Annotated in this window: 49 protein-coding genes and 1 pseudogene (1 of these 50 running past the window's edge); 15 read left to right on the top strand and 35 right to left on the bottom strand. The window is 74.3% G+C overall.

Features of this window, described 5'->3' with window-relative positions:
• Nucleotides 1-140: 140 nt before the first annotated feature.
• The 6 genes from LPC08_RS04640 to crtI all read right to left on the bottom strand — a co-directional run bounded on the left by LPC08_RS04640 (nt 141) and on the right by crtI (nt 8634).
• Nucleotides 141-1358, bottom strand: a complete 1218-nt coding sequence (locus LPC08_RS04640) for a hydroxysqualene dehydroxylase (protein ID WP_230451568.1) — start codon at nt 1356-1358, stop codon at nt 141-143.
• 24 nt (nt 1359-1382) lie between these two features.
• Nucleotides 1383-3110, bottom strand: coding sequence for a squalene/phytoene synthase family protein (locus LPC08_RS04635; RefSeq protein ID WP_230451567.1), 1728 nt, complete (start codon nt 3108-3110; stop codon nt 1383-1385).
• Complete coding sequence (locus LPC08_RS04630; RefSeq protein WP_230451566.1) at nt 3107-4249, bottom strand: glycosyltransferase family 2 protein; 1143 nt, start codon at nt 4247-4249, stop codon at nt 3107-3109. The genes LPC08_RS04635 and LPC08_RS04630 overlap by 4 nt, the downstream gene beginning before the upstream one ends.
• A gap of 169 nt (nt 4250-4418) precedes the next feature.
• Nucleotides 4419-5186 (bottom strand): lysophospholipid acyltransferase family protein, encoded by a 768-nt coding sequence (locus tag LPC08_RS04625; RefSeq protein WP_230451565.1) that lies wholly within the window; start codon nt 5184-5186, stop codon nt 4419-4421.
• 222 nt (nt 5187-5408) lie between these two features.
• Nucleotides 5409-7013: a phytoene desaturase family protein gene (locus tag LPC08_RS04620; RefSeq protein WP_230451564.1), complete on the bottom strand. Its 1605-nt coding sequence runs from the start codon at nt 7011-7013 to the stop codon at nt 5409-5411.
• A 22-nt stretch (nt 7014-7035) separates the two neighbouring features.
• Nucleotides 7036-8634: a phytoene desaturase family protein gene (crtI, locus tag LPC08_RS04615; RefSeq protein ID WP_230451563.1), complete on the bottom strand. Its 1599-nt coding sequence runs from the start codon at nt 8632-8634 to the stop codon at nt 7036-7038.
• 335 nt (nt 8635-8969) lie between these two features.
• Between crtI and LPC08_RS04610 the strand changes: the two genes are divergently transcribed.
• Nucleotides 8970-9257, top strand: coding sequence for an HU family DNA-binding protein (locus LPC08_RS04610; protein ID WP_230451562.1), 288 nt, complete (start codon nt 8970-8972; stop codon nt 9255-9257).
• A gap of 636 nt (nt 9258-9893) precedes the next feature.
• Here the strand turns inward: LPC08_RS04610 and LPC08_RS04605 are convergent.
• The 4 genes from LPC08_RS04605 to metX form a co-directional block, all read right to left on the bottom strand.
• Complete coding sequence (locus tag LPC08_RS04605; RefSeq protein WP_230451561.1) at nt 9894-10415, bottom strand: YaiI/YqxD family protein; 522 nt, start codon at nt 10413-10415, stop codon at nt 9894-9896.
• Nucleotides 10412-12043, bottom strand: coding sequence for a hydantoinase B/oxoprolinase family protein (locus LPC08_RS04600; RefSeq protein WP_230451560.1), 1632 nt, complete (start codon nt 12041-12043; stop codon nt 10412-10414). Before LPC08_RS04600 ends, LPC08_RS04605 begins: the two co-directional genes overlap by 4 nt.
• Nucleotides 12043-14130, bottom strand: coding sequence for a hydantoinase/oxoprolinase family protein (locus LPC08_RS04595; protein WP_230451559.1), 2088 nt, complete (start codon nt 14128-14130; stop codon nt 12043-12045). The genes LPC08_RS04600 and LPC08_RS04595 overlap by 1 nt, the downstream gene beginning before the upstream one ends.
• Nucleotides 14131-14260: 130 nt before the next feature.
• The gene (metX, locus tag LPC08_RS04590) at nt 14261-15394 is read right to left on the bottom strand and encodes a homoserine O-acetyltransferase MetX (protein WP_230452984.1); all 1134 of its coding nucleotides are present in this window, start codon (nt 15392-15394) and stop codon (nt 14261-14263) included.
• A gap of 198 nt (nt 15395-15592) precedes the next feature.
• Here metX and LPC08_RS04585 point away from each other — a divergent pair, with 198 nt between their 5' ends.
• Genes LPC08_RS04585 through LPC08_RS04575 form a run of 3 tightly spaced genes read left to right on the top strand, consistent with a single transcriptional unit; the run spans nt 15593 to nt 18400 of the window.
• Nucleotides 15593-16432, top strand: coding sequence for a chorismate mutase (locus LPC08_RS04585; RefSeq protein WP_230451558.1), 840 nt, complete (start codon nt 15593-15595; stop codon nt 16430-16432).
• Nucleotides 16429-17520 (top strand): histidinol-phosphate transaminase, encoded by a 1092-nt coding sequence (gene hisC / locus LPC08_RS04580; protein ID WP_230451557.1) that lies wholly within the window; start codon nt 16429-16431, stop codon nt 17518-17520. The genes LPC08_RS04585 and hisC overlap by 4 nt, the downstream gene beginning before the upstream one ends.
• Entirely contained in the window at nt 17513-18400 is an 888-nt protein-coding gene (locus tag LPC08_RS04575) for a prephenate/arogenate dehydrogenase family protein (RefSeq protein WP_230451556.1), read from the top strand. The genes hisC and LPC08_RS04575 overlap by 8 nt, the downstream gene beginning before the upstream one ends.
• 343 nt (nt 18401-18743) lie before the next feature.
• On the opposite strand, the gene LPC08_RS04570 is transcribed toward LPC08_RS04575, so the two are convergent.
• From LPC08_RS04570 to mntR, 17 genes and pseudogenes are all read right to left on the bottom strand, one after another.
• Complete coding sequence (locus LPC08_RS04570) at nt 18744-19142, bottom strand: acyl-CoA thioesterase (RefSeq protein WP_230451555.1); 399 nt, start codon at nt 19140-19142, stop codon at nt 18744-18746.
• On the bottom strand, nt 19139-19549 hold the full coding sequence (gene rbfA / locus LPC08_RS04565; RefSeq protein WP_230451554.1) for a 30S ribosome-binding factor RbfA: 411 nt from the start codon (nt 19547-19549) through the stop codon (nt 19139-19141). The genes LPC08_RS04570 and rbfA overlap by 4 nt, the downstream gene beginning before the upstream one ends.
• A complete protein-coding gene (locus LPC08_RS04560; protein WP_230451553.1) occupies nt 19527-20240 on the bottom strand; it encodes a DUF8453 domain-containing protein in 714 nt (237 codons plus the stop codon). The genes rbfA and LPC08_RS04560 overlap by 23 nt, the downstream gene beginning before the upstream one ends.
• 89 nt (nt 20241-20329) lie before the next feature.
• Complete coding sequence (gene infB, locus LPC08_RS04555) at nt 20330-23524, bottom strand: translation initiation factor IF-2 (protein WP_230451552.1); 3195 nt, start codon at nt 23522-23524, stop codon at nt 20330-20332.
• Between the two features lie 28 nt (nt 23525-23552).
• A pseudogene (locus LPC08_RS04550) lies at nt 23553-24149 on the bottom strand (RNA-binding protein); the annotation flags it as partial.
• Nucleotides 24150-24204: 55 nt separating this feature from the next.
• The gene (gene nusA, locus LPC08_RS04545; protein WP_230451551.1) at nt 24205-25812 is read right to left on the bottom strand and encodes a transcription termination factor NusA; all 1608 of its coding nucleotides are present in this window, start codon (nt 25810-25812) and stop codon (nt 24205-24207) included.
• 5 nt (nt 25813-25817) lie between these two features.
• Nucleotides 25818-26438: a ribosome maturation factor RimP gene (rimP, locus tag LPC08_RS04540; RefSeq protein ID WP_370643295.1), complete on the bottom strand. Its 621-nt coding sequence runs from the start codon at nt 26436-26438 to the stop codon at nt 25818-25820.
• A gap of 148 nt (nt 26439-26586) precedes the next feature.
• Nucleotides 26587-27333 carry a tRNA (guanine(46)-N(7))-methyltransferase TrmB gene (gene trmB, locus LPC08_RS04535; protein WP_230451550.1) on the bottom strand — a complete coding sequence of 249 codons (747 nt, stop codon included), beginning with the start codon at nt 27331-27333 and terminating at the stop codon, nt 26587-26589.
• 1 nt (nt 27334) lies between these two features.
• Complete coding sequence (gene metK, locus LPC08_RS04530; RefSeq protein ID WP_230451549.1) at nt 27335-28522, bottom strand: methionine adenosyltransferase; 1188 nt, start codon at nt 28520-28522, stop codon at nt 27335-27337.
• Between the two features lie 315 nt (nt 28523-28837).
• Nucleotides 28838-29617 carry a heme ABC transporter ATP-binding protein gene (locus LPC08_RS04525; RefSeq protein WP_230451548.1) on the bottom strand — a complete coding sequence of 260 codons (780 nt, stop codon included), beginning with the start codon at nt 29615-29617 and terminating at the stop codon, nt 28838-28840.
• A complete protein-coding gene (locus tag LPC08_RS04520) occupies nt 29614-30669 on the bottom strand; it encodes a FecCD family ABC transporter permease (protein WP_230451547.1) in 1056 nt (351 codons plus the stop codon). Before LPC08_RS04520 ends, LPC08_RS04525 begins: the two co-directional genes overlap by 4 nt.
• A gap of 220 nt (nt 30670-30889) precedes the next feature.
• Nucleotides 30890-31774 (bottom strand): heme/hemin ABC transporter substrate-binding protein, encoded by an 885-nt coding sequence (locus LPC08_RS04515; RefSeq protein ID WP_230451546.1) that lies wholly within the window; start codon nt 31772-31774, stop codon nt 30890-30892.
• Nucleotides 31774-32835 (bottom strand): hemin-degrading factor, encoded by a 1062-nt coding sequence (locus tag LPC08_RS04510; RefSeq protein WP_230451545.1) that lies wholly within the window; start codon nt 32833-32835, stop codon nt 31774-31776. The genes LPC08_RS04515 and LPC08_RS04510 overlap by 1 nt, the downstream gene beginning before the upstream one ends.
• Nucleotides 32836-32867: 32 nt before the next feature.
• Nucleotides 32868-35072, bottom strand: coding sequence for a TonB-dependent hemoglobin/transferrin/lactoferrin family receptor (locus LPC08_RS04505; protein WP_230451544.1), 2205 nt, complete (start codon nt 35070-35072; stop codon nt 32868-32870).
• 103 nt (nt 35073-35175) lie between these two features.
• Nucleotides 35176-35733: a MarR family winged helix-turn-helix transcriptional regulator gene (locus LPC08_RS04500; RefSeq protein ID WP_230451543.1), complete on the bottom strand. Its 558-nt coding sequence runs from the start codon at nt 35731-35733 to the stop codon at nt 35176-35178.
• 102 nt (nt 35734-35835) lie between these two features.
• Nucleotides 35836-36669 (bottom strand): PhzF family phenazine biosynthesis protein, encoded by an 834-nt coding sequence (locus tag LPC08_RS04495; RefSeq protein WP_230451542.1) that lies wholly within the window; start codon nt 36667-36669, stop codon nt 35836-35838.
• Between the two features lie 570 nt (nt 36670-37239).
• A complete protein-coding gene (mntR, locus tag LPC08_RS04490; RefSeq protein ID WP_230451541.1) occupies nt 37240-37761 on the bottom strand; it encodes a manganese-binding transcriptional regulator MntR in 522 nt (173 codons plus the stop codon).
• Between the two features lie 113 nt (nt 37762-37874).
• Between mntR and LPC08_RS04485 the strand changes: the two genes are divergently transcribed.
• The 7 genes from LPC08_RS04485 to LPC08_RS26160 all read left to right on the top strand — a co-directional run bounded on the left by LPC08_RS04485 (nt 37875) and on the right by LPC08_RS26160 (nt 44944).
• Entirely contained in the window at nt 37875-38828 is a 954-nt protein-coding gene (locus LPC08_RS04485; protein ID WP_304622062.1) for a metal ABC transporter substrate-binding protein, read from the top strand.
• Nucleotides 38829-38833: 5 nt separating this feature from the next.
• Nucleotides 38834-39808 (top strand): metal ABC transporter ATP-binding protein, encoded by a 975-nt coding sequence (locus tag LPC08_RS04480; protein WP_230451540.1) that lies wholly within the window; start codon nt 38834-38836, stop codon nt 39806-39808.
• Nucleotides 39805-40662: a metal ABC transporter permease gene (locus LPC08_RS04475; protein WP_230451539.1), complete on the top strand. Its 858-nt coding sequence runs from the start codon at nt 39805-39807 to the stop codon at nt 40660-40662. Before LPC08_RS04480 ends, LPC08_RS04475 begins: the two co-directional genes overlap by 4 nt.
• The gene (locus LPC08_RS04470) at nt 40659-41498 is read left to right on the top strand and encodes a metal ABC transporter permease (RefSeq protein ID WP_230451538.1); all 840 of its coding nucleotides are present in this window, start codon (nt 40659-40661) and stop codon (nt 41496-41498) included. Before LPC08_RS04475 ends, LPC08_RS04470 begins: the two co-directional genes overlap by 4 nt.
• A 278-nt stretch (nt 41499-41776) precedes the next feature.
• The gene (locus tag LPC08_RS04465; RefSeq protein ID WP_230451537.1) at nt 41777-42250 is read left to right on the top strand and encodes a VOC family protein; all 474 of its coding nucleotides are present in this window, start codon (nt 41777-41779) and stop codon (nt 42248-42250) included.
• 328 nt (nt 42251-42578) lie between these two features.
• The gene (locus LPC08_RS04460; RefSeq protein WP_230451536.1) at nt 42579-43265 is read left to right on the top strand and encodes an MBL fold metallo-hydrolase; all 687 of its coding nucleotides are present in this window, start codon (nt 42579-42581) and stop codon (nt 43263-43265) included.
• Between the two features lie 23 nt (nt 43266-43288).
• Nucleotides 43289-44944: a S10 family peptidase gene (locus tag LPC08_RS26160; RefSeq protein ID WP_304622061.1), complete on the top strand. Its 1656-nt coding sequence runs from the start codon at nt 43289-43291 to the stop codon at nt 44942-44944.
• A 64-nt stretch (nt 44945-45008) separates the two neighbouring features.
• On the opposite strand, the gene LPC08_RS04450 is transcribed toward LPC08_RS26160, so the two are convergent.
• The 3 genes from LPC08_RS04450 to LPC08_RS04440 form a co-directional block, all read right to left on the bottom strand.
• Nucleotides 45009-45200, bottom strand: coding sequence for a hypothetical protein (locus LPC08_RS04450; RefSeq protein ID WP_230451535.1), 192 nt, complete (start codon nt 45198-45200; stop codon nt 45009-45011).
• A 63-nt stretch (nt 45201-45263) separates the two neighbouring features.
• Nucleotides 45264-45497 carry a hypothetical protein gene (locus LPC08_RS04445; protein WP_230451534.1) on the bottom strand — a complete coding sequence of 78 codons (234 nt, stop codon included), beginning with the start codon at nt 45495-45497 and terminating at the stop codon, nt 45264-45266.
• A 194-nt stretch (nt 45498-45691) separates the two neighbouring features.
• Nucleotides 45692-45898: a cold-shock protein gene (locus LPC08_RS04440; protein ID WP_230451533.1), complete on the bottom strand. Its 207-nt coding sequence runs from the start codon at nt 45896-45898 to the stop codon at nt 45692-45694.
• Nucleotides 45899-46226: 328 nt separating this feature from the next.
• Here LPC08_RS04440 and LPC08_RS04435 point away from each other — a divergent pair, with 328 nt between their 5' ends.
• Nucleotides 46227-46805 (top strand): peroxidase-related enzyme, encoded by a 579-nt coding sequence (locus LPC08_RS04435; protein WP_230451532.1) that lies wholly within the window; start codon nt 46227-46229, stop codon nt 46803-46805.
• Between the two features lie 34 nt (nt 46806-46839).
• Here the strand turns inward: LPC08_RS04435 and LPC08_RS04430 are convergent, their stop codons facing one another.
• Nucleotides 46840-47895, bottom strand: coding sequence for a trypsin-like peptidase domain-containing protein (locus tag LPC08_RS04430; RefSeq protein WP_230451531.1), 1056 nt, complete (start codon nt 47893-47895; stop codon nt 46840-46842).
• Between the two features lie 215 nt (nt 47896-48110).
• Here LPC08_RS04430 and LPC08_RS04425 point away from each other — a divergent pair, with 215 nt between their 5' ends.
• Nucleotides 48111-49142, top strand: a complete 1032-nt coding sequence (locus LPC08_RS04425) for an LLM class flavin-dependent oxidoreductase (protein ID WP_230451530.1) — start codon at nt 48111-48113, stop codon at nt 49140-49142.
• A 42-nt stretch (nt 49143-49184) separates the two neighbouring features.
• Here LPC08_RS04425 and LPC08_RS04420 read toward each other — a convergent pair whose 3' ends face one another.
• Nucleotides 49185-50054 (bottom strand): DMT family transporter, encoded by an 870-nt coding sequence (locus LPC08_RS04420; RefSeq protein ID WP_230451529.1) that lies wholly within the window; start codon nt 50052-50054, stop codon nt 49185-49187.
• A 141-nt stretch (nt 50055-50195) separates the two neighbouring features.
• Nucleotides 50196-51788, bottom strand: a complete 1593-nt coding sequence (gene pckA, locus LPC08_RS04415) for a phosphoenolpyruvate carboxykinase (ATP) (RefSeq protein ID WP_230451528.1) — start codon at nt 51786-51788, stop codon at nt 50196-50198.
• A gap of 300 nt (nt 51789-52088) precedes the next feature.
• Between pckA and LPC08_RS04410 the strand changes: the two genes are divergently transcribed.
• Nucleotides 52089-53060: a Bug family tripartite tricarboxylate transporter substrate binding protein gene (locus LPC08_RS04410; protein WP_230451527.1), complete on the top strand. Its 972-nt coding sequence runs from the start codon at nt 52089-52091 to the stop codon at nt 53058-53060.
• A gap of 403 nt (nt 53061-53463) precedes the next feature.
• Here the strand turns inward: LPC08_RS04410 and LPC08_RS04405 are convergent, their stop codons facing one another.
• Entirely contained in the window at nt 53464-54708 is a 1245-nt protein-coding gene (locus LPC08_RS04405) for an MFS transporter (protein WP_230451526.1), read from the bottom strand.
• Nucleotides 54709-54898: 190 nt separating this feature from the next.
• Between LPC08_RS04405 and LPC08_RS04400 the strand changes: the two genes are divergently transcribed.
• Entirely contained in the window at nt 54899-55312 is a 414-nt protein-coding gene (locus LPC08_RS04400; protein WP_230451525.1) for a rhodanese-like domain-containing protein, read from the top strand.
• A 42-nt stretch (nt 55313-55354) separates the two neighbouring features.
• Here LPC08_RS04400 and LPC08_RS04395 read toward each other — a convergent pair whose 3' ends face one another.
• A protein-coding gene (locus tag LPC08_RS04395; RefSeq protein WP_230451524.1) for a tripartite tricarboxylate transporter substrate binding protein crosses the window boundary here: on the bottom strand, nt 55355-56317 show its 3' portion. Its footprint extends 18 nt past the window's final position; only the last 963 of its 981 coding nucleotides appear in the window; its start codon lies beyond the right edge, outside the window; its stop codon occupies nt 55355-55357.

The raw sequence follows: 56317 nt of genomic DNA, 5'->3' as shown, positions 1-56317 counted from the left end.
GGCCTCCCGACGGCGTCGCCACGCCGAGAGACCCCGGCCATCGTCAGCACCAATACGAATGGGGGTCCAGGGGCTCTGCTCCTGGCGGGGGGACCAGGGGGGCGGAGCCCTCCCTGGGGCCGCGGGCACCACGCCGGCCCTCACCCTGCCGCCAGCACCCGACGCGCCGCGGCGGTGCCGGAGCGGATGGCGGCGTCGATGGTCGCGGGCAGGACGGGGTCGGTCCAGTCGCCGGCGAGCCAGGCATTGGCCAGCGGGCGCGCCGGGGCGCGGGGCGGCGGGCCGGGGGTGTGGCGCGGGGTGGCGCGGCGCTCGCGGATGGCGCGGCCGGGGGGCGGCGCCTCGGGCCAGTCTCCGGGGAGGGAGAAGGCGCGGGCGGCGGCGCGGATCTCGGCCCAGGCGCGGGGGGCGAGGGCGTCGGTGGCCTCCTGCGCCTCGGCATCGGCGGCGGAGACGGTGACGGCGATGCCGGCGGGGCGGGTCAGCACCCATTGGCAGAGCCCGCCAAGGACACCCAGGAAACGCACCGGGCCGGGGACGGGATGGGCGAAGTGGAGGTTCAGGATGGGGGCATGCGCCCCGGGCACGGGCAGGCCAGGCAGCAGCCGCGCGCTCTCCCAGGGCGGGGTGGCGAGCAGCACCGCATCGGCACCGGACAGGTGGAGGGGCCGATCGAAGCGCAGCACCGCGGCACGGCCTTCCTGCACCGCCAGCTCCCTCAGCCGGTGGCCCGTGCGGACCTCGCCGCCGGCGGAGCGGATCGCATCGAGCGCCGGCTGCACCAGGTCCGGGCCCAGCCCGCGCTCGGCGACCAGCAGCCGCGCGGCGCCGGGCACGGCGGTGCGGCGGAGCACGGCGGCGAGGCGGCGCGAGGAGGCCTCGGCGGCCGGGGTGTTCAACGCGGCGACGGTCAGCGGCTCGACATAGCCGCGCAGCAGGGCGGGGTGGCCGCGGAAGGCCTCGGCCACGGGCCGGTCGCGGCCGGGCAGCGCCAGCCGCAGCAGGGCCAGCACCCCGCCGGGCGAGGCGCCGTCCGGCCGCCGCGCCGGGTCGCGCCAACCGGCGGGCGAGAGCGCCACACGGCGGGCCCGGCCATCGGCCAGGTCCAGCACCGGCAGTCCGCCCGGCTCGGGCTCGATCCAGCGCGCGCGGGCGCCGATCGCGTCGAGGAAGCGCAGCGCCGCATGGTTGGCGCCGACCAGGGCATGGGTGCCGTTGTCCGTCCCGTCCGGCAGGGCGCGGGCGCGGCCGCCCGCCTCGGGCGCCGCCTCGTGCAGGACGACCGGGCGCCCGGCCCGGGCCAGGAGCAGCGCGGCGGAGAGCCCGGCCATCCCCGCCCCGATCACATGGACCGTCATGCGGCGCCCATCATGTGGCGCCCGTCATGCGGCGCGCGGTGCCGCCGGCCTGCCGCTTCCCGATCCCTGGGGGTCCTGGGCAGGCTCGTCGCGCCAGTCCGGCAGCACGCTGGCCGGCAGCCGCCCGGTCAGGGCGAACCAGGCCATGCGCGCCTTCTCGCCGGGCGCGAGCCGCGGACGCTCGCCGCGCCGGGCGAAGCCGCGCGCGATCAGCCGGTCCAGCAGCCGGGCATAGCCCCACATCATCACCCGCGCCGGCCGCATCGCGCGGGCGTCCAGCCCGGCCAGCTCCGCCTCGGCGGCGCGGAAGCCGTCGCGGGCGCGCCGCGCCAGCGCCGCCGCCACGCGCGGCAGGGCGGGCGAGGCCAGCAGCGCCCCGGCCGTACCGTCGCCGCCGAGCAGCGAGAGCGGCAGGTAGACCCGGTCGCGCGTGGCGTCCTCGTCCAGGTCGCGCAGGATGTTCACCAGCTGGAAGGTGCGGCCGAGCGCCAGGCCGAAGCCTTCCGCGCGCGGCTCGCCGAAGATGCGCACCGCCATGGCGCCGACGCTGCCCGCGACGCGGCGGCAGTAGAGGTCGAGCGCCGCCTCGTCCGGCAGGCGCAGGCGCGGGGCGGAATCCGTCTCCATGCCGGCGATCATCGCCTCGCACTCGGCGACCGGCAGGGCGAAGCGCGCCCGCGCCCAGGCCAGTTCGCGCGACAGGGCGCAGTCCGGGGCCGCCAGCTTCGCCCGCCACTGCGCCAGCGCCAGCCGCTTCTCGGGCAGCGGCATGGCGCCGTCGGCGATGTCGTCCACGGCGCGGCAGAAGGCATAGACCGCCCAGAGCGCCCGCCGCCGCTCGCCCCGCAGCGCCGCCATGCCGCGCGCGAAGGAGGAGCCGGAGCGCGCCACCCGCGCCCGCACCAGCGCCGCGTCGGACGGCCCGAGGCGCGGCGCCGCCGCCAGCGCCCGGGCGAAGTCGCCCTTGGTCAGCGCCACCCGGCCCGCCACCGGATCGGCCGCGCGCAGCCGGGCCAGGAGGGTACGGGCGCAGCCGAGGGTGACGGCCGTCTCCAGCGCCAGCCGGCGCGAGCGCAGCCCGCGCGCGAGGCCGGAGGCCCGGTCGAGCGCCTCCTCCACCCGGTCCAGCGCGGCATCCAGCACCGGGCGGCGATCGGTCCCGGGGGCGAAGAAGGCGGCCTCGCCGCCCGCCTCGTCCATCCAGGGCACGGGGAGGTAGACGCGGTCCAGCGCGGCGCGATCCGGCACCAGGTCCTGCAGGTGGTTCAGGATTTGCAGCGCCTCGCACAAGGCATCGGCGGCCGGGTGCAGCGCCGGGTCCTCGCCATGCAGGCGCAGCAGCATCCGCCCCACCGGCGCGGCGGAGCGGGCGCAGTAGCCCTGCAGTTCCGCCCAGTCGGCGTAGCGCCCCTGGGACGCATCCTGGCGGAAGGCGGAGAGCATGCTCCGCGCCTCCTCCGTCCCCGCGCCGGCGGCATGCAGACCCACCGCCTCCGGCACGGCCGTCGCCGGGTCATCCAGGGCGGCTTCCAGCGCATCCAGCCGCGCCAGCTTCTGCGCGGGGGTCAGGTCCGGGTGGTCGCCGATGTCGTCCGCCGCACGCACGAAGCGGTAGAAGCCCAGCACCTTCGGCCGGACCTCCCGCGACAGCAGCCAGGAGGCGACGGGGAAATTCTCGCTGCCGGGGTCGCGCGTGGGCTCCAGGGCGGGCGATTCGGGGGGGGCCGGCTCACCGGCTGGCGTCGCCTTCACGCCCGGCCTGCCTCCTTCCCCGTTCCGTTCAGCCGCTCGGCCTTCCTATCCCCCGGCGCCTCCGGCGCATAGGCGCGGCCCTTCCAGCCGGCCTTGCGGCCCAGCGCGCTGCGGGCCAGGGCGGTCCACTGGATGGCCAGCGCCACGGCGACCGTGGCCGGGTGCAGCGGGATGGTCCAGGACGGCTCCCGCGCGCGCCAGGTGATCGCCGCGCGCAGGGCATAGCTCGCCAGCAGCGCCGCCCCCGCCATCGGCGCCGGCAGCAGCAGCCAGGGCAGCAGGTGCCCGCCGCCCAGCAGCAGCGTCCAGACCGGCAGGCCCAGCGGCGTCGCCATCCCCTCGCGCGCGTTCTTCAGGAAGCCGTCCCAGGCCGGGCGGAAGCCGCGGTACATGCGGCAGGTGGCCAGCGGCGCGCCGTCCACCACCTCCGTCCGGTGGCCCTGGACCCGCAGCCGCCGGGCCAGGGCCAGCCCGTCATGCAGCACGCCGCGCACGGCGGCATGGCCGCCCGCGTCGCGATAGGCATGCGTCTCGACCAGGATGAGCTGGCCGCAGGCCGCCGCCAGGGCGGGCAGCGCCGTGAAGGCCCGCCCGCCCCCGGGCAGGTAGCCCAGCAGCAGCAGGTTGATCGCCGGGACCGTCAGCGCCTCGCCGAGCGTGCCGATCTCCTGCCGCGGTACGCCCGTCACCAGGGCCAGGTTGTGCCGCTCCGCATGGCCGGCCAGGGCCGCGGCCGCCTCCGGGGCCAGGCGGACATCGGCATCGATGAACAGCAGGTGCGTCCCCCGCGCCGCCTCGGCCAGCCGGGCGCAGGCATGCACCTTCCCCGTCCAGCCCGGGGGCAGCGGCGGCGCGGCGAGAAGCCGGACCCGCGGGTCGGCTTCGGCCAGCTCCAGCACGAGGGCGGCGGTGCGGTCGCGCGAGCCGTCATCCATCACCACCACCTCGACCGCCGTGCCGGTGGAGGCGAGGGCGGCGCGGACGCAGGCGGCGATATGCGCCTCCTCGTCGCGGGCGGGAATCAGGATGGAGACCAGCGTCCCGTCCAGCGCCGCCTCGTGGGGCGCCCGGACCAGCCACAGGTTCAGCGCCGCCAGGCTGAGCGGGAAAAGCGCGAGGACGAGGGCCAGGAGGGTCATGCGGTCCCCCCGGAGGCGGCACCGGCGCCCCCGGCCCGCGCCGGGGCGGCGTGCGCACGGATGGGCGAGCCGGGGCCGCCGCCGGGCGCCCGGCCGGCCTCCCGGCGGAGAGGGGGCATGGGGGAAAGGCGGCGCCTCTCCTCCGGGCCACAGGCGCCCGCAGCGGATCTCATCGCGCCTCATGCCTCGCATCGAAGCGCCGGCCGCGCAACGCCGCGCGCAGCCTGCGCCACAGGTCGTAGACCCCGCCCATCCCCTCCTGCCCCTGGACCAGCACGGTGAACCGGGCCGGGTCGTGGGTGATGGCCTCGGCGGCGAGGCGGTCCATCGTCTCCGTCAGGGCGGCGCGCAGCCGTTCGGCCCGCGCCTCGCGGTCCAGCGCGACGAGCTCCGCACCGGGGATCGGGGGACCGAAGGCGGCCAGCATCTCGGGCTTGCGCTCCGTCCAGAAGGGATAGTCCAGCGCCAGGGGCAGGAAGCGGGCGGCGGGCGCCAGCTCCGGCAGGCGGACGAGGCCGGGCGCGATCAGGACAGGGCGCTCGCGCGGGTCCTGGAAGCGACCGGGGGCGTTGATCCACAGGCTGCGGCCCGGCGCGGCCAGGACGTGCCGGGCCGTGCGCAGGAAGGCGGCGGCGCCGCGCGTCGTGCGGGTCTCCACGCCGAAGACGCCGATCCGGCGCATGAACCGGTAGCGGGCCAGGGCCGCGGCCTCCATCGGCGTGAACATGCGCCAGCCGTCCAGGGTCCGGCCCAGCAGCATGAAGGCCACCCCGTCCCACCAGGAGGGATGGTTGGCGAAGACCACCAGCGGTCCCTCCCCCGGCCCCGGCCGCGGCAGGCCCCAGGACGGCAGGCGCAGCGCGCGCATGTGCCGGCGGAAGAAGCGGCGGAACGCGGCGTGGAAGAAGGCGTGGCGACGCGGATCATGCAGCGCCACGGGATCCTCCGCCGGGGGCGGCCTGCCATGGTCCTGGGGCCCTGCCGCCGGCATCGCGCTTGGTCGCCCTCCCTTGTCCACGTCAGCCGGCCGGACATCGTTCCGGCAGACCATCATCCCAGCCACGGCATCCGGTCCCAGTATTCCGGCCCCGGTATTCCGGCCCCGGTATCCGGTCGCGGCATCCTGGCCCTGGCCGGGCCGGCGTGCCACCCCCGGGCCCTACTCCGCGGCCGGGGCCAGGGGGGCTTCCACGGCCCCGCGCAGGGCGTCGCGCTGCCCGGCGCGCTCCGCCGCCTCGTCCATGCCGCGCCCGCCGAAGTCGCGGTCGAGCGAATCGGCGGCGATCCAGCCGGACATCATCACCATGGGCATGCCAGGGCCGGGATGCGCGGCGCCCCCGGCCAGGTAGAGCCCCTTCACCGCGCGCGACCGGTTGCCCGGCTTGAAGGCGCCGAGGAAGGCGCCGTGCGAGGCGAGGCCGTAGATGGCGCCGTTCAGCACCTTGTAGCGCTCGTGGATGTCGACGGGGGTGAGCCGGCTCTCCACCACGATGCGCTCCTCGATGTCCTCCAGCCCGGCGGTGCGCTTCAGCTTGTCGAGGATGACCCGCCGGTAGGCGGGCAGCATCCGCGACCAGTCGTGGTGCGGCCGCAGGTAGGGGGTGTGGACGAGGACGTAGAGCGCCTCGCCCCCCTCCGGCGCCGCGGAGGGGTCGCTGACGGAGGGCGCGGCGAGGTAGGCGGTGGGGTCGGGGGCCGGCTCGCCCTTGCGGTAGATGGCGTCGAACTCCTCCTCCGCGTCGCGGGAGAAGACGAAGTCGTGATGGGCGAGGTGCTCGTAGCGCCGGTTCAGCCCGAGATAGAGCACCACGCCGGAACAGGCGGGCTCGAAGCCCTTGCGCGCGTACTTCTCGCCCGTGCCGCCGCCGACCAGCTCCTTGTAGGTGCGGATCGCGTCCATGTTGGAGATCACCGCGTCGCAGGCGATGCGCTCGCCATTCGCGACGACGCCCTTCACCGCGCCACCCTCGATGTCGAAGCCCGTCACCTCCACGCCCGGGCGCAGGTCGGCGCCCAGCTCGCCCGCCAGCCGCGCCAGCCCCTCCGCGACGGCGCGGGTGCCGCCGATGGGGTACCAGACGCCCTCCGTGCTCTGCATGTCGCCGATGCCGCAGAGCACGGCCGGCGCCTGGTAGGGGTTGGAGCCGACATACTGGCAGTAGTGGTCCAGCATCTGCGCCAGCCGCCCGTCGGGCACGCGGCCGCGGATGACCTTCGCCACCGTCTGGCCCATGCGCAGGCTCAGCACGTCCTTCATCGTGCCGGGCTGCAGGTTGCTCTTCCAGTCGATGGTGTCGAAGAGGTCCTCCACCGGCTTCCAGAAGAAGAACTTCTCCGACACGCCGTGCAGGTGCTCCGACAGCTTCTGGAACTTCCGGTAGCCCTCGCCCATGCCCTGGCCGGGCGCGAAGGCGTCCATCGCGCGGGCCATCGGCTCCACGCCTTCCATCAGGTCGATCTGCGTGCCGTCCTCGAAGAAGCAGCGCCATTGCGGGTCGAGGCGGATCAGCGGCAGCTCCGCCTGCTGGTCGCGCCCGGCCTCGGCGAAGATGCGGCGCAGGACGCGCGGCACCGTCAGGATGGTCGGGCCCATGTCGAAGCGGAAGGTCCCCGACCCGTCCGGCGCGTCGAGATGCAGCACCGCCGCCTTGCCGCCCAGCCAGGGGTTCTTGTCCAGCACCGTCACCTGGTGCCCGCGCGCCTGCGCCACCGCCGCCGCCGCCAGCCCGCCCAGGCCGGAGCCGATCACCATCACACGCGCCATCGGCGTCCTCCTTCCCTCGGCCTCAGGCCCGCGTCGCCAAGCCCGGCAGCTCCGCCGCCGACGGCATTGCCCCGGGCAGCCGCGTGTCGACGCCGCGCAGCCCCAGGTCGCGCAGGCACAGGTCCGTGCTGATCCGCGCGCCCTCGTAGATCACCGGCAGGCCGGAGCCGGGATGCGTGCCCCCGCCGACCAGATACACCCCGTCCACGTCGTTGAAGCGGTTGCCGGGCCGGAAGAGCAGCATCTGCCGCAGGTCGTGGGCCAGGTTGAAGGTGGCGCCGTAGCCCACGGCGAACTCGTCCCGCCAGTCCCGCGGCGTCACCATGCGCTCATAGCGGATGCGGCCCTCGATGTCCCCCAGCCCCACCGCCTTCAGCCGGTCGAGCGCGAGGCGGCGGTAGCGCGGCGCCTCCGACTCCCAGTCGCTGCCGTGGCGCAGGTTCGGCACGGGCACCAGCACGTAGAGGGCGGAATGGCCGGGCGGGGCCATCCCCGCCTCCGTCGCGCCGGCGTTCTGCACGTAGACCGAGGGGATGTCCGGGATGGTCCCCTCCTCGATCTCGCGGATGTTCCGCCGGTAGTCCTCGGCCAGCAGGATGGTGTGATGGGCGAGGCGCGGGAAGGTTCCCTCCACGCCCAGGTAGAGCATGAAGGTGGAGCAGGAGTAGCGCGCCCGGTCGATGCGCTGGTCGGACCAGCGTCGCCGCAGCGCGGGCGGGATCAGGCGCGGCACGGCATGGGCGAAATCCGCGTTCAGCACGGCCGCGTCGACCGCCAGGCGCCGGCCGCCCGCCACCACCCCGTCCACGCGCCGGCCGCTGAAGGTCAGGGTCTCCACCGGGCAGTCCAGGCGGATCTCCACGCCCAGCCGCTCCGCCACCCGCGCCATCGCCTCGGACACCGCGCCGCAGCCGCCGCGCGGATGGAAGACGCCGTGCTCGTACTCCAGGAAGGAGAGGATGGTGAACAGGCTGGGGCAGCGGAACGGGCTCATCCCCAGGTACTTGCTCTGGAAGGAGAAGGCGAGGCGCGTGCGCGGGTCGCGGAAGTGCCGCCGCAGGTCGGAATCCACCGAGCGCGTCGGGCGCAGGTGCGGCAGGGCGCGCAGCATGTCCGCCCCCATCACGTCCGCCGCCCGGGTGAAGGCGCGCTCCAGCACCGGGCGGAAGCGCGCGAGCTTGGCGCGGTTCTCCGCCAGGAAGGGCCGCACCCCGGCGGCGTCGCGCGGGTCGAGCTTCGCGACCTCCGCTTCCATCCGGTCCAGGTCGGGGGTGGCGTCGAGCACCGTGCCGCCCGCCCCATCCTCGAAGATCAGGCGGTACTGGGGGTCGAGGCGGATCAGCTCCACCTCCTCGCGCAGCTCCGCGCCGCAGCCGCGGAAGATTTCCTCCAGGATGCGCGGGTAGAGGAAGAAGGTCGGCCCCAGGTCGAAGCGGTAGCCGCCGGGCGCGGCCAGCGTCCGGGTGCGCCCGCCCACCACCCCGTCCTTCTCCAGCAGGGTGACGCGGGTGCCGTGGGCCGCGAGCAGCATGGCCGCGGCCAGCCCCCCCGGGCCCGCGCCGACCACGGCGACATGGGGCCGCGGCCTGTGGATCGCCGGAGCGGGAGGAAGCGCATTCATGGTGGGCGGAAGTGTCCGTCTGACCTGTAGGACTGTCCATGTTCGGTCGAAGCACGAAGCCGCAAGGTGCCGCTCGCAGCAAGGCGATCAACGGGGCCGGCCTGCCGCCATGGCGGGCCCCGGAGGCGGGCCGCCCGCGGCGGATGTTCCGGTGTCCGACACGTTCCGGCGAAGCACCGGCCCGCGGCCCACGGTCCCGCCGGGGCCGTGGGAGCGGGGCCACAGGCCCGGCGGGACCGTGGGCCGCGCCCCGAATGATCCGCCCCCCATCGTGACAAGCCCTGCCGGAGCCTGCTAGCTGCCCTCCTGCGCAAGCTGCGAAGGACTGGAACTCCATGAACACCGCTGAACTGGCCGAGCGCGTCGCGTCCGAGCACGACCTGGGCAAGGGGCAGGCCAAGGCTCTGGTCGAGGCTGTCCTGTCGGCCATCGTCGAGGCGGCCAAGTCGGGCGAGGAAGTCTCTCTCTCCGGGTTCGGGCGCTTCAAGGTCAGCGAGCGGCCCGCGCGCCAGGGCCGCAACCCGGCGACCGGCGAGACCATCGAGATCGCGGCGTCCAAGAAGCTTGCCTTCACCCCGGCCAAGCCGGTGCGCGACGCGCTCAACCCGCCCGCCAAGAAGTAGGCCGGCACCGCCGGACCCGGGTGCCGCCCGGGTCCGGCCAGCGCCCGGCCCGGGCGTCCCGCTGCCGGCCAGCGGCCCCTGCGTCCCGGGCCGCTTCCTGCCCCTGCCCGGCCGGGACCCGGCCCGGCGAGCCATGGATCGGGCGCTCCGCCCGATGCCAGACCTCCGGCGCAGCGCATGCCCCCGAGCCCGGCTCTCCCCCGGCCAGCCCACCCCGGACCAGCGTTCCCGCCATCCAGCGCGCCGTGGCGTCGACCTCCGCCTCCGGCAGGCCGCAGACGTCCCGTAGCACCACCACCGTCTCGACCCCCGTCGCCAGCGAGAGAGCCGCGATCAGGCGCTGGAACCACGGCGCCGGCCAGCAGCGCCCGGATCACGGATTTCGAGGTCGGACAGGACCGGATCGACCTGTCCGCGATCGACTCCCACCCGGGCTACGCCGGCGACGCCGCGTTCGGCTTCTCGGGCACCCAGCCGGCGACGAACTCCGTCGGACCAGCCTGGCGACGGGAGGCGCGCTGACGGTCTTCGCCGACGTGAACGGCGACGCCCTGGCCGACCTGGCCATCGACGTGGTGCTCGCCGGCGGGGCGACCGGCCTGTCCCGCGGGGACTTCCTGCTGTAGCCGCGCGGCCTCAGGAGAAGAAGTCGGGCATGGGCCGCTTCGGCGGCGCCGGGCCGCGCAGGGAATCCTGCAAGGCCGCGTCCAGCGCCTGGAGGAAGCGGGACCGCTGCTGCGTGCCGAAGGGCGCCGGCCCGCCGCCGCCGCCCATCTCGCGCAGGTGGCGCGACAGCTCCCGCCCCGCCAGCGCGCTGCCGATGTTCGTCGTGTCCCAGACCTTGCCGCTGGGGGCGATGGCCTTGGCCCCGGCGGCGAGGCAGCGCGAGGCCAGCGGGATGTCGTTGGTCACGCAGACATCGAGCGGGCGGATGTGCTCCGCGATCCAGTCGTCCGCCGCATCCGCCCCCTCCGCCACGATGACGCGGCGGATGTTGGGCGCATCGGGCAGGCGCACGCCGCGCGCGCCGTTGGAGACGACATGAACGGTCAGGCCCAGTCGCTCCGCGACGCGGAACACCTCCTCGCGCACGGGGCAGGCGTCGCCGTCGACGTGAATCTCGGGCCGCGCCGCGGCGGGGATCTCGGGCTTCGTCACCCGCTCACCAGCCCGTCCGCCACGTCGCGCGCCCGCAGCGCCGGATCGCGCGCCGCCGGGTCGCCCATGCCGCCGCCGCCGGGCAGCAGCAGGCGCAGCCGCCGCCCGGCCGGGATCACCTGGAACCCCTTGGTGCGGAGTACGGTGCCGTCATCCAGCCCGACCCAGCCGGGGGCGCCGTCCTGGCCGCCGTCGCGGCCCTTGGGGGCGTTGGCCACGCGGTCGAAGATGGCGTTCACCGCGAACTCCGCCTCGCCCTTGCTGCCGATCACCATGACCTGACCCATGCCGCCACGGGTGCGGCCGTCGCCGCCGGAATCGGGGCGCAACTCCTTGGCCCAGAAGACCACGGGGGCGACGTTCTCCGTCGCCTCCACCGGCATGGTGCGCACGCCGGAGGGGAAGGCGGTGCCGTCCAGCCCGTCCAGCCCCGGCCGCGCCCCGGTGCCACCGGAGTTGAAGGTGATCACCTCGAACTCCGGCAGCGGGCTCTCCGGGCCGCTGACCTGGGCGCCGCCGCGGAGCGGCGGGTTCCACAGGCAGGAGGAGCCCTCGGCCGTCACCCGGTCCGGCACCGCCTGGTGCAGGCAGCCCATCATCAGGTCGGGCAGGAGCTGGCCGACCACGTGCCGCACCGCCACGGGGTAGGGGCGCGGGGCGTTGAGGATGCAGCCCTCCGGGATCACCATCCGGAAGGGCTGGAGGCTGGCCCAGTTGTTCGGGATCTCCGGTGCGACGACGCATTTGATCCCGAAGCAGGCATAGGCGCGGCAATAGGCGGCCGGGACGTTGATGCCGCGCTGCGACAGGCCGGAGGTGCCGGCATAATCAACCTCGATCGCATCCTCGCCGATGGTCATGGCGGCGCGCAGCGTCACCGGCGCCTCGTAGCCGTCGGAGCGGATCTCGGCGCGGTAGGTGCCGCGCGGCAGCTTCGCGATCTCCGCCTGGGTGGCGCGCAGGCTGCTGTCGAAGATCCAGCCGGCCAGCTCGTCCAGGCTGCCCATGCGGAACTCGTCCATCATCTCGACCAGGCGGCGCACGCCCGCGTCGTTGCAGGCACAGAGGGAGTAGACGTCACCCTCCAGCTCGGCCGGGGTGCGGGTGCCGGCGCGCAGGATGTCGAAGAAGGTCTCGTTGGCCTTGCCCTGGTCGAAGCACTTCACGATGGGGATGTAGAGCCCCTCCTCGAAGACGGAGCGCCCCTCGGGCCCCATGCCCAGCCCGCCCACGTCGATGACATGCGCGGTGTTGGCGAAGAGGCCGACCATCCTCCCCTCGTGGAAGGCGGGGGTGACCACGGTGAGGTCGTGCAGGTGCCCCGTGCCGAGCCAGGGGTCGTTGGTGATGTAGTGGTCGCCCGGCCGCATCGTCGCGGCGGGGAACTTCGCCAGGAAATGGCCGACGCTCTCCATCATGGAGTTGACGTGGCCCGGCGTGCCGGTGACGGCCTGGGCCAGCATGCGGCCGTGCAGGTCGAAGATGCCGGCCGAGAGATCACCCGCCTCGCGCACCGTGGTGCTGAAGGCGGTGCGGATCATCGTCTGCGCCTGCTCCTCGACGACCGCGATCAGGCGGTTCCACTGGATCTGGCGTTGGATCGACGCCAGCGCACCCATCTCCTTCATCACGCCGTCTCCCGCGTCAGGTCCAGATACCCCAACCCATCCATCCGGCACGACCAGCCCGGCCCCACCAGCGTGCTCGTCTCCGCCTCCGCCACGATGCACGGCCCGCGCACGGACGCCCCGGGCGGGAAGCCCTCGCGGTCGTAGACCGGCCATTCCGCCACCTCGCCCGTCACCGTGTCGCGCACCGACTGGTGCCGCACCGGCGCGGGGGCGGGGGAATCGGCGGCCGGGGCGGCGGGCTCCAGCGTCTCGGGGAGGGTGGCGACGGTGACGGCGAAGGAGAGGATCTCCACGTCGCTCCCCGGCACCGGCCGGTCGTAGAAGCGCGCGTACTCCGCGTCGTAATCGGCGCGGATGGCGGCCACGTCCGCCTCCTCCAGGTCACGCACGGGCAGCTCCACCGCGATCTCGTGGCCCTGGCCGACATAGCGCATGAAGGCGATGCGGCGCTCCGCCACCTCCGCGCCGAAGGCCCCCTCCGCCACCACGCGCTCCGCCTCGGCCCGCATGTCGGCGAGCAGCGTGTTCACCGCCGTGCGGTCGAAGGTCCGGAAGCGCTGGTAGAGCGAGCGCACCACCTCGTACCCGACCGGCGCGCGCAGGAAGCCGATGGCCGAGCCCACCCCCGCGCCGCTGGGCACCAGCACCCGCACCGCGCCCACCTTCTCCGCGACGCGCGTGCCATGCACCGGCCCGCCGCCACCGAAGGCGATCACCGCGCGGCCCTCATAGCCCTTGCCGCTCTCGATGGCGTGCACCCGGGCGGCGTTGGCCATGTTCTCGTCCACCATCTCGACCACGCCCAGCGCCGCCATCTCGGCCGACAGGCCCAGCGGACCACCGACGGCCGCCGCCATGGCGTCGCGCGCCTTGCCCACGTCCAGCGCCAGCGTGCCGCCGGCGAACAGCGACGGCTCGTAGCGCCCGAGCAGCAGGTTCGCATCCGTCACCGCCGGCCGCGTGCCGCCGCGCCCGTAGCTGGCCGGGCCCGGCATGGCCCCCGCGCTCTCCGGCCCCACCTGGATGCGCCCCAGCCCGTCCACCTGCGCCAGCGACCCGCCACCCGCGCCGATCTCCACCATCTCGATCACGGGGATTCGCAGCGGCAGGCCGGAGCCCTTGCGGAAGCGCCCCACCCGCGCGACCTCGAAGGTGCGGGCGGTCTGGGGCGCGTAGCCGTCGATCAGGCAGACCTTGGCCGTGGTGCCGCCCATGTCGAAGGACAGCACCTTCTCCAGCCCGCATTGCCGCGCCACCTGCGCCGCGAAGATGGCCCCACCGGCCGGGCCGCTCTCGACCAGGCGGATGGGGAAGCGCGCCGCCGTCTCCAGCGTGGTCAGCCCGCCGCCCGAGAGCATCAGGAACAGGGGACAGGACAGCCCCGCCGCCCGCGCCCCGTCGCGCAGCCGGTGCAGGTAGCTGGCCATCAGCGGCTGGACATAGGCGTTCGCCACCGTGGTCGAGAAGCGCTCCCACTCCCGCATCTCCGGCGACACGTCGGAGGAGAGGGAGACGGGCAGCCCCGGCCATTCCTCGGCCACGATCTCCGCCGCGCGCCGCTCGTGCATCGGGTTGACGAAGCTGTGCAGGAAGCCGATCGCCAGCGCGCCGATCCCCTCGCCGCGCAACTGGCCGACGGCCGCGCGCACCGCCGCCTCGTCCAGCGGGAGGAGGACCTGGCCCTCATTGTCCAGCCGCTCGGGGATGGGAAGCCGCCAGCGGCGCGGCACCAGCGGCTCCGGCAGCACGATGTTCAGGTCGTACTGGTCGTAGCGGCTCTCATTCCCTAGGGCGAGGACGTCGCGGAACCCCTCGGTGGTCAGAAGCGCGGTGGGCGCGCCCTTGCGCTCGATGATGGCGTTGGTCGCCAGCGTGGTGCCGTGGACGAAAAGCGCCACCTCCTCCGCCCGGATGCCGGCCCGCTCCAGCACCAGCGCCATGCCCTCCAGCACGCCGCGTTCCGGCGCCTCCGGCGTGGTGAGCACCTTCGCGGTCCAGCGGTCGGTGGCGTTCTGCTCCCGGCGCTCCAGCGCCAGGTCGGTGAAGGTGCCCCCGATATCGGCGGCGAGGCGGTATTCCGGCATGGGCCGGCAGTGAACCGCCCGGGCCGCGCGGCGGCAAGGGCGGCGAGACGGGGATTCCGGCGGCACGGGGGCGCGGGTGCCGCTTCCTTCGGCACGGCGCTGCGCCCTGCCTCCGCGGAGCCGCCCCGGCTCAGATCCCCGCGCGTTCCGCCGCGCCGCGGAGGAAGCCGCCCAGCGTGTGGCGGAACTCCGGTTCGTCCAGCAGGAAGGCGTCGTGCCCCTTGTCGGAATCGATCTCGACGAAGGACACGTTGGCCGCCGCCTTGTTCAAGGCCCGGACCACGGCGCGCGATTCCTCCGTGGGAAAGAGCCAGTCGCTGCTGAAGGAGGCGAGCAGGAAGCGGGTCCCCGTGCCCCGGAAGGCGGCGGACAGGTCGCCCTCATGCTCCGCGGCCAGGTCGAAATAGTCCATGGCGCGGGTGATGGTCAGGTAGGAGTTGGCGTCGAAGCGCCGGACGAAGGTGCTGCCCTGATGGCGCAGGTAGCTCTCCACCTGGAACACGTCCTCCAGGAAGGTCATCGCCGACGCCCCCTGCAGCCGCCGGCCGAACTTGCGGGCCAGCGCCGCCTCGGAGAGGTAGGTGATGTGCGCCATCATCCGCGCCACGCCCAGGCCGCGCGCCGGGATGCGGCCATCCTCCCAGTAGCGCCCGCCCTTCCAGTCCGGGTCGGCGTGGATGGCCGCGCGGCCGACCTCGTTGAAGGCGATGTTCTGCGCGGAATGGTGCGCGGCGGTCGCGATGGCGACGCAGGCGAAGACCCGGTCGGGGAAGGTCGCCGCCCATTCCAGCGCCTGCATCCCGCCCATCGAGCCGCCGACCACCGCCAGCAGCCGGCCGATCCCCAGGTGCTCCACCAGCCGGGCCTGGGCGCGGACCATGTCGCGGATGGTGATGGTCGGGAAATCCGTGCCCCAGGGGCGGCCGAGCCCCCGGCCCTGCGCGTCCGTCATCTCCTCGCGCGGGCCCGTGCTGCCCATGCAGCCGCCCAGCACATTGGCGCAGACGACGAAGAAGCGGTCCGTGTCGATGGCCATGCCCGGCCCGACCACCCCGTCCCACCAGCCGGGCTTGCCGGTCAGCGGATGCTCCTCCGCCAGGTACTGGTCGCCGGTCAGGGCATGGCAGACCAGCACGGCGTTGGAGCGGGTGGCGTTCAGCCGGCCATAGGTGCGGTAGGCGACGGCCAGCGGCGCGATGATGGCGCCGCAATCCAGCCCCAGCCCGTCGGCGAAGACGGCACGCTGATGCTCGACCGCCGGCAGGGGCGCCTGGGTCGGGGCGGGGCCCCGCTCGGCGGGGGCTTCGGTCGAGGTGTCGCTCACGGGCGGCAGGCTTAGCGCCGGCGCGGCGCGGGGGGAACCGCCCCGATGCGCCGGGCCCCCTGCGCGGCGGGACGCGCGCGCCGCCGGACGCCTCACCTTGGCGCGAGGCGCGGCGGGTTCTATGGGAACCGTTCCATCATGCCAGACCAGCCCCTCCCCGCCCCGGCTCCCCCCGACCTGGCCACGCTGCGCGCCGGGATCGATGCGATCGATGACGGCCTGCACGACCTGCTGATACGCCGCGCCGCCATTACCGGCCGGCTCGCGGCGGAGCGCATCAAGGGCCAGGGCGGCAGCTTCCGGCCGGGACGGGAGGCGGCGATCTTCCGCCGGCTGCTGGCGCGGCATTCGGGCGGCCTGCCCCCGGCGGCGCTGCTGCGCATCTGGCGGGAGATCATCGCCTCCTCCCTGGCGCAGCAGGGGAACTTCAGCGTGGCGGTGCTGGCGCCGCAGCCGGACAGCCCGGCCCTGGACCTCGCGCGCGGGCATTTCGGCTTCAACACCCCCTGGCGCGCCCATCCCACCCCGGCCCGGGCGCTGGCGGCCGTCTCCTCGGGCGAGGCCACCGTGGCCGTGCTGCCTGCCCCGGAGGAGGGCGAGGCGCCCGGCACCGCCTGGTGGCCCCGGCTGGAGGCGCCCCGGCTGCAGGTGGTCGCCGCCCTGCCCTTCCTGCTGCCGGCCGGCGGGCGCGGGCCGAAGGCCCTGGTGGTCGCCGCCTCCGCCGCCGACCCGACCGGCCGGGACCGCTCGCTGCTGCGGCTGGAGCATGCGCCGGAGCAGTCGCGCGATGCCCTGGCCGGCGCGCTGGCCGCCGCCGGGCTACCGCCGCTGCGCCTGATCCTCCACCGCGACGCCGCCCCCGGCCCGCGTCACGCCCTGGCCGAGGTGGCCGGGCTGCTGGCCGCCGACGACCCCCGCCTCCCCCCCCTGCGCGCCGACCTGCTGGGCGCCTTCGCCGAGCCGGAGACCCTGCCATGAACGCCCTCATGCCACGCCCCTCGATCCTGGCGGTCGAGCCCTATGTCGGCGGCGAGTCGAAGCTTCCCGGCGTGAACCGGATCATCAAGCTCTCCTCCAACGAGGGCGCCTTCGGGCCGCCGCCCTCGGCCATCGAGGCGATCCGGCGGATGGCGACCGAGGCGCACCGCTACCCCGACGGCGGCGCCACCGCGCTGCGCCAGGCGATCGGGGCGCGCTTCGGGCTGGACCCGGCGCGAATCGTCTGCGGCAACGGCTCGGACGAGCTGATCGCCCTCCTCATCCTCGCCTATGGCGGCGAGGGGACGGAGCTGGTCATGTCCGCCTACGGCTTCTCCATGTACGAGCTGACCGGCACCTGGGCCGGCTGCCGCGTCATCAAGGTGCCGGAGCGCGACCTGACCGCCGACGTGGACGCGATGCTCGCCGCCTGCGGCCCGCGCACGAAGCTGGTCTTCCTGGCCAACCCCAACAACCCGACCGGCTCGATCCTGCCGCAGTCGGAGGTGGAGCGGCTGCGCGCCGGCCTGCGCGAGGACATCCTGCTGGTGCTCGACAGCGCCTATGCCGAATACGTCACCCAGCCGGGCTACGACCCGGGCGTGGGGCTGGTGGATTCGACGCCCAACACGGTGATGACCCGGACCTTCTCCAAGATCTACGGGCTGGGCGGGATGCGCCTCGGCTGGGCCTATGCCCCGCCCGCGGTGATCGACGTGCTGGGCCGGGTGCGCGGGCCGTTCAACGTGAACGCCGCCGCCATGGCCGCCGGCATTGCCGCCCTGGCCGAGCCCGGCTGGATCGAGAAGAGCGTCGCCCACAACACCGAGTGGCGCGGCAAGGTCGCGGAGGCGCTCACCGCCGCCGGGCTGGAGGTGCGCCCCAGCGAGGGCAACTTCCTCCTCGTCGGCTTCGGCTCGGCCGAGCGGGCGAAGCGCGCCGATGCCGCCCTGCGCCAGCGCGGGCTGATCGTGCGCGCCATGGGCTCCTACGGCCTGCCCGCCTACCTGCGCGTCACCATCGGCACGGCCGAGGAATGCGGCCTCGTCACGGAGGCGCTGACGGCGTTCGCGCGCACCGATGGCTGAGGCCCTGTTCGAGCGCCTGTGCCTGATCGGCCCCGGGCTGATCGGCTCCTCCATCGCGCGGCTGGCGAAGGAGCGCGGCGACATCGCCCGCACCCTGGTCGTCACCGCCAAGACGGAGCGCACCCTGGAGCGCGTGCGCGAGCTGGGCTTCGCCGACGTGGTGGAGGCCGACGCCGCCCGGGCGGTGGAAGGCTGCGACGGGGTGATCCTCTGCGTGCCGGTCGGCGCCTATCGCGAGGTGATGGTGCGGATCGCGCCCCACCTGGCGCCGGGCTGCGTCCTGTCCGATGTCGGCAGCACCAAGGGCAGCGTGCTGCGCGACCTGCTGCCGCTGCTGCCGGCGGGGGTCCACCTGGTGCCGGCGCATCCCATGGCCGGGACGGAGTATTCCGGACCCGATGCGGGCTTCAGCACCCTGTTCCAGGGGCGCTGGTGCATCCTGACCCCGCCCCCCGGCACCGACCCGGATGCGATCGAGAAGGTGTCCGAGCTGTGGCGCCGCGCCGGCTCGCAGCTCGAACGGATGGATGCGGCGACCCACGACAGGGTGGTGGCGATCGTCAGCCATCTGCCCCACCTGATCGCCTTCACCATCTGCTCCACCGCCGACGACCTGGCGCAGGAGACCCCGGAGGGCGTCTTCCGCTTCGCCGCCAGCGGCTTCCGCGACTTCACCCGCATCGCCGCCAGCGACGTGGCGATGTGGCGCGACGTCTTCCTGAACAACCGCGAGGCCCTGCTGGAGATGCTGGCCCGCTTCACCGAGGACGCCGCCGCCCTGGGCCGCGCGGTGCGCCGCGGCGAGGTGGAGTTCATCGAGGACCGCATCGAACGCGGGCGGAAGATCCGCCGCTCGCTGATCGAGATGAAGCAGGCCTGACGGGGCACGCCCGTTCCCCGGGGGAGGCGCCGCCTCCCCCGATACCCCCTCCGCCGGGGGCGAGCCGGCCCCCGGACCCCGGCGGGAGTCTGGCGCTGCGTGGCAGGGGATCGGCCTGCGGGTTGAACCCTGATGTCGACGGCGAGATGACCGGCCCCGTAAGACACCAGCGAGGGCGGAGGCCGGTCCCGCCGAGGAGCCAAGCTCCTCGGCGCCTCGACCCCGTGTCTGGCTGTCCCGCGGCAGCGCCGATCGGGTCCAGGGCCCCCAAAGGGGATCAGCGGGTCCTGGCGGAGTGGGGGCATCGGGGGCGAGGCAGAGCCTTGCCCCCGGGCCACGGGCGCTACGCCGCCGGCACGGTCCGCGGGCGCCCGGTCGAATCCAGGGCGACGAAGGTGAAGACCGCCTGGGTCACGCGGTTGCTGTCGTCGCTGTGTCGTTCGCGGCGCCAGGCTTCGACGCGGATGCGGAGGGAGGTGCGGCCGACCTTCAGGATTTCGGCATAGAGGCTGACCTCGTCGCCCACCTTCACCGGGGAGTGGAAGGTGATCGCTTCCACGGCCACGGTGGCGCAGCGGCCGCGGGCGCGGCGGGCGGCGGCGTTGCCGGCGGCCAGGTCCATCTGCGCCATCAGCCAGCCGCCGAAGATGTCGCCGGACGGGTTGGTGTCCGTCGGCATGGCGATGGTGCGGATCAGCGGCGCCTCATCGGGGAGGCTGGGTTCCTCCTCCGGCTGGCTCATTCCTCGTCGTCCGCGCGCGGGCCGGCCAGGTCGCGGGCCACCTCCGGCCGGCGCATCAGGGCATCGATGTGCATGGCGTGGTCCAGGGCGGTGTCCGCCTGGAAGTGCAGCTCCGGCGCCGCGCGCAGGCGGACGGCACGGGCGACCTGCGTCCGCAGCTCCGGCTGGCTGCGCTTCAGCGCATCCAGCAGGGCCTTGTCCGCGGTGCGGCCGAGGCGCGAGACGAAGACCGTCATGTGCTTCAGGTCGGGCGAGGCGCGGACCTCGGTGACGGTCACGCGCGCCTCGGCCAGCTCCATGTCGCGCAGGTCGCCGCGGGCCAGGACGGCGGCCAGGGCGTGGCGGACCTCCTCGGCGACGCGAAGCTGGCGCTGGGAGGGTGCGTTAGTCGGTGCTCTTTTGCTCATCTTTGCCCTCTCCTTCCTCTAAAGACTGTTCGGCAGAAGCCTGTTCACTCCATATACGTTCCATTTCTGCTCGCTCGAAATTTCTGTCTTGACGCGTATGAATATCAACATTGAGCCGAGACGAGCCAGACCAACTTCTCATTGTTTCGAATATTTTTTCCAGCGCATCGGCCGCCTTGAAGTCAGGATACCTGGACAATCGGTGCGGCCCAAACCAACCAGAAATTTTCTGTTCGATCTCCAAAGTATGATTTCCAAATGAATCTTGATAAGTTGCTCGTGCTCGAACGATTTTCGCTTTTGCCTCGTCTCCAAAAAATGGCCCAAGGAATATGGCGGTCTGCGACCCGGGAAGCAGCGTAGTAATAGATCTATTTACAGGACCAGTACCACGTCTTCTTTCGCTTAAACTGTCCTCGCCAATCTGCACGATAAGGTTTTTTGCAGCAGCTTTACCAGTGTTTGCAATAACAAGTTCAAAAATATTTCCGCCTCTTGGATGAGGTTCGATCGCAAGTTGAACATCAGCTCGCTCATTGACTTGACGCGTCAGCCTAGTCTCTTCAGCGAGAGTTTTCGTCAAAATAACCAGACGCCAAGTAAACCAAGCTAACGCCAAGCTTGTAGCGCCGGATAACAGTGCAGCCAAAGCGGCTACTGAAGCGGACATTTCTGCGGACCAAGGCCACATCGCTTACTTCTTTACTTTTTGTTCTACAAATAAAATAGGCTCCCACGGCATAACCATGGGAGCCTATTTCTATTCAAATTCTAGAAAGATCAGTCGGCCGCGACGGTCTCCGTCTCGTAGCACTCGATCTGGTCGTCGACGCGGATGTCGTTGTAGTTCGCGAAGGACATGCCGCACTCGTAGCCGTTCGACACTTCCTTCACGTCATCCTTGAAGCGGCGCAGCGTGGCCAGGGTGCCCTGATGGATCACCACGCCGTCGCGCAGCAGGCGGACGCCCGCGCCGCGCTTCACCACGCCCTCGGTCACGCGGCAGCCGGCGATGTTGCCGAGGCGCTTGACCTCGAAGACCTGCAGGATCTGCGCGTAGCCCAGGAACTTCTCGCGCTGGATCGGGGCGAGCTTGCCCTTGACCAGCTTCTCGATGTCGTCGGCCACCTCGTAGATGATCGAGTAGTAGCGGATCTCCACGCCCTCGCGCTGCGCCAGCTCGCGGGCCTGGGTCGTGGCACGGACGTTGAAGGCCACCACCACGGCGTCGGACGCCTTGGCGAGCTGGATGTCCGTCTCGGTGATCTGGCCCACGCCGCTGTGCAGCAGGCGGACCCGGACCTCGTCGCGCGACAGCTTGGCCAGGGTGACGCCGAGCGCCTCGGCCGAGCCCTGCACGTCCGCCTTGACGACGACCGCCACCTCCTTCTGCTCGCCCGCCTGGATGCGGGCCAGCATCTCGTTCAGCGTGCCGCGCGCCGCACCCAGCGCCGCCGCCTGCTTCTCGCGCAGCTTGCGCTGGCGGAACTCGGAGATCTCGCGCGCCCGGCCCTCATCCTCGACCGCGACGAAGTTCTCGCCGGCCGAGGGGACGCCCGAGAGGCCCAGGATCTCCACCGGCAGGGAGGGCGGCGCCTCCTTGGCGTTGCGGCCCTTGTCGTCGACCAGGGCGCGGACGCGGCCCCACTCGGTGCCGGCCACGACGATGTCGCCCTGGCGCAGCGTGCCCTTCTGGACCAGGACCGTGGCCACCGGGCCGCGTCCCTTGTCCAGCTTGGACTCGATCACCGTGCCCTCGCCGGCGCGGTCGGGGTTGGCGCGCAGGTCCAGCACCTCGGCCTGCAGGGAGATCGCCTCCAGCAGCTTGTCGAGGTTGGTGCCCTTGAGCGCGGAGACCTCGACCTCCTGCGTCTCGCCGCCGAGCGATTCCACCACGATCTCGTGCTGCAGCAGCTCCTGCCGCACGCGGTCGGGGTTGACCCCCGGCTTGTCGATCTTGTTCACCGCCACGATCAGCGGGACGTTCGCCGCCTTGGCGTGGCGGATCGCCTCGACCGTCTGGGGCATCACGCCGTCATCGGCCGCGACCACCAGCACCACCATGTCCGTCACCGACGCGCCGCGGGCGCGCATGGCGGTGAAGGCCTCGTGGCCCGGCGTGTCGATGAAGGTGACCTTCGTCCCGTCCGGCACCTCGATCTGGTAGGCGCCGATGTGCTGGGTGATGCCGCCCGCCTCGCGCGCCGCCACGTCCGTCTTGCGGAGCGCGTCGAGCAGCGAGGTCTTGCCGTGGTCGACATGGCCCATGATGGTCACGACCGGCGGACGCGGCAGCAGCTCCTCGTCCTGGTCCAGCGCGCCTTCCAGGCCCAGCTCCACATCCGACTCGGAGACGCGGCGGGCGCGGTGGCCGAACTCGGTCACCACCAGCTCCGCCGTGTCGGCGTCGATGGACTGGGTCAGCGTCGCCATCACGCCCATGCGGAACAGCGCCTTCACCACCTCGCCGCCACGGGCGGCCATGCGGTTCGCCAGCTCCTGCACGGTGATGACGTCGGGGATGACGACGTCGCGGACGACCTTCACCCCATCCGAGCGCAGGCGCGCCAGCTCCGCCTGCCGCCGCTCGCGCTCGCGGGCGCGGCGGACGGAGGCGAGGGAGCGGGACCGGTCGTCCTCGCCCTCGATCGCCGCCTGGACGTCGATGCGGCCCTCGCGGCGCTTGTCGGCGCCGACCGGGGGCTTGCGCGGCGCGGTGGGCGTCGGCCGGCGCGCGGACGGCGCGGCGGGCGGGCCCAGCCGGCGCGGCGTGCGACGATCGGGATCCTCCGTCGCCTCGGCGGGACGTGGCGTCAGGGAGAGGCGCGCGGCAGGGCCGCCGGCTCCGCCACCCGGGCCACGCGCGCCATAGCCGCCGCCGGCTCCGCCACCCGGACCACCCGGGCCGCGGGCGCCATAGCCGCCACCGGCACCGCCGCCGGGGCCGCGGGCACCATAGCCACCACCGGCGCCGCCACCCGGACCACCCGGGCCGCGAGCACCGTAGCCACCGCCCCCGCCGCCGGGACCACCCGGACCGCGGGCGCCATAGCCGCCGCCGGAGCCACCACCGGGACCGCGGGCGCCATAGCCGCCGCCGGCACCACCGCCCGGGCCACCCGGGCCGCGCGGGGCGTAACCGCCGCCGGGACCGCCCGGGGCGCGGGCGCCATAGCCGCCGCCGGCGGGACGCGGGGCATAGCCGCCCGGTCCGCGCGGCGGGCCGCCGGCATCGCGGTCGCGGCCGTAGTCGCGCGGGCCGCGGTCGTCACGGACCGGGCGATCCTCGCGTACGGATTCGTCGCGCTGGGGCGCGCGGGCCTGCATCGGCGCGGGCGGCGGCGCGGCCGGGCGCGCCGGAGGCGCTGCGGGAGGCTCGGGCGCCGCCTCGGGGGCGGCCGGGCGGGCCGCGGCGGCAGCGGCCGCAGCCGCCGCGGCACGGCGCGACTCCTCCTCGGCGGCGGCACGGCGCGCGGCGTCCTCGGCCGCCTGGCGGCGGGCCTCCTCGGCCTGGCGCGCCTCGTCCTCGGCCCGGCGGGCCGCTTCCTCGGCGGCGGAACGCAGCATGAGCGCCTGGCGCTCGCGCTCCTCGCGCTGGCGCTGCAGCTCGTTGCGGCGCTGCTCCTCCAGCACGCGCTGGCGGTTGGCCTGCTCCGCCTGGGTCAGCGGGCGCCCGGCCTGCGGCGCGGGGCCACGCGCGGCGGGGCCACCGGCCCGGCCACCCGGACCCGCGGCGCGGCCGCCGGAACCGCCCCCGGTCGGGCCGGCGGCCGCGGGGCGTGCCCCGCCGGCCGCGGCACCCGGGGCCGGGTTCCGCTTCTTCACCACCTCGACCTGCACGGTCTTGCTGCGGCCATGGCTGAAGGACTGGCGGACGCTGCCCGCGTCCACCGTCTTGCTGCCAAGCTCCATCCGCCCGCCAGGCCGCAGGCTCAGCCGGCCCTTGGCCGCATCCTGGTCGTTCTGGTCGCTCATCCGCCCGCCGCCTGAACCCGAATTCTCGTCAGCCACCCATTCTCTCCACGGCACCGGAGGGGCCGCGTGGAAGGAAACCTTCCAGCCGCACCGCCTCCCGCGCGATCTCCTGGGCCAGACGGCCCTGCGCCACCACGACGTGAACCGCGTGGTCGCGCCCGAAAACACCCCCCAGCTCCGCCGCCGTCAGCACGGCGACCACCGGGACTTCCCGCCCTCCGACGAGTCGCGCCCGCTCGGCGGCGCTGCCATCGGAAGCCTGCAGGACCAGCCCGGCGCGGCCGGCCTGCAACCACTCGCGAGCCTGCTGGAAGCCGCTCACCGCCTGCCCGGCGCGCCGCGCAAAACCGGCCAGGTCGCGGATGCGATGCCGCAAGCCGTCCTCGATCCGCGCGCTCAGGTCGGGGGGTGGGTGCACCGGTCCGCGGGCCGCCTTCGCGAAGGCACCGCGTTTGAGCGCGGCTTCTAGCACATCGGACCGGGCGCTCAACCACATTCCCCGGCCGGGCAGCCTCCCGCCCAGGTCGGGGACCAGCTCGCGGGCCGGTCCCAGCACGAAGCGGATCATCCCCTCCTTGGGCAGGCTCTCCCGCGTCGCCACGCAGCGGCGCAGGGGGCCCTTGCCCTCGGGCTCCGGCTGGCCAAGCGGGCCCGCCGCATCCGCCCCGGGGCGCTGCTCGTCAGGCGCGGGCTGCGTCGTCCGCCTCCCCGCTCTCCGGGGCGCCCGGGGCCTGGCCCTCCGCCGCCGGGGCCGTGGCCTGGCCCGCCTCGCCGCCCTGACCCTCGAACCAGTGCTGACGCGCCGCCATGATGATGGCGTTCGCCGTCTCCTCGTCCACCGCGCCCTCGCCGAGCATCTCGACCAGCTCGTCGGAGGCGAGGTCGGCCAGGTCGTCCAGGGTCTTCACCCCCTTCTCGCCCAGCGCCACCAGCATGGCGGGGGTGAAGCCGCCGGCCTCGGCGACCGCGTCCTCCACGCCCATCTCGCGGCGCTTGGCGTCCAGCTCCTCGTCGCGGCGCTCCAGCCAGGCGAGGCCGCGGCGCTTCAGCTCCTGGGCCACGCTCTCGTCGAAGCCCTCGATGTTGGCGAGCTCCTCGTCCTCGGTCTCGATGATCTCCTCGATGGAGGAGAAGCCCTCGGCCACCAGCAGGCCGGCGATCACGTCGTCCACGTCCAGCGCCTCGACGAAGAGGCCGGTGCGCTTGCGGAAATCCTCCTGGCGCCGCTCGCTCTCCTCGCTCTCCGTCTGGATGTCGATGTCGAAGCGGGTGAGCTGGGAGGCGAGGCGCACGTTCTGGCCGCGCCGCCCGATGGCAAGGGAAAGCTGGTCATCGGGGACCACGACTTCAACCCGCCGCCCCTCGTCGTCCAGCACCACCTTGCTCACCTCGGCCGGGGCCAGGGCGTTCACCAGGAAGGTGGCGGGGTCGGAGGCCCAGGGGATGATGTCGATGCGCTCGCCCTGCAGCTCCGCCACCACCGCCTGCACGCGCGAGCCGCGCATGCCGACGCAGGCGCCGACCGGGTCGATGGAGCTGTCGCGGCTGATCACCGCCATCTTGGCGCGCGAGCCCGGGTCGCGGGCGACCGCCTTGATCTCGATGATGCCGTCGTAGATCTCCGGCACCTCCTGGGCGAAGAGCTTGGCCAGGAAGCCGGGATGGGTGCGGGAGAGGAAGATCTGCGGCCCGCGGGCCTCCTCGCGCACGTCGTAGATATAGGCGCGGACCCGGTCGCCGTTGCGGAAGGCCTCGCGCGGGATGGTCTCGTCGCGGCGCAGCAGCGCCTCCGCCCGGCCGAGATCCACCATCAGGTTGCCGTACTCGGTGCGCTTGACGACGCCGTTGATGACCTCGCCGACGCGGTCCTTGTACTCGTCGAACTGCTTCTTGCGCTCGACCTCGCGCACCCGCTGCACGATCACCTGCTTGGCGGTCTGGGCGGCGATGCGGCCGAAGTCGATCGGCGGCAGGGGGTCGACGATGTACTCGCCGGCGGAGATGCCGGGGCGGAACTTCAGCGCGATCCGCAGCGGGATCTGCGTCTCCTCGTTCTCGACCGAATCGGCGTCCACCACCTCGGTCCAGCGGGAGAGCTTCACCTCGCCGGAGCGGCGGTCGATGGTGGCGCGGATGTCCTTCTCGGCGCCGTACTTGGCGCGGCCGGCCTTCTGGATGGCCTGCTCCATGGCCTCCAGCACCTCGTCGCGCTCGATCATCTTCTCGCGCGCGACGGCGTCGGCCACCTGCAGCAGTTCCGGGCGAAGGACGGAGGCGTCCAGGGCCATCGTCTTCAGTTCCTCTTGCTAGGGCCCTTGGGGCCCTTGTTCTTCGGGGGCGGCTTCCCGGGCCGGGGGGCCGGGGCATCGGCGCCGTCCTCCTCCTCCGCCGCAGGCACCGCGGTCGCGGCGATCAGCTCGTCGGTCAGCACCAGCTTGGCGCGGCGGATGACATCGCGCGCCAGCTCGGCATCGCTGCCGTCGTCCAGGCGCAGCCGCACCCGCTCGTCGTCGCCGGACAGGATGATGCCCCGGAACCGGCGGCGGCCGTCCTGCGGCACCAGCAGTTCCACGGTGGCGACGTGGCCGGCGAAGCGGACCCAGTCCTTGGTGCGGGTGAGCGGCCGGTCGATCCCCGCCGAGGAGACCTCCAGGTTCCACTCGCCGGAGAAGGGGTCCTCGACGTCCAGCACCGCACCCAGCGCGTGGCTGATCGCCTCGCAATCCTCCACGCCGATCATCGTGCCGTCCGCCCGGTCGGCCATCACCTGCACGGTGGGCGTGCGGGTGCCGCTGACCTGCACGCGCACCAGCTCGTAGCCCATGCCGGTCAGGGTCGGGGTGATGGTCCGCGCAAGACGGGCCTCGAGCCCCTCATGGAGGTTGGATTCGTCGGCAGCGTCAGGCTTCGGCAACAAAAAAAGGCGGCCCGCGAAGGCCACCCCCCTGGTACAGGCGGATTGTCAACGGGGTGGATGTAGTCCCCCCCGCCGCCCGGGGCAAGGGGAATCCGGACGCCCCTCCCCCACCGGGCCGCGGCCGGGGACCACCGCCCCGGCGGGATCAGCGCCGGCGGAAGCTCCAGTAGCGCGGGGTGCGGCCCTCGCGGTGGGCCTTGGCCTCGTAACGGGTGGGGAAGCCGTCGGCGGGGCGTTGCAGCGAATCCGAGACGGGCTCGAACAGCGCCTGGGCGCCCATCACCTCCTCGACCCAGCCCTGGTAGACGAGGTGGTCGCTGGCGATCCGCCATTCCCCGCCGGGGCGCAGGGCGCGGGCGACCAGCGGCAGGGTGGCCGGGTGCACGAAGCGCCGCTTGGCATGGCGCGCCTTCGGCCAGGGGTCGGGAAACATCAGGTAGAGCCGGTCCAGCGCCCCCTCCGGCAACGCCGCCAGCAGGTGCCGCGCGTCCCGGGTCCAGAGCCGCAGGTTGGGCAGGCCGGGCGCGGTGGCCTCCTCGCCCTCCGGCAACAGGCGGGAGAGGAGGGAGCAGATGCCGTTCTCGAAGACCTCGGCGGCGATCAGCCCGACGCCCGGGTTGGCGCGGGCCAGGGCCTCGGCATGCTCGCCGCCGCCGAAGCCGATCTCCAGCCACAGCGCCGCCGGCCGGGTCGCGAAGGCGGCGGCCGGATCGTCCAGCCGCGCCGGGTCCAGCGACAGGCGCGGCGCCCCCGCCTCCAGCAGCCGCTGCTGCCGGACGCGGAGGGGATGGCCCCGGCGCCGGCCGTAGAGCCGGTCCGGGACCGCGGGGGGGCCGCCCTCCGGCGCGCCGGGCGCCGGGGGGTGCGCCCCGGGCTCGGCGTCCGGGGTCACGTCAGCGGCCGAAGGCGCGCTTCAGCTCGGCGGCCAGGTCCGTCCGCTCCCAGGTGAAGGTGCCCTTCTCCTCGTCCGGGGTGCGGCCGAAATGGCCATAGGCCGAGGTGGGGACGTAGATCGCCCGGTTGAGCTGCAGGTGCTCGCGGATGCCGCGCGGCGAGAGGTTGACCATCTCGTTCACCACGCGGGCCAGCTTGTCCTCGTCCACGTCGCGGCCCGTGCCGTGCAGGTCGAAATAGACCGAGAGCGGCTTGGACACGCCGATGGCGTAGGAGACCTGGATGGTGCAGCGGCTGGCCAGCCCGGCCGCGACCACGTTCTTCGCCAGGTAGCGGCAGGCATAGGCCGCCGAGCGGTCGACCTTGGTCGGATCCTTGCCCGAGAAGGCGCCGCCGCCGTGCGGGGCCGCGCCGCCATAGGTGTCGACGATGATCTTGCGCCCGGTCAGGCCGCAATCGCCGTCCGGCCCGCCGATGACGAAGGTGCCGGTCGGGTTGACGTAGAGCTCCTCCTCCGCGGGCATCCAGCCCCGGGGCAGGCTGCTCTCGATGATCGGCTGGACGATGGCGCGGACCTGCTCCTGGCTCAGCGCCTCCTCGTGCTGGGTGGAGAGCACGACGGAGGTGGCGCCGACCGGCTTGCCGTCCACGTAGCGCAGCGTGACCTGGGACTTCGCGTCCGGCAGCAGCCCGGCCACGGACTTGTCGTCATTGTGCCGCAGCTCGCTGATCCGGCGCAGGATCAGGTGCGCGTAGTAGAGCGGAGCGGGCATCAGCTCCGGCGTCTCGTCGCAGGCGAAGCCGAACATGATGCCCTGGTCGCCGGCGCCCTCGTCCTTGTTGCCGGCCGCGTCCACGCCCTGGGCGATATGGGCCGACTGGGCGTGCAGGTGGCATTCCACATGCGCGTTCTTCCAGGAGAAGCCCTCCTGGTCGTAGCCGATGTCGTGCACCGCCAGCCGCGCGAGGTGCATCAGGTATTCCGGCGTGACGCTGCCGGGGCCGCGGGTCTCGCCGGCCAGGATGATGCGGTTCGTCGTCACCATCGTCTCGCAGGCGACCCGGGCATAGGGGTCCTCCCGCAGGTAGGCGTCGAGGACCGTGTCGCTGATGCGGTCGGCGACCTTGTCCGGGTGGCCCTCGGAGACGGATTCCGAGGTGAAGAGATACTCGCCCTTGTCGCGCATGGCCTGGTTCGCCCTCTTGTCGCGTGGGTGGTGGGAAGCCGCCCGGGGACCCGGCAGGCCAGGGTGTTTCGCAGCGCCGCAACGAGGGGTCAACCTGGGCTGGCGCCGGCCCTGCCGTGCGTCCGCCGCCTGCGCCCGCCGCCCCCACCCCTGCGTCCGGAAGGCCCGGTGCCTGCCCCCTCCCCCGGGGCCCGTCCGGCTTCGCGCCGTCCGCCGGGAGCGGACGCACGCGGAGGCGTGGGCCGGCCCTGAAAGCAGCGTCCCGGGGCGGAACGCCGCCGTCCCGACCGGACCGCGCCTCGCCTCGCCTCGCCTCTAGCGGCCCAGCGCCCCCGAGTAGTCCGGCGCCAGGCTGCCATCCGCCTGCCGCCGGAAGCCCAGCCCGTAGACGGCATGCAGCCGCTCCGGCTCCAGCACCTCCGCCACGGGGCCGCAGGCGACGGCGCGGCCGTCATGCAGCACCAGCACCCGGTCGGCGCAGGCGGCCGTCTCCTGCAGGTCGTGCAGGACCACCAGCACCGCCATCCCCTCCCCCGCCAGTCCGCGCAGGGTCCGCAGCAGCGCGGCGCGGTGGCGCACGTCCAGGCTGGCGGTCGGCTCGTCCAGCAGCAGCGCCGCCGGGCGCGCCGCGCCGTCCAGCTGTGCCAGGGCGCGGGCGAGCTGGACCCGCTGCCGCTCGCCGCCCGACAGGGTGGCATAGATGCGCCGCGCCAGGTCCGAGACCCCGGCCCGCTCCAGCGCGTCCCGCACCGCCGCCGCGTCGCGGGCCGATGGCGGCAGCCCCTGCCAGGGCATGCGCCCCAGCGCCACCACCTCCTCCGCCGCCATGTCGAAGGCCAGCGCCGCCTGCTGCCCCATCACCGCCCGGCACCGCGCCAGGTCGCCCGCCGTCCAGTCGCGCAGGGCACGGCCCTGCAGGGCGACCCGGCCGGCCGCCGGGCGCAGGTCGCCGGCCAGGACGTGCAGCAGGGTGGACTTCCCGGCGCCGTTGGGGCCGACCACCGCCAGCACCTCGCCCGGCCGCATCGTCACCGAGACGCCGTCGAGCAGCCGCCGCCCATCCGCCTCCAGCACGATGCCCTCGGCCGCGATCACGGGCCCACCCGCCGGTGCCGCAGCAGCCAGAGGAAGAACGGCGCCCCCACCAGCCCGGTGATGACGCCGATCGGCAGCTCGGACGGGGCGACCAGGCTGCGCGCCACCAGGTCGGCCGCCACCAGCAGCGCCGCCCCCAGCAGCGCCGCGCAGGGCAGCACCACCCGGTGGTCCGGCCCCACCGTCATCCGCACCAGATGCGGCACCACCAGCCCGACGAAGCCGATCATCCCGCTGAACGCCACCGCCGCCGCGACCGCCAGCGCCGCCAGCAGGATCGCGGCGCGCTTGGCCCGCTCCACCGACACGCCGAGGTGGAAGGCCTCGCGCTCGCCCAGCATCAGCGCGTTCAGCGGCCGGGCCAGGCCCAGCATCCCCAGGCAGGGCCCCAGCACCAGCACCAGCAGCACCGGCACCTGCGGCCAGCGCGCCCCGGCCAGGCTGCCCAGCATCCAGAAGTTGATGTCCCGCGCCTGCCGGTCGTCGGCGATGGCGATGAACAGCCCCAGCCCCGCGGCGCAGAGCGCGTTCACCCCGATCCCCGCCAGCAGCAGCGTGCCGACCCCCACCGCGCCGCCGCGCGTGGCCAGCCGCGCGATCAGCAGCGTGGCCGCCAGCCCGCCCAGGAAGGCCAGCCCCGGCAGCAGCCACAGGCCGAAGGCCCCGCCCGCCAGCCCGACCAGCCCATGCCCCAGCACGATGCCGCCCACGGCGAAGAGCGCGGCGCCGGAGGACACGCCGATCAGCGCCGGATCGGCCAGCGGATTGCGGAACAGCCCCTGCAGCACCGCCCCGGCGCAGCCCAGGCCCGCCCCGACCAGCGCGCCCACCACCGCCCGCGGGGCGCGCACCACGTTCAGGACCGCGGCGTCGCGCGCATGCTCCGCCGGCAAGGCCCCCAGCCCCAGCAGATCCCGCAGGACGGCGAGAAGCCCCGCCGCGGAGACATGCGCCGGGCCGAACAGCACCGCCGCCAGCAGCGAGGCCACCAGCAGCACGGCCGCGATCAGCGTCGCGCGGGCGCGGGGGGGTGTCAGGCGCGCGGCACTCATGGCCCGGGGGCGGCGGGCCGGGCGGGGACCCCGCCCGGCCCCGCCGCCCTGCGCCGGAGGGTCCGCGGCCCGGCGGAGCCTGCCCCGGGTGCAGGGCGGGCATCCCGCGCAGCCTGCGGCGTGCCGGCGGCGAGGGCGCGGACAGGCGGGACGCCGGGACGGGATGCGGGGCCGCGGGCAGGATGGCGGACATCGCCGGGGGCCGGGGAGGCGCCGCGCATCATCCCCGCAGCCAGGGCCGGTCGGGCAGCTCCGGCAGGGTCGCGCCCGGATGGAGCAGCAGGGCGAGGTCCCGGCGGGCATGGGCGGCGCGCGGCCCGAAGCCGAGCATGTAGGCGCCGTCCATGGTCAGGATGCGGCCGGACGCGCCGGCCGGGGTGACGGCGACGGCGGGGATGCGGCGCAGCGCCTCGCGGCCGCCGAGACCCTGCAGGGCGTGGTCCATCAGCAGGATCGTGTCGGGCGCCAGCGTCGCCGCCGCCTCCGCCGAGAGCGGGCGGTAGCCGGCGAAGCCCCCGACCACGTTCACCGCCCCGGCCGAGGCGATGGCCGCCTCGGCATGGGTGCCGCGGCCGGCGGCCAGCGGCGCGCCGCTGCTGGCCGCCAGCAGGAAGAGCACGCGGGGACGGCCGGCCAGGGCGGCGATCGGCGCGTCCATCGCCGCCCAGTCGGCGGCCAGGGCACCGGCCACGGGCTCGGGCGAGACGCCCAGCGCCCCGGCCACCGCCCGCAGCTTGGCCACCGCGGCCTCGCCCCCGGCCTGGTCGGGGATGGAGTGCAGCGACAGATGGGCGGCGCGCAGCGTCTCCACCGCCCCGGGCGGCCCCGCCTCGTCGGAGAGCAGCAGCAGGTCGGGGTGGAGGGACACCACGCCCTCGGGCGGCAGGGCGCGCATGTAGCCGATGTTGGGCAGCGCGCGGGCGGCGGCGGGGAAGAGGCTGGTCGAATCCACCCCCACCACCTTGTCCCCCTGGCCGAGCGCGAAGACGCATTCGGTCAGCGCCCCGCCGACGCAGACGATCCGCGAGGGGCCCGCCGCCCGCCCGGGCGCGGGGCGGAGGGCCGGCCACGCGGCCGCGGCGGCGAGGAGGGCGCGCCGGCGCATCACGCCGCCGCGTCGACCGCCGCGCGGGAGCCGCCGCCCGGGCCGCCCTCGGCGATCTCGGCGGCCAGCGCCCGCCAGTCCTCGCGCTCCGGCTGGCCGGGCTTGCGGGCGCCGAACAGCAGGGCGACCGGACGCCCCGCCTCGTCCAGCAGCTCGATCGAGGTGACCACGCCGTCCACGGTGGGCTTCACCACGCGCCAGGCCTCGGTCACGCCCGCCTCGCGCAGGTGCAGGTTGAAGGCGGGGTCGAGCACGTTGAACCAGCCGGGCACGTCCACCAGGCGGTGGACGGGGCCGGTGTGGATCTGGATGGCGTGGCGGTTGCCGACGAAGACCATCACCGGCACCTCGCGCGCGGCGGCGAGGCGCAGCGTGGCGGATCCGGCGGTGGTGGCGAGCGGCCGGGCCAGGTCGTCGCCGGCCAGGCGGAAGGCCTGGCGGCGGCTCGCCTTGTGCCGCTTCAGCAGCGTGACGAAGTCGTGCGTGTCCTGCAGCGCCAGCCAGTCCTGGCGCAGCCCCTTGGCATCCACCAGGGTCTCCGTCGGCGGCGGCTCCGGCACGGCCGGGGCCAGGGGCGGCCGGGCGGCACCGGGCCCGGCTGCCGGCGCGGCGAAGTCGCGGCACAGCGCGGCCCAGGCGTCGCGGTCCGTCTCGCCGGTGGCGTAGACCTTGTGCACCGCCTCCCCGTCCCGGTCGAAGATCTGGATCGAGGGCCGCTCGCCCCCCAGCGCATAGGCATAGGCCCAGCCGCCGGGGAAGAGGCGCAGGTCGATGTCCGGCCCCAGCACCAGGATGTGCCCGGGGCCGGAGGAGACGTCCCGGAAGGCGCCGTGCCGCTCGTGCACCGCGTGCTCGTTGCGGGTCAGCGCCATGATGCCGCCGACCTTCGGCAGCGCGCCGATCAGCGCGGCCCAGTCGGGGCGCAGCGGCGCCGCCGGCCCCGTGGCACCGCTGGCGACCAGCGCCGCCTCGGTCGTGCCCAGGGCGCGGGCGGCGTCCCGGGCCCGCAGGCGGGGCTGCTCGCGCAGCAAGGAAGCGTGGCGGTGGGGCAGGTCGTCCATCGCGTCGGGTCCCTCCTCGGCCTCAGACATGGCTACCAGCGTAGCACCAGGTTGACGGCGGCGTAGCGCCCGGGCTGCGCGTAGAGGTCGCGGGTGGCGCTGGTGGCCGAAACCCCGGCCACGTCGGGGGTCAGGAAGTACTTCTCGTTGGTCACGTTGAACAGGCCGGCATTGATGGAGAGGTTCCTCCCCAGGTCGTAATGCGCGGCGATGTCCAGCACCGTGTAGGAGGGCGCGCGGAAGTAGGTGGGGGAGCTGACCTGGTTGTGCCGCAGCGCATGGGTCAGGTTCACCTCCGCCCCCAGTCCCCAGCCGGAGTCCCAGGCGAGGCCGGCGACGAAGCGGGCGGGGTCCACGCTGTCCACCGGCCGGCCGGTGTCCTTGTCCTCGCTGCGGGCATAGGCGGCGCTGCCCCGCAGCGCCCAGTTGGGGTGGAAGTACCACTCGCCCCGCGCCTCGACGCCGTAGATGTGGACGTTGCTGACGTTCACGTACTGGAACTGCTGCAGCCCGCCGGCATTGCCCACCACCCGGGTGTCGATGAAGTCGTGGTAGAGGTTGTAGTAGCCGGCGACCTGGAAGTTGCTGCGGTCGGGCCAGCGGCCGCGCAGGCCGATCTCGAAGCCGTCGCTGGTCTCGGAATCGAGGTTGGCCGCTGGCAGGATCTCGTAGCCGAAGGCGCGGTTGGTGAAGCCGAAGTTCGTCGTGTCGTAGGGCGGTGCGCGGAAGCCGCGGGCGTACTGGCCATAGGCGGAGAGGCGGTCGTCCAGCCGGGCGATGGCGCCGAGCTTGGGCGAGACGGCGAACTCGTCGAGGTCGCTGACCTGCGAGGCGGTGCCGCTGCCCGAGGAGCGCAGGAAGTCCGCGTCCGGATGCGGGCGCAGCTGGTAGTTGTCGAAGCGCACGCCGGGGACCAGGGTGAAGCGGCCGAGCGTGATCTCGTCCTGCACGTAGACGCCGAGCTGCGTCGTCGTCGTGTCCGGGAAGTTCTTGTTCGGGTAGGTCTCGCCCGCGACGGTGGTGGCGACGCTGCCGGTCAGCAGGTTCTGCTCGAAGCGGTCGCGCGGGCGGGAGGTCTCGATGCGCTCCAGCGTCGCGCCGTAGACGAGGCGGTGCTGGCCGCCGAGCAGCTCGAAGCTGTTGCCGAACTGCACCTCGCCGCCATAGAGGCTCTGGTCGAAGCCGCTGTTGGTGAACCGCAGGCGGTTGGGCCCGCCGATCGTCGCGGCGGCCAGGCTGGTGGCGGTGGAGCGCCACTGCTCCGTCCGCTCGCTGCGGTCGAGGTCCACGTACCAGCCGCGGACCTGCACGCGGTCGGCGAAGAGCACCGGCCCCTCATGCGTGTAGTCCAGGCTGACGCGGGCGCGGCGGGTGTAGTCGTCGCCGCTGGAATCGAGGACGTAGGCGCCGGCCGAGCCGGGCCTGTCCGTGTTCAGCGTGGTGTCCAGCTCGCGCTGGAAGATCTCGCCGGTCAGGCGCAGCGTGTCGATCGGCGTCAGGTGCCAGACCACCTTCGCCAGGAAGCTCTGGTCCGTGTAGTTCTGCGGGTTGGGCAGGACATTGCCGTTCGGGCGCACCTCGTGCCCGACGCGGGCGCCGTACTGCACCAGTGCCTCCACGTCGCCGGCCCGCGCGGCGCCGAGGATGGACTGGTAGAGGGACTGGTCGGCGCCGCTGTAGCCGAGGCGCCCGCCGAAGGCGACGTTCCGCCCCGGCTCCGTCAGGTAGTCGGACGGGTCCTTGGTGACATAGGCGACGACGCCCCCCAGCGCGTCCGACCCGTAGAGCGCCGAGGCCGGGCCGCGCAGGATCTCGATGCGCTTGATCGTCTCCAGGTCCACGAAGTCGCGGGTGTAGTTGCCCGCGCCGATGTTGCTCTCGGGGAAGTCGGGCAGGCGCACCCCGTCCACCTGCACCCGCACGCGGTTCCCGCCGATGCCGCGGATGACGAAGTTGGTGCCGCCGCCGCGCGCCGGCTGGTTGCCGAAGCTCACCCCCGGCTCGTAGCGGATGGCGTCGCGGGGGGTGGTGGCGTTCTGCCGGTCCAGCTGCTGGCGGTCGATGACGCTGATGGTGGCGGGCACGTCCTCGATCGCGCGCTCCTCGCGTGAGCCGGTCACCACCATCTCGGGCAGGGCGACGCTGTCTCCGGAACCCGCGGACTGCGCCCAGGCGGCCGCGGGGCAGAGGAGCAGGGACAGCACGGCCGGGCGGACCGGGCGGCGGGACAGCGGCACGGGGGGACTCCTGTATGCGGGACTCCTCGTCTTGATAGAGATTCTGATAATCAGTCGCAATACAGGATCACAGGTCCTTGAGCGGGGGCGGCCGCCCCCAGGCTCATCGCTCCGCCTCCCCGTCCTCCCGGCCGTCCTGGTGGCCCTCGCCCTCCTCCCGCCGCCGCAGGAGCGCCGCGGCGCGGTCGTGGACCTTGGCGAGAATCGCGGACAGCTCGGCCAGCTCCCGCGCCGTCAGCACCTCCGCCAGCTCCGCCTGCAGGGCGCGGGCGCGGGGGACGATGCGGGCGTAGAGCGCCGTCCCCTGGGCCGTCAGGCGCAGCCGGTGCGCGCGCAGGTCCTCCGGAAGCGGCGCGCGCGCCAGCAGCCGCTTGTCGGCCAGCCGGATCACCGCGCGGCTGACCTTCACCCGGTCCATCTCCGTCCGCCGGATCACCTCCTGCGTGGTGAGCGTCCCGGCCTCGCCCAGCACGGCCATGATCCGCCATTCGGGGATGCCGAGGTGGAACTCCGCCTCATAGCGGGCGGCGAAGGCGCGGCTGACCGCCTCCGCGGCGACGGAGAGGCGATAGGGCAGGAAGCTGCCCAGCCGCAGCGGCTTGTCCTCGGCCACCTCCTCCGGGTCGCCCGTCCCCGGCGGCGGCGTTGCGGCATGGTCCATGTCCGGGCGCGCCCTCGTCTCGTCGCCGAGGAGCATAGGGCGGATCGCCGCGGCACGGCACCGCCGCGCCCCCGGTCCGGCGGCCGGGCCGCCGGCGGGCCCTCAGCCCGCCAGCACCCGCGCCGTGCCCGAGACGCGCACGGGCGCCCCGACCTCCGGCGGGATTTCCGCCCGCAGGCGCGAGGGCATCCCCATCTCGTCGCCCTGCTGGATCTCGATCGCCCCCTCATGCGGCCAGCCGAGGTCGCGCAGGTAGCCCGCCAGCGCCGCCGCCGCCGCGCCGGTCGCCGGATCCTCGTACACCCCGCCCGAGGCGAAGGGGTTGCGCATGCGGAAGCGGCGCGGCGTCACGGCATGGGCGAGGATGATCGTCACCAGCCCGGCCTCGCGCATCAGCGCCCGGCCCGAGGCCAGGTCGTAGTACATGCTGCACAGCGTCCCGCGCTCGCGCAGCGCCAGCAGCAGGTGGTCCGCCCCGGCATGCACCCGGGCCGGCGGCAGGCGCGGGTCCAGCGCCGCGATGCTCCAGCCGAACAGCGCCAGCGCCTCGCGCACCAGCTCCGGCGCGACGGGACGGCTGCGGGTGGGCGGGGAGCACAGCGTGGCCGCCAGGGTCGGGCCGTCGCGCCGGCCCTCGACGGTGATGGCCGCCTCGTTCAGCCGCAGGTCGAAGGCACCGTCGCCATGGCGCAGGGCCAGCGCGGCGCCCAGGGCGATGGTGGCGTGGCCGCAGAACGGCACCTCCGTCTCCGGCGAGAAGTAGCGCACGCGCCACCCCTCCCCGTCCGGCGCGGCGAAGGCGGTCTCGGAATAGCCGAGCTCGGCCGCGACGCGCTGCATCGTCGCGGGGGCCGGCAGCGCGGCCTCAATCACCACGCCGGCCGGGTTGCCGCCGGTGGCTCCGGCGGAGAAGGCGGCGATGCGCTGGATGTCCATGGCCCTGCTCCACACCAGCCGCGGGGAAGCCCGTCCGGGCCGTGGCAGATGGCCGCCCGGCACCGGGGCGGGCCCGCGCCCGCGCGGAGCAGACTGCCTACGCCACCCCGGCGGCCGCCGCGCCATCCGTTCGGATGATTCCGGCGCTCACACCGACGTCGGGATGATCTGACCCGTCATGCTGTGGTGGTCTGGCGTCGGACCGGGAGGGGACGCCGTCCCCTCCCAGACCCTCCCCTGCCGGGGCCACAAGCGGGCCCCGGTCCCCGCTGGGAATCTGGTGCTTCATGGCTGCCGTCAGCCTGCGGGCTCAACCCTGACGGAGCGCGGACAGGTGGGACTCTGGAAAAGCTTCAGAAGGCGTCCGCGAGTGCTGCGGCCGTACCCGCCGAGGAGCATGGCTCCTCGGCGCTGTGACCCCGTGTCAGGCTGTCCCGCGGCAGCGCCCATCGGGTCCAGGGCCCGCAGGGTCCTGGCGGAGTGGGGGACCGGGGGCGAGGCAGAGCCTTGCCCCCGGGCCACGGGCGCACCCCCCGCCGGCACGGATCAAGGGGCATCCCGCCATCCGTACTATTTCCCGGCCGGCCCCGTATCGCCCGGCCCCCTACCCGGCCCGGCCAGGAAGCGGGCGAAGGCGGCTAGGGTGGCGTCGCTGACATGGTGCTCGATGCCCTCGGCATCGGTTTCCGCCACCTCCGCCGGCACGCCGACGGCGAGGAGCAGGTCCACCACCACGCGGTGGCGGGCGCGCACCCGCTCGGCCAGGGCATGGCCCTCGGGGGTCAGGAAGACGCCGCGATAGGGGCGCGAATGCGCCAGCCCCAGCGCCTTCAGCCGGGCGATGCTCTTGATCGCGGTGGCGTGGGAGACGCCGAAGCGGCGGGCCAGGTCGGTCGGCCGCGCCTCGCCGCCCTCGGCCAGCAGGTCGTCGATCAGCTCGACATAATCCTCCAGCACCGCGGAGGCACGGCCGGCCCGGGCGCTGGCATGCCGCGCCGCCTGGTCGTCCTCGGCCGGGAGGAGGTGGGGCGCGGGGTCGGCCGGCACCGCGGAGCGAATCCGGGCCGGATCGCGGATGGGGCGGGACGGCATCGCCAGCTTCTCTGGCCTCTCGGGCGAAGCTCGGCAAGACGCTTGTCATGTAGCCTAAGCTACATATTTAATCCCGAACCCGAAGTAAGCGTCCATGCTACAGGAGAGAGCCGATGCGACCAGGCAACCGACCCTCGTCCGGCCAGTGGCCGCGCCGCGTCGCCGGGGGACGGCTGGGCAGGCTGCTGGGGGGGCTGCTCGCGATCGGGCTGGCCATGCCGGCGGGGGCAGCGATGGCACAGGCCGCCCCGAAGCGGATCGTGACCACCTTCACCATCCTGCAGGACATGGCGCAGAGCGTGGCGGGGGAAGCGGCGGTGGTCGAATCCATCACCCGCCCGGGGGCCGAGATCCACGACTACGAGCCGACGCCACAGGATGTGGTGAAGGCGCAGTCCGCCGACCTCGTGCTGTGGAACGGGATGGGGCTGGAGCGCTGGTTCGAGCGCTTCTTCCAGCGGCTGAAGGGCGTCCCCTCCGCCGTGCTGACCGAGGGCATCGCCCCCATCGTCATCACCGAGGGCCCCTATGCCGGCCGGCCCAACCCGCATGCCTGGATGTCGCCGGCCAATGCGCTGGTCTATGTCGAGAACATCCGCAAGGCGCTGGTCGCGCTCGATCCCGCCAACGCCGCCGTCTACGACGCCAACGCCGCCCGCTACGCCGACCGCCTGCGCGCGCTGGACGCGCCGATCCGCGCGCGGCTGGCGCAGATCCCCGAGGCGCAGCGCTGGCTGGTGAGCTGCGAGGGCGCCTTCTCCTACCTGACGGCCGCCTATGGCCTGCGCGAGCTGTACCTCTGGCCGATCAACGCGGAGGAGGAGGGCACCCCGCGCCAGATCCGCAAGGTGGTGGACACGGTGCGGCAGAATGCCATCCCCGCCCTGTTCTGCGAGAGCACGGTCAGCGACCGCGCCATGCGGCAGGTGGCGCGGGAGGCGAAGTCGCGCTTCGCCGGCGTGCTGCACGTGGACAGCCTGACCGCGCCGGACGGCCCCGCGCCCAGCTACGTCGCGCTGCTGGAGGCGAACGCGGCCACCCTCCTGCGCGGCCTCACGGAGCGATGACGGCCATGCCGCTGGATGCCTCCGGCGCCACCTCCCCCGGCGCCGCTCTCACGGACGCCCCCCGCGCCGCGCCGCGGCCGCCCCCGGCCCTGGAGGTGTCCGGCGTCACCGTCGCCTATCCCAACGGGCAGGTGGCGCTGCGCGATGCCTCGCTGCGGCTGGGCGGGCCGACCATCTGCGGGCTGCTGGGCGTGAACGGCAGCGGCAAGTCCAGCCTGTTCAAGGCGATCATGGGCATGGTCCGCCCCGCCGCCGGGCAGGTCCGCATCGGCGGCGCCCCGCTGGCCGCGGCGCAGCGGCGCGGCTGGGTCGCCTATGTGCCGCAGAGCGAGGAGGTGGACTGGGACTTCCCCGTCTCCGTGCGCGACGTGGTGATGATGGGCCGCTACGGTCGGATGGGCCTGCTGCGCATCCCGCGCGCCGCCGACCGCGCAGCGGTGGAGGCCGCGCTGCACCGGGTGGGGATGGAGGGCTTCGCGGACCGCCAGATCGGCCAGCTCTCCGGCGGGCAGCGCAAGCGCGTCTTCCTGGCGCGGGCGCTGGCGCAGGACGGGCGGGTGATCCTGCTGGACGAGCCCTTCGGCGGCGTGGACGTCACCACCCAGGACCGCATCGCCGCCCTGTTGCGCGAATTGCGGGCGGAGGGGCGGATCATCCTCGTCTCCACCCACGACCTGGCCGGCGTGCCGGAACTCTGCGACCGGGTGGCGCTGGTGAAGGGCACGGTGCTGGCCGAGGGGCCGGTGGCGCAGGTCTTCACCGCCGCCAACCTCGCCCTGGCCTTCGGCGAAGCGCTGCGGCCGCAGGCCCTGCCGCTGGCGGGCGGCGAGTCGGAGGCGCGGCTGGCCGAGGGACCGCAGGGCGAGACGCTGGTGCTCGCACCCGACGGCACGCTGCTCGGCCGCCTCGCCGCCGCCCGCCCGGATGCGGGGCGGCACGGGGGCGGACGCCATGCGGGGGTGCAGGAGGCGGCGTCGTGACGGCGCTGCTGCTGGAGCCCTTCGGCTACGAGTTCCTGCGCAACGCCCTGTGGGTCAGCGCGCTGACCGGCGGAGTCTGCGGGCTGCTCTCCTGCTTCGTGGCGCTGAAGGGCTGGTCGCTGATGGGCGACGCGCTCTCCCACGCCGTGGTGCCGGGGGTGGCGCTGGCCTGGATCTGGGGGCTGCCCTTCGCGCTGGGGGCCTTCGCCGCCGGGCTGCTGGCAGCCTGGGCGATGGGCGCGCTGCGCCGCCACAGCCGGCTGCCGGCCGATGCGACCATCGGCGTGGTCTTCACCGCCTTCTTCGGGCTGGGGCTGGTGCTGCTCAGCCTCTACCCCAGCAACCTGCGCCTGCGGACCATCCTGTTCGGCAACGTGCTGGGCATCGCGCCGGAGGACATCGCCCAGTTGCTGATCGTCGTCGGCGCCGTGCTGGCCCTGCTGGCGCTGCGGGGGCGGGACCTGATGCTCTGGGCCTTCGACGCCACCCAGGCCCGGGCCATCGGGCTGAACCCCGGCCTGTTGCAGATGCTGCTGCTGGCGATGACGGCGGCGGTGGCGGTGGCGGCGATGGTCACCGTCGGCGCCGTGCTGGTGATCGCCATGCTGGTGGCGCCGGGGGCGGCTGCGCACCTGCTGACCGACCGCTTCGCGCGGATGCTGGGCCTCGCCGCCGGGATGGGCGCGGGCACGGCGGCGCTGGGGGCCTATCTCAGCTACTTCCTCGACGGCTCGACCGGCGGGGTGATCGTCGCGCTGCAGGCGCTGGTCTTCACCCTGGTGCTGGTCTGGGCGCCGCGCCACGGGCTGCTCGCCGCCCGGCGGGCGCGGCGCCAGGCGGCGGTGGTGGCATGAGCGGGCTGCTGGAGCCGTTCGCGCATGATTTCCTGCGCGACGCGCTGCTGGTCGGCAGCGTGGTCTCGGTGGCCTGCGCGCTGCTCTCCTGCCTGATCGTGCCGAAGGGCTGGTCGCTGCTGGGCGACGCCGTCTCCCACGCCGTGCTGCCGGGGGTGGTGCTGGCCTCCGCCGCCGGGCTGCCGCTGGCGCTGGGGGCCTTCGCGGCGGGGCTGGTCTGCGCGCTCGCCGCCGGCTTCGTGCAGTCGCGCAGCCGGGTGAAGGAGGATGCGGCGCTGGGCGTGGTCTTCACCGGCATGTTCGCCATCGGCCTGGTGCTGCTCGCCTTCCTGACCACCGAGGCGCACATCACCCATATCCTGTTCGGCAACATCCTGGGCATCGAGCCCGCCGACCGGGTCCAGGCGCTGGTCGCCGGCGGCGCGACGCTGGCGGTGCTGGCGGTGTTCGGGCGCGACCTGATCCTGGCGGCCTTCGATCCCACCCACGCCCGGGGGATCGGGCTGAACCCGGACCGGCTGCACCTGCTGTTCCTGGCGCTGCTCTCCGGTGCCGTGGTGGCGGGGGTGCAGTCGGTGGGGGTGATCCTGGTGGTGGCGCTGCTGATCACGCCGGGCTGCATCGGGCTGCTGCTGGCCGAACGCTTCGGGCGCGTGGCCGCCATCGCCGCCGGCTCCGCCGTGCTGGCCAATGCCCTGGGCATCCTGGCCAGCTACCACCTCAACGCGTCGACCGCCGGCTGCATCGTGCTGGCGCTGACCGGGCTGTTCGGGCTGGCGCTGGTCTTCGCGCCACGGCGGGGGCTGCTGGCCGGGTGGCGGGCGCGGGCGGCGTGAGGCGCGGGCAGGCGGGGGCCGGGAGGGGCGCGGCGCGCCAGCCGCCGGGCCCCGGGCCGGACGGGCCCGGGCGTCGCCCGATGCGCCGCCATGGCGATGCACCCGGCCTGTCCGTCGGGAGTGACCGGATCGCGCCGGCCCGCCCGGGGCCGCAGGGACGCGGACACCGCCCGGGGGGCCTCGTCGCTGGTGGCAGCCTCCTCCGGAGGCCGCGCGTTGGGAGGGCGCCCGCGGCCGCTCCGGAGCGCCGGGACCGATATGGGAGGGTGGGCGACACAATGCCGAAGAACACGATCTGCCTCTGGTACGACGGCGACGCCGAGGCGGCCGCCCGCTTCTACGCCGGGGTCTTCCCCGACAGCGCCGTCCACGCCGTGCGCCGCGCTCCCGCCGACTACCCGGCCGGCAAGGCGGGCGACGTGCTGACGGTCGAGTTCACCGTGGCGGGCATCCCCTGCATCGGCCTGAACGGCGGACCGGCCTTCCGGCACAGCGAGGCGTTCTCGTTCCAGATCGCCACCGACGACCAGGCGGAGACGGACCGCTACTGGAACGCCATCATCGGCCATGGCGGCCAGGAGAGCGCCTGCGGCTGGTGCAAGGACCGCTGGGGGATTTCGTGGCAGATCACGCCGCGCGTGCTGACCGAGGCGATGGCGGCCGGCGGGGAGGAGGCGCGGCGCGCCTTCGACGCCATGATGACCATGACGAAGATCGACGTCGCCGCGATCGCGGCGGCGCGGCGCGGCTGACGCGCCAGGGCGCCTCCCAGGCTCGGCGGGGGGAGCGGGTGCCGGGACCGGGCATGGGCGGTCCGGGGGTGGCGGCCATGGGAGGGGGAGGATGCCAGTCCGGCGCCCTCCGCTCCTCCCGCAGCGGCGAGGCCCCCGGGCGGCGCCCGCGTCCCCGTGCCGGGGCCGGGAAGGCCCGGCGCCCCGGCCCTCCCCGCCGGGCGCCGCCGCCCATGCCGCCGGCCCCCTCCCCCGCCGTCCGGCGGGCGTGCCAGCGAAGTCGTCACTGGCCATGGGCGCGCCCCGGCGGCAGCCTGACCGCCGCGCCCAGCCGGACGGGAGGAACGCCGTGAAGATCACCTTCTACGCCCATGCCAGCTTCCGCCTGGAGGCGGACGGGCTCGTCGTCGTCACCGACCCCTACAAGCCCGCGCTCAGCCGCTTCCACCCGATCGACGAGCCCGCGGATGTGGTGCTGATGAGCTCGGCGACGGACGAGTTCCACTCCGACCCCAGCCACGTCCGGGGCGACCCGGTGGTGGTCAACACGCTGGAGCTGCCGCCCGAGGGCACGGTGGTGCGCGGCATCCCCGTCCGGTCCTTCCCCGCCTACGAGAGCCACACCTTCGACTTCCAGGCGGCCGCCGGGCGCGATCCGGATGCCAACGCGCTCTATCTCTTCACCCTGGGCGGGTTGCGGGTGCTGCACATGGGCGACATCGGCAACCCGGTCGATCCGGCGCAGCTCGCGGCGCTGGCCGGGCAGGTGGACATCCTGCTGGCGCTCACCGGCGCGCACGCCACCATCGCGCTGGACGACCTGGACGCGGCCATCGCGGCGATCGGCCCGCGCGTGGTGATCCCGATGCACTACTTCCACCCGCGCGGCATCCTGAAGATCGAGCCGGTGGAGACCTTCCTCGACCGCCTGCCGCCGGACTCCGTCACGCGGGTCGGCGGGCCGACGCTGGAGCTGACGCCGGAGACGCTGCCGGCCGATGCGCCGCACGTCTACGTGCTGGAGCAATCCCGCTGAGCGCCGCCCCGGCCGGGCGGGCGATGACCCGGGCCGCGCCGCCGAGGCCGCCCGGCGGCCGGTCCGCCACGCCGCCGCGGCGTCCGGCCGCCCCGGCATCCGGGCCGGCCGGGCGCCTCCTCCGCCTCGCCCTGCTGGCGGCACTGGCCCTGCCCGCGCCCGCCCTGGCGCAGGCCGCCGCCGACCCGGTGCCGCGCGACGACGCCAATCCGCGCCGCCGGGAGGCGACGGGCCAGGACGCACCGCGCCGGGAGGGTCCGGCGCCGCCCGCCGCGGCCGTGCCGGAGCGCCGCCTGCCCGCCGAGGCGACCACCCGTCACCGGCTGGACCTGCCCGGGCGCAGCCTCGCGGTGGTGGCCACCGCCGGCAGCCTGCGCCTCACGGACGAGGCCGGCGCCCCCCGGGCGGACATCGCGTTCATCGCCTATCGCCTCGACACGCCGGACCCGGCGCGGCGGCCTGTCGCCTTCGCGGTGAACGGCGGCCCCGGCGCCTCCTCTGCCTGGCTGCAGCTGGGCGCGCTGGGGCCCTGGCGCCTGCCCATGAGCGGGGATGCCGCGACGCCCTCCGCGCCGCCCGCGCTGCTGCCCAATGCCGAGACCTGGCTGGACTTCGCCGACCTGGTCTTCCTCGACCCCGCCGGCACCGGCTTCAGCGAGGTGCTGGGGCGCGGCGAGGAGGCACGGCGGAGCCTGTGGTCCGTGGAGGGCGACATCCGCTCCCTGGCCGAGGCGATCCGGATCTGGCTGCAACGGAACGGCCGGCTGGGCTCGCCGAAATTCCTGGTCGGGGAAAGCTATGGCGGCTTCCGGGGCCCGCGCCTGGCCCGCGTCCTGGCGGAGCAGGAGGGAGTGGGGCTGCGCGGGCTGGTGCTGGTGTCGCCCGTGCTGGATTTCGGCGGGCGCTCGGCCTTCGACCCGCTCACCCTGGTGGCGCGCCTGCCCAGCCTCGCCGCGGCCACCCGCGCCACCGCCAGCGGCGCCCCGCCGTCGGCGGAGTTCCTGGCCGAGGCGGAGCGCTACGCCGCCGGCGACTACCTGCGCGACCTGCTGCGCGGGGTGCGCGACGGCGAGGCGGTGGAACGGCTGAACCGGCAGGTGGCGGCGGTGACGGGACTCGATCCCGGCTTCGTCCGCCGCTTCCAGGGGCGGATGCCCTGGGACGCCCTGCTGCGCGGCCCGGGCCAGGCGGAGGGCCGCGTCGCCAGCGCCTACGACGCCACGGAGACCCGGGCCGACCCCTTCCCGCTGGCGATCGCCGCCGACATCCCCGACCCGGTGCTCGACGGGCTGGTGCCGCCGCTGACCTCGGCGATGCTGACGCTCTACCGCGAGCGGCTGGAATGGCTGCCGGCGGACCGCCGCTACAGCGTCCTGAACCAGCAGGTGAACCGGGAATGGGGCTGGGGGCGCGGCGGGCGGCGCGGGGTGGAATCGCTGGGCGCGCTGCGCACCGCCCTGGCGCTGGACCCGGCGCTGCGCGTGGTGGTGGCGCACGGGCTCTACGACCTGGTCACGCCCTATTTCGCCAGCCGCCTGCTGCTGGACCAGATCCCCGCCTCGGCCGGAGGAGACCGGGTGGCGCTGCGGACCTTCCCGGGCGGGCACATGTTCTACGCCGCCGACGAGTCCCGGGCCGGGCTGCGGGAGGCGGGCCAGGCGCTGGTGGAGGGGCGCTGACCGCCGGCCCTCCCCGTCCGGCGAGGCGGCGCCGCCCGGCCGGACGCGCCAGGCCGGGAAGGCCCTAGCGGCGGGACTTGCCGCGCGCGATCTCGCGCTCGATGGCGCTGCGCTCGCCCGAGCCCAGCTTGCGCGCGATCTCCCGCACGATGGCGGGCGAGACGCGGTGCCGCTTCGCCAGATAGGCGATGGTCTCCTCGATCCCCTCGGCCGCCGGCTTGCTGGCGGTGTCGGGCGCGGTCCTGGTTCGCTCCACGGGATGTCCTCGGTTTCTGCAACGGGATTGGGGCCGGACGGCGTTGGCCGGCCGGCGCGATGGTCACTCGGCGGGCGGCAGGCTGCGCCCCAGCGCGGCGAGGGGACCGCGGCGGATCTCGCTCTGGCGGACCACGCGCTCGTGGCCGTCATGGTTGTGGCGCACGCGGTATTCGCGGTCGGCGCCGTCATTGGGCATCAGCCGGACCACGGTGTACTGGCCGGGTGCGTGACGCGCCGTGAGGGCGTTGGCGACGATCTCGACGTTCTCGCCGATCTGGAAGCGATGGACCTGCATGGATGGCCTCCCTGGACGATCCGGATGGCCCCGGGGCCGGGGCGATCGGGCCGCCATTCCCGGGGAAGGGAACCGGCAGGCCCCGCGGCGGTCGGGGAGGAGCCGGCCGGAGACCCCGGCCGGGGGTCCGGGGCAGCCGGCCTCGCGGCCGGTCGCCCCGGGGAACGACGGGGGCCGCGAGGGCCCCCGTCCGGTCAGGCGGCCTTCAGGTTGCCGGCAGAGACCTTGCCCTGCTGCCCGCTCTGCAGGTCGTACTGGATCTTGTCGCCCTCGCGCGGCTCCTGGAGGCCGGCGCGCTGCACGTCGGAGATGTGCAGGAAGACGTCCTTCGAGCCGTCATCCGGCTGAATGAAGCCGAAGCCCTTGGTCGGGTTGAACCACTTGACGGTGCCGATGGCCATGATGGTGTTCCGTATGGAATGAGGTCCCGATCCGTGACGACCACGGAACGGATCAACCTTCGAGGGGAGACGGACACCGGGCTCGGCGCCCCGGGAGGGGCAAGGAGGCAGGCCGAACCGACGAAACTGACGGTCACCATGTGGGGCTTCGCGGCGCGCCCGACAAGGCCCGGCGGCGGGAAACCGGCCGATGCCCTTGCCGGCCCCCCGCACCACGGCCCGCGCCGTGCCCCGGGGCCCGGCGTCCTGGCGCCCGGCCGGCCCTGCCGCTAGAGCAAAGGGACGACCGCCGGCCCGGCCTGGCCGGGCCGGGGACAGGAGGAACGCCATGACGACGCCGACGCCCGCCCCCAGCCGCTACCCGGCGCCCGCGCTGGACGCGCTGCCCGACGACATCCGCGAGCGCATTCTGGCGGTGCAGGAGAAGGCGGGCTTCGTGCCCAACGTCTTCCTGCTGCTCGCCCGCCGCCCGGACGAGTTCCGTGCCTTCCTCGCCTATCACGACGCGCTGATGGACAAGCGCGAGGGGTTGAGCGCCGCCGAGCGCGAGATGATCGTCGTCGCGGTGAGCGGGGCGAACAACTGCCTCTATTGCGTGGTCGCGCACGGGGCCATTCTGCGCGTGCGGGCCAAGGACCCGCGCATCGCCGACCTGGTGGCGACGAATTACCGCAAGGCGGGCCTGCCGCCGCGGCAGCGCGCGATGCTGGACTACGCGCTGAAGGTCGCGCTGGAGGCGCACCGGGTGGAGGAGGCGGACCGCGACGCGCTGCGCGCCGCGGGCTTCGACGAGGAGGAGATCTGGGACATCGCCGCGATCGCCGCCTTCTTCTCCATGTCGAACCGGCTGGCCAATGCCACCGACCTGCGGCCGAACCCGGAATTCCACATGCTCGGGCGCGGCTGAGGGCCTCCTCCGTCCGGCGGGACCGGCCGGCGGCTCAGCCCGCCCCGGCCGGCCGGCGCCCGACCTGCACCGTCAGCTCCTGCTGCCGCCCGTCGCGCAGCAGGGTCAGGCGGACGGTCTGGCCGGGCGGCACCCCGGCCACGGAGCGGATCAGCGCCCGGGAGGTGTCCACCCGGTCGCCGTTCAGCGCCGTCACGATGTCGCCCTGGCGCAGCCCGGCCCGGGCGGCGGGGCTGTTGCGCTCCACGCCCTGCACCAGCACGCCGCGGCGGCCGCGGTCCTCCGGCGCGTCCTGCACCGCGACGCCCAGCCAGCCCCGCTCCACCTTGCCGTCGCGGCGCAGCTGCTCGATCACCGGGCGCGCCAGGTCGGAGGGGGTGGCGAAGCCGATGCCGGCCGAGCCGCCGGAGGGCGAGAAGATCGCCGTGTTGATGCCGATCACCTCGCCGGCCGTGTTGAACAGCGGCCCGCCGGAATTGCCGGGGTTGATGGCGGCGTCGGTCTGGATGAAGTCGTCGAAGGGCCCCGCGCCGATCTCGCGCCCGCGGGCGGAGACGATGCCGCTGGTCACCGTGCCGCCCAGCGCGAAGGGATTGCCCGCCGCCAGCACCCACTGCCCGACGCGCAGCGCCCCGCTCGACCCCCAGGGCACGGCCGGCAGGCTGGTGCGGCTTTCCACCCGCAGCAGGGCGAGGTCGGTCAGCTCGTCCGTGCCGACCACCCGGGCCGTCAGCTCCGTGCCGTCCTGCAGGCCGACCACGACGCGGCTGGCGCCGCCGACCACGTGGTTGTTGGTGACGATCAGGCCGGAGCTGTCGATGACGAAGCCGGACCCCGCCCCCTGCACCTGCTGCCGCCCGCCGCCGCGGCGGTCGCGGAAGGGACGCTCCAGCGGGGTGCCGCGGAACTCCGGCGGGATCTGCACCGTCTGCTCGCTGGTGACGGCGATGTTCACCACGGATGGCAGCACGCGCTCGGCCAGGTCCGCGAAGTCGAAGGTGGCGGCCCGCTGCGCCTGGGCGGCGCAGCCGGCCACGGCCAGGCCCGGCAGGGTGAGCAGAATCGTGCGGCGTCCGGTCAGGCTGGTCATCGGCAATCCGTCATCCATCCGGTTGGCCGGGAGATAAGCACCCCACCCGGGGGCGTGAAGGGTGGATGTGGCACTGCGGCAACAGGGGGCCGTCAGCGTTGCCACAATGCCACCCTGGGGGCGGCCGCCCCGGGGAAAGCCCGCAGCGGCGAGGGATCGGCCGGCGGCGGTCCCGGGGGCTACGGCACGGCCCGCCGCGCTCCTATCTGCACCGCATGACCTCCCTTCCGATCTCCGTCCTCGACCTTTCCCCCATCCCGGCCGGTGCCGATGCGGGTCAGGCGCTGCGCAACACCCTCGACCTCGCCCGCCATGCCGAGCGGCTGGGCTACCGCCGCTACTGGCTGGCCGAGCACCACAACATGACGGGCATCGCCTCCGCCGCCACGGCGGTGGTGATCGCCCATGTCGCCGCCGGGACCAGCACCATCCGGGTCGGCGCCGGCGGCATCATGCTGCCCAACCACGCCCCGCTCGTGATCGCCGAGCAGTTCGGCACCCTGGCCGCGCTGCACCCCGGCCGGATCGACCTCGGCCTCGGCCGGGCCCCGGGCAGCGACCTGCGCACCGCCCACGCCCTGCGCCGGAACCTCGGCCCGGGCGGGGGCAGCGACGGCGACAGCTTCCCGCAGGACGTGGTGGAGCTGATGTCCTACTTCCGCCCCGCCCAGCCGGGCCAGGCCGTGCGCGCCGTGCCGGGCGAGGGGCTGGAGGTGCCCGTCTGGATCCTCGGCTCCAGCCTGTTCGGGGCGCAGCTGGCGGCGATGCTGGGGCTGCCCTTCGCCTTCGCCTCGCATTTCGCCCCCGACCACCTGATGCAGGCGCTGCGGCTCTACCGCGAGGGCTTCCGCCCCTCCGCGACCCTGGAGCGCCCGCATGCCATGGTCGCCGCCAACGCCATCGTCGCGGAGACGGATGCGGCGGCGGCACGGCTCTTCACCTCGCTGCAACAGGCCTTCGTCAACCTGCGGCGCGGCCGGCCCGGCCCCCTGCCCGCCCCGGTGGACAGCCTGGAAGGGCTGTGGAGCCCGGCCGAGCAGGCCGGGACCGGGCACGCCCTCTCCGTCTCCGCCGTCGGGGCGCCGGACACGGTCCGCCGCGCCCTGCAGCAGCTGGTCGAGGCCACCGCGGCGGACGAGCTGATCGTCACCGCGCAGATCCATGACCACGCGGCCCGGCTGCGGTCCTTCGCCCTGCTGGCGGAGCTGGCGCCCGGCCTCTCGGCGCCCTCCCGCGCCGCGGCCTGACGGATCGCGGCCCCACGGATCGCGGCCGCCAGGGCGCCCTGGTCAGCCGCCGTCGCGGCGCGAGGGCCAGGCCACCAGCAACCCGCCGGCCGCCACGATGGCGGCCCCGGCCAGGGTCCAGAGGTCCGGTTGGTCGCCGAAGACCAGGGCGGAGGCGATCACCGCGCCGATGAGCTGGCTGTAGGAGATCGGCGCCAGCAGGCTGGCAGGGGCACGGGCATAGGCCATGATCAGCAGCCCGTGCCCGCCCAGGCCGAGCACCCCTGCCAGCAGCAGGAGGACCCACGAGAAGGCCGTGGGCTCCGTCCAGACGAAGGGCTGGGCCAGCGCGGTCAGGCAGGCGCCGGCGATGCCCGTGTGCAGGATGGTGGTGCGCGGGTCGTCCACCGTGGCCAGGCGCCGCGTCAGGATCTGGTAGACGGCGAAGAGCGCCGCGGTGCCCAGCGGCAGGAAGATCGCCCAGTGCGGCGGCGCCTCACCCGTCAGGAAGGGCGGCCGCAGCGCCACCAGCACCCCGGCCAGCCCCAGGACCACGCCCGACCAGCGGCGGGGCGACACCGGCTCGCGCAGCCACAGCGCCGCCAGGGCCACGGTGATGAGCGGCGAGGCGAAGCCGACCGCCACCGCATCGGCCAGCGGCACGAAGACCAGGGCGGTGGTGAAGAGCAGGTTCGCCCCCGCCAGCATGGCCCCGCGCACGGTCTGCAGCACCGGCGCCCGGGACCGCCAGGGCACGCGCCCGGTGACGAGGCGCAGCACCAGCGCCACCAGCACCACGTGCGACAGGAAGCGCAGGAACATGAGCTGCGGCACCTCGTGGTGCTGGGCCAGCCATTTCGTGCAGGTGTCGAGGGAGACGAAGAGGAGCAGCGCGCAGAGCTGGAGAAGCACGCCGGCGAGGGGTGTGGGCATCGCCGGCATCATGCGCGGGCGCCAGCCCGGAGGCGACCCTGGCCCGGCAGGACGCCGGGCCAGGGCCAGAATCAGCCGCAACCGGCGGAAGGGGGCGGGACCGCGCGGCCCCGCCCCCTTCCGGTCAGCCCCGGCGCGGCGTCAGGCGGCGGCCTTGATCGCCGCGGCCTTCACGCTCTCGTCCACCGCGCCGGCGAAGGTCTCGAAGTTCTTCTCGAACCGGCCCTGCAGGTCGCGCGCAGTGCGGTCATAGGCGTCCTTGTCCGCCCAGCTCTCGCGCGGGTTCAGCACCTCGGCCGGCACGCCCTCGACCGCCTTGGGGATGGCCAGGCCGAAGAACGGTTCCGTCTCGAACTCGCCCTTGGCCAGCGAGCCGTCCAGCGCCGCGCGCAGCAGGGCGCGGGTGTGCTTGATGCTCATCCGGCTGCCGGTGCCATAGGCGCCGCCGGACCAGCCGGTGTTCACCAGCCAGACCTGGGCGCCGTGCGTCTCGATCAGCTCGGCCAGCATCCGGCCGTAGACCTCGGGGTGGCGCGGCAGGAAGGGGGCGCCGAAGCAGGTGGAGAAGGTCGCCTGCGGCTCCTTGCCCAGCCCCTTCTCCGTCCCCGCGACGCGCGCGGTGTAGCCGGAGAGGAAGTGGTACATCGCCTGCGCCGGGGTCAGCCGGCTGATCGGCGGCAGCACGCCGAAGGCGTCGGCGGTCAGCATCACCACGTTCTTCGGCACCCCGCCCATGCCCCTGGGCTGGGTATTGGGGATGAACTCGATCGGATAGCAGGACCGGGTGTTCTCGGTCAGGCTGTTGTCGTCGAGGTCGAGGTGGCCGCGCTCGTCCGCCACCACGTTCTCCAGCACCGTGCCGAAGCGGTGGGAGGCGTTCCAGATCTGCGGCTCCGCCTCCTGGGACAGCTTGATCACCTTGGCGTAGCAGCCGCCCTCGAAGTTGAAGACGCCCTCGGGCGACCAGCCGTGCTCGTCATCGCCGATCAGCTTGCGCTCGGGGTCGGAGGAGAGCGTCGTCTTGCCCGTGCCGGACAGGCCGAAGAACAGCGCCGTGTCGCCCGCCTGGCCCACATTGGCCGAGCAGTGCATCGGCAGCACGCCCTGCGGGGGCAGCAGCCAGTTCATCACGGTGAAGATGCTCTTCTTGATCTCGCCGGCGTAGCTGGTGCCGGCGATGGCGATGATCTTCTTCGCGAAGGACAGCGCGATCAGCGTGGTCGAGCCCTCGCGGCCGCCATCGACCTTCGGGTCGGCCTCCATCTCCGGCGCGTGCAGGATGACGTAGTCCGGCGTGAAGCCCTCCAGCTCCTCCACCGGCGGGCGGATGAACATGTTGCGGGCGAAGAGCGCGTGCCAGGCATTGGTCGTCACCAGCCGCACCTTGATGCGGTACTTCGGATCGGCGCCGGCGTAGAGGTCCTCGGTGAACAGCTCGGGCTGCTCGCCCAGGTAGCCGCGCACCCGGGCCGTGAAGGCCTCGAACTTCGCGGGCGCGAGCTTCTGGTTGACCTTGCCCCACCAGATCTCCGCCGTCGCCTCGGGGTCGTCGGCCACGAACTTGTCCTGGACGGACCGGCCGGTGTGCTGGCCGGTGACGCCGATGAAGGCACCGTCCGCCGACAGCCGTCCCTCACCCCGACGCATCGCATGGGCGATCAGGCCGGGGGCCGTCAGGTTGGCATGGACGGTGCCGGCGCTGACGCCGGTGCCAGCGAGGGGGGATGCGGCCATGAAGTGGAAAGCCTCCGTTGCGGATGCGGGCCGGATCTGGCCCGCGCCGGGCCGTCCTGCACGTCATTCGTGGCATAAACCCGGCGGATTCCGGCCCGTCAACGCAGTTACCGGTCACACCGCGCGGACCGCCCGCGCAACCGCCGGCCGCCGGCGCCGGGGCATCCCGCCGGGCGGGACCCGTGCCGCCACGCGACCCCCCCGGTGCCTCCGCGGGCCTGCGTCCATTTCCCTGGCACCGGACTCCGGCCCGCGATATTCCTTTATGCAGCATAACAAATAATGTGGAGGACGCTTCCCTTGCCCCAGACGACCCGCCGCGCGGCCCTCGCCGGCCTCGCCCTGTTGTCCGCAGCCTCCGCCCGGGCGGCGCCGCCGGAGCGGCCGGTACGCCTCGTGCTCGGCTTCCCGCCCGGCAGCGGCCCCGACGTCGTCGCCCGGCTGCTGGCGGACGGGCAGAAGGAGACCGTGCCGTCCGGGGTGGTGGTGGACAACCGCCCGGGCGCGGCGGGTGCCATCGCCGCGCAGGAGGTGGCCCGGACCGCCGCGCCGGACGGCACCACGCTGCTGCTCGGCGAGGTCGGCCAGCTCGCCATGGCGCCCAGCACCTATGCCCGCCTCCCCTACGACCCGGCGCGCGACTTCGCCCCGATCGCCGAGGTGGCGGCCATCGACTTCGCCTTCGTCGTCCCCGCCGGCGTCCCGGCGCGGGACCTGCCCGCCTACCTCGCCTGGGCGACAGCGCAGCCGGGCCTGTTCCTGGGCACCTTCGGGGCCGGCACGCCGGGGCATTTCGGCGCGGCCATGCTGGCCGCCGGGTCCGGGCTGAAGGCGGAGGCGGTGCACTTCCGCTCCACCGGCGACGCCATGACGGCGATCCTGAACAACAACGTCCAGGGCATGTTCGGCTCGGTCGCGCTGGTGGCGCCGCATGTGCAGGCCGGACGGCTGCGCGCCCTGGCCATCACCGGCCCCACGCGCTCGCCGCTGCTGCCCGAGGTGCCGACCATGGCGGAGCTGGGCCAGCCCGCCCTCTCCTTCCATTCCTGGTTCGGCCTGGTCGCCCCCCGTGCCACGCCGGAGCCGGTGCAGGCAGCCCTGGAATCCGCGACCCTGCGCGCCCTGGCCGCGCCGGGACTGCGCGCGCGGATGCAGGAGGCCGGCTTCCGCGTCTCCGGCCAGGGCCGCACCGCCTTCGCCACGCTGATTCGAGACGAGACGGCACGCTGGGCCGAGGTGGTGCGGGCGACCGGCTTCCGCGCCATCGAGTGATACGGACGGCGGGATACCTCGATCCGTGCCGGCGCGGGGTGCGCCCGTGGCCCGGGGGCAAGGCTCTGCCTCGCCCCCGATACCCCCACTCCGCCAGGACCCTGCGGGCCCTGGACCCGATCGGCGCTGCCGCGGGACAGCCGGATACGGGGTCACAGCGCCGAGGAGCCATGCTCCTCGGCGGGTACGGGGTCCGCCCGCGCTGACGCTTTTGAAGCTATTCTAGAGTCCCGCCTGTCCGCGCTCCGTCAGGGTTCAGCCCGCAGGCTGACGGCAGCCGCGCAGCACCAGACTCCCAGCGGGGTCCGGGGCCCGCTTGTGGCCCCGGCAGGGGAGGGTCTGGGAGGGGACGGCGTGCCCTCCCGGTCCCACGCCGGAACACCACAGCGCGACGGCCGCCGCGTCAGCCCCCCGCGCGGGGCCGTTGCAGCAGCGCGACCACCAGGGCGAGGCCGGCCATCAGGAAGGCGGCGGCGCCGATGCCGGGCAGGCCGATCAGCGCGATGCCCAGCCCGCCCAGTGCGGCGCCGGCGGCCTGGCCCAGGAACAGTGCGGAGGAGTTCACGGCCAGCACCACGCCGCGGGCCTCCGGCACCAGCCCGACGAGGTAGGACTGCACCAGCGGGGAGAGGGCGAAGAGGCAGCCGGCGGCGGCCAGGATCGCGGCCCCTTGCAGCACCGGGGCGAGGCGCATCCCATCGGCGGCGCCGGAGAGCAGGGCGAACTGCGTGGCCCCCGCCCCGGCCACCAGCAGGGGCAGCACCCAGGCCCGGCGCAGCCCCCCGTGCTCGGCCATCCAGGCGCCTGCCGGCACGCCGGCCAGGGAGGCGACGCCGGCCAGGGCCTGCATGATCCCCACCTGCCCGCCGGTCAGGCCGCTGACCCGGTTCACCGCCGGTCCGACGAAGGCGCTGATGGAGAAGACGGCGGCGTAGGTGGTGAAGGTCAGCGCCAGCCCGCCGCCCACCCCGGGGCGGCGCAGGGCGCGGAAGCCGTGCAGCCCGCTGCGTTCCCCCGGCACGTCGGGCAGCAGCAGCCGGATCGCCAGGGCGGCCCCCCCGGCCAGCAGGGCGGCGAAGCCGAAGGCGCCGCGCCAGCCGAAGACCTCCCCCGTCACCGAGCCCATCGGCAGGCCGAACAGGAAGGCGGCGGTGGTTCCGGCCATGACCATGGCCAGGGCCCGTGCCCGCTGCGCCGGAGGCGCCAGCCCGGCCGCCGTGGCCGCGGCGGCGGGCACCACCAGCGCCGCGGCCACGCCGCAGAGCAGGCGCAGCCCCAGCACGGCCGCGTAGGAATGGGTCAGCACGATCAGCAGGTTCAGCAGCGCCATCGCCCCGAGCGCGCCGACCAGGAGTCCCCGCCGCGGCCAGGCAGCGGTCAGGGCGGTGACGAAGGGGGCGGAGATGCCGAAGGCCAGGGCGAAGACGGTGGCGAGCTGCCCGGCCTGGGCGACGGAGATCCCCAGATCGGCCGCCAGCTCGTTCAGCAGCCCTGCCATGACGAAAGCCTGGGTGGAGGTGGCGAAGGAGGCGGCCGCCAGCACCGGCACCCGGCGCAGCCCGGCGGGCGGCAACGCATCGGCCTCCCTCCCGCCCCCCTCGGTGTGCCCCTGGGTGACGGGGGCGGCGGGCGACGGGGGATGGGGCATGCGGGCAGGCGGCTCCGGGTGTCTCGGGCAGGCTACGGCAGATCGCCGGCGCGCGGGATCGCCTGGGCGCGTGAATCCGCCGCCCGGCCAGGCTCCATGGTGGCCTGCCGCGGTGGGGGGCGGGGTGGACGCGCCGGGGCCGCGTACCCAGACTGTGCGGCGTGCTTCAGCCCAGGACCAGGAGAGCGTGATGCCGGTCGAGGATGTCCCCCCCCGTGCGGCCTTCGAGGCGCTGCGCGAGGATCCGGAGGCGCTTCTGGTGGATGTGCGCACCGATGCCGAATGGAACTTCGTCGGCCTTCCCGACCTCTCCGGCCTGGGCAGGCAGCCGCTGCTGATCCCCTGGCAGGTCTATCCGTCGATGCAGGTGAACGGCGCCTTCTCGGACCACCTGCGCAAGGCCGGGGCCACGCCGCTCAGCAAGCTGTACTTCCTCTGCCGTTCCGGGGCGCGTTCCCTGGCTGCGGCGCAGGCGGCGCAGGCGGCAGGCTTCCCGCATGCCTGGAACGTGGCGGATGGGTTCGAGGGGCCGGTGGACGGCTCCGGCCATCGCGGCACCGTGGCCGGCTGGAAGGCGGAGGGCCTGCCCTGGCGGCAGCGCTGACGGCCGTGGCGGGCCGGAGGGCGGCGCCCCCCGGCCCCGGGCTCACTCGGCCCGGATGTTCGAGCGGCGGGCCACCGCGCCCCAGCGCTCCGTCTCGGCGGCGACGAAGGTCTTGAACTCGGCCGGCGAGGTGCGGCCGGCGGTGATGCCCAGCTCCTCGAAGCGGGCGGCGACGGCGGGGGTCTGCAAGGCCGCCAGCGCCTCCTGGTTCAGCCGCGCCACGATGGCGGGCGGCGTCGCGGCGGGGGCGAAGAGTCCGTGCCAGGAGAGGGATTCGAAGCCCGGCAGGGTCTCGGCGATGGTCGGGATGTTCGGGGCCTGCGGCAGCCGCTCGCGCGAGCCGACGCCGAGGCCGGTCAGCCGCCCCTCGCGCACATGCGGCCAGCCGGAGGAGAAGTTGTCGAAGGCCATGGGCAGGGTGCCGGCCAGCATGTCCGTCATGATCTGGCCGCTGCCGCGATAGGGCACGTGCTCCGCCTGGGTGCCGGTCATCTGCAGGAACAGCTCGCCCGCGAGATGGATCGAGGTGCCGACGCCCGAGGAGCCGTAGTTGAACTTGCCCGGCTCCTTCTTCATCAGCGCGATCAACTCGGCGACGGTGGTGGCGGGCACGTTCTTCGCGACCACCAGCATGTTCGGCTGGGTGGCGAGCAGGGCGACGGGGGCGAAGTCCGTCAGGTTGTTGAACGGCATGTTCGGGTAGACGCTGGCGTTGATCGCGTGGCTGCTGATCGTGCCCATGCACAGCGTGTAGCCGTCGGGCGCCGCCTTGGCGCACATGTCGCTGCCGATGTTGCCGCCGGCGCCGGCGCGGTTGTCCACCACCACCGGCTGGCCGAGCCGCTTGGCCATCTCCGTCGTCACCAGCCGCGCCACCAGGTCGGTGGTGCCGCCGGCCGCGAAGGGCACGATCACGCGGATCGGGCGGGTCGGGTAGTCCTGGGCGGAGGCGGCGCCCGGCAGCAGCAGGGCCGCCAGCGGCAGCAGCGCCGCCAGCAGGCCTCG

The organism is Roseomonas sp. OT10 (assembly GCF_020991085.1).
Taxonomy (GTDB): domain Bacteria; phylum Pseudomonadota; class Alphaproteobacteria; order Acetobacterales; family Acetobacteraceae; genus Roseomonas; species Roseomonas cutis.
Note: the sequence above shows the minus strand (reverse complement) of the source record. Positions and strands in the feature narration are given on the sequence as shown.

Bases quoted from the DNA above. Each gene is read 5' to 3' on its own strand.
- LPC08_RS04570 (WP_230451555.1), bottom strand. From the start codon at position 19,142: ATGAGCCAGCCGGAGGAGGAACCCAGCCTCCCCGATGAGGCGCCGCTG.
- crtI (WP_230451563.1), bottom strand. From the start codon at position 8,634: ATGAATGCGCTTCCTCCCGCTCCGGCGATCCACAGGCCGCGGCCCCAT.
- LPC08_RS04430 (WP_230451531.1), bottom strand. From the start codon at position 47,895: ATGACCAGCCTGACCGGACGCCGCACGATTCTGCTCACCCTGCCGGGC.
- LPC08_RS04520 (WP_230451547.1), bottom strand. From the start codon at position 30,669: ATGAGTGCCGCGCGCCTGACACCCCCCCGCGCCCGCGCGACGCTGATC.
- infB (WP_230451552.1), bottom strand. From the start codon at position 23,524: ATGAGCGACCAGAACGACCAGGATGCGGCCAAGGGCCGGCTGAGCCTG.
- LPC08_RS04425 (WP_230451530.1), top strand. From the start codon at position 48,111: ATGACCTCCCTTCCGATCTCCGTCCTCGACCTTTCCCCCATCCCGGCC.
- LPC08_RS04420 (WP_230451529.1), bottom strand. From the start codon at position 50,054: ATGCCCACACCCCTCGCCGGCGTGCTTCTCCAGCTCTGCGCGCTGCTC.
- LPC08_RS04595 (WP_230451559.1), bottom strand. From the start codon at position 14,130: ATGCCGGAATACCGCCTCGCCGCCGATATCGGGGGCACCTTCACCGAC.
- LPC08_RS04465 (WP_230451537.1), top strand. From the start codon at position 41,777: ATGCCGAAGAACACGATCTGCCTCTGGTACGACGGCGACGCCGAGGCG.
- LPC08_RS04445 (WP_230451534.1), bottom strand. From the start codon at position 45,497: ATGCAGGTCCATCGCTTCCAGATCGGCGAGAACGTCGAGATCGTCGCC.
- LPC08_RS04405 (WP_230451526.1), bottom strand. From the start codon at position 54,708: ATGCCCCATCCCCCGTCGCCCGCCGCCCCCGTCACCCAGGGGCACACC.
- rbfA (WP_230451554.1), bottom strand. From the start codon at position 19,549: ATGAGCAAAAGAGCACCGACTAACGCACCCTCCCAGCGCCAGCTTCGC.
- LPC08_RS04575 (WP_230451556.1), top strand. From the start codon at position 17,513: ATGGCTGAGGCCCTGTTCGAGCGCCTGTGCCTGATCGGCCCCGGGCTG.
- mntR (WP_230451541.1), bottom strand. From the start codon at position 37,761: ATGCCGTCCCGCCCCATCCGCGATCCGGCCCGGATTCGCTCCGCGGTG.
- LPC08_RS04400 (WP_230451525.1), top strand. From the start codon at position 54,899: ATGCCGGTCGAGGATGTCCCCCCCCGTGCGGCCTTCGAGGCGCTGCGC.
- LPC08_RS04585 (WP_230451558.1), top strand. From the start codon at position 15,593: ATGCCAGACCAGCCCCTCCCCGCCCCGGCTCCCCCCGACCTGGCCACG.
- LPC08_RS04515 (WP_230451546.1), bottom strand. From the start codon at position 31,774: ATGCGCCGGCGCGCCCTCCTCGCCGCCGCGGCCGCGTGGCCGGCCCTC.
- LPC08_RS04610 (WP_230451562.1), top strand. From the start codon at position 8,970: ATGAACACCGCTGAACTGGCCGAGCGCGTCGCGTCCGAGCACGACCTG.
- LPC08_RS04480 (WP_230451540.1), top strand. From the start codon at position 38,834: ATGCCGCTGGATGCCTCCGGCGCCACCTCCCCCGGCGCCGCTCTCACG.
- LPC08_RS04560 (WP_230451553.1), bottom strand. From the start codon at position 20,240: ATGTGGCCTTGGTCCGCAGAAATGTCCGCTTCAGTAGCCGCTTTGGCT.
- nusA (WP_230451551.1), bottom strand. From the start codon at position 25,812: ATGGCCCTGGACGCCTCCGTCCTTCGCCCGGAACTGCTGCAGGTGGCC.
- LPC08_RS04470 (WP_230451538.1), top strand. From the start codon at position 40,659: ATGAGCGGGCTGCTGGAGCCGTTCGCGCATGATTTCCTGCGCGACGCG.
- LPC08_RS04630 (WP_230451566.1), bottom strand. From the start codon at position 4,249: ATGACCCTCCTGGCCCTCGTCCTCGCGCTTTTCCCGCTCAGCCTGGCG.
- LPC08_RS04640 (WP_230451568.1), bottom strand. From the start codon at position 1,358: ATGACGGTCCATGTGATCGGGGCGGGGATGGCCGGGCTCTCCGCCGCG.
- LPC08_RS26160 (WP_304622061.1), top strand. From the start codon at position 43,289: ATGACCCGGGCCGCGCCGCCGAGGCCGCCCGGCGGCCGGTCCGCCACG.
- LPC08_RS04435 (WP_230451532.1), top strand. From the start codon at position 46,227: ATGACGACGCCGACGCCCGCCCCCAGCCGCTACCCGGCGCCCGCGCTG.
- metK (WP_230451549.1), bottom strand. From the start codon at position 28,522: ATGCGCGACAAGGGCGAGTATCTCTTCACCTCGGAATCCGTCTCCGAG.
- LPC08_RS04600 (WP_230451560.1), bottom strand. From the start codon at position 12,043: ATGAAGGAGATGGGTGCGCTGGCGTCGATCCAACGCCAGATCCAGTGG.
- LPC08_RS04440 (WP_230451533.1), bottom strand. From the start codon at position 45,898: ATGGCCATCGGCACCGTCAAGTGGTTCAACCCGACCAAGGGCTTCGGC.
- LPC08_RS04510 (WP_230451545.1), bottom strand. From the start codon at position 32,835: ATGGACGACCTGCCCCACCGCCACGCTTCCTTGCTGCGCGAGCAGCCC.
- LPC08_RS04495 (WP_230451542.1), bottom strand. From the start codon at position 36,669: ATGGACATCCAGCGCATCGCCGCCTTCTCCGCCGGAGCCACCGGCGGC.
- pckA (WP_230451528.1), bottom strand. From the start codon at position 51,788: ATGGCCGCATCCCCCCTCGCTGGCACCGGCGTCAGCGCCGGCACCGTC.
- LPC08_RS04620 (WP_230451564.1), bottom strand. From the start codon at position 7,013: ATGGCGCGTGTGATGGTGATCGGCTCCGGCCTGGGCGGGCTGGCGGCG.
- hisC (WP_230451557.1), top strand. From the start codon at position 16,429: ATGAACGCCCTCATGCCACGCCCCTCGATCCTGGCGGTCGAGCCCTAT.
- LPC08_RS04485 (WP_304622062.1), top strand. From the start codon at position 37,875: ATGCGACCAGGCAACCGACCCTCGTCCGGCCAGTGGCCGCGCCGCGTC.
- LPC08_RS04500 (WP_230451543.1), bottom strand. From the start codon at position 35,733: ATGGACCATGCCGCAACGCCGCCGCCGGGGACGGGCGACCCGGAGGAG.